The organism is Paenibacillus sp. BT-177 (assembly GCF_025846815.2).
GTDB classification, from domain to species: domain Bacteria; phylum Bacillota; class Bacilli; order Paenibacillales; family Paenibacillaceae; genus Paenibacillus; species Paenibacillus polymyxa_C.
Genome location: NZ_JAOYTP010000006.1, coordinates 57672 through 115342, shown reverse-complemented (window position 1 = coordinate 115342; position 57671 = coordinate 57672). Strand labels below are relative to the sequence as shown.

Sequence of the window (57671 nt, the reverse complement as noted above, 5' to 3'; positions counted from 1 at the left end):
CCATCTGTAACAGAACGTGTCCGGAAGCTTGAAAATGAAGGGATAATCACCGGGTATACGATCGGGATTGATCGAAAAAAACTCGGCTTCGGATTGGAATGTATCATGGAAATCACGGTTAGAAATGGAGACTACAAAAAGCTAAAAACGTTTGTGCAGAACCATCCACGCGTTCTGGGTTGCTGGAGAACTGCCGGCCAGGCCTGTTATTTTGTCAAGCTTTGTGCTGCCAGCTTAGAGGAGATTCAGGACTTTGTAGACAGTATTGCCTCATACGCATCCCCTTTGACCCATATCATTTTTTCCGAGGTAAACAATCTTACAAGTACCAAGCAGCAGCTGACTAAATAGAATGAGAAATCATAGCTTAATTAACAATGTAGTAATGATATAAGCGAACCTCGTTATTGATAATTCATATGTCAAGAGCAGATATCATTAAAACAAAAAAAGACCGCAGATACGCGGTTAGTTCTTGTTATCTTACAATTGTGTTTCGAGGGTTTCGCATTGGTTAGACTAAATTAGAGGTGTAACACGAACCTGTACTACGATTATTAGGACAACGTGTCCGTGAATTACGAAAAAAACAAGGTCATTCGTAGTAATATTTAGGAGAAATAGCCGTGAACTTGGGTTAGAGAATTTTAACCATACGTGACTTATGAAGTTAAGACCTAGCAAAAAAAGACCTGCTAAAAGTTAGCAGGTCTTAAGATATGTCACGATTATGGCAGGCAACCTGAACCAGTAAAAGGCACCTATCCTGCCACGAAGATAACCAGGAACGGGACACTACCATTGTAAGTCACATACTAGGATAAGGACTTTATATAAATGAAGTACAAACATTACCCTTCTAGATATCGATTTGGATACGAAAGGGTCGTTGTATTGTCAGACAAGGCAGCCACTGTAAAACAGATTTTTTCGTTTTAAAGGTGAAAATATCCAAATAATATACAAGGAACCAGGACGAAAAACCCAAGTATTATGTAATGATGCTATTTTGATTTCATCCCATAAGACGTTCACCGTATGAGTTATTCACCCCATTAACCATTCACCCTAATAAACATTTAGTCTATAAAAAAAGACCCTCCAGGCCTTTTAGCCCTTCAGATCCTCTGTTTTGAATTTATAAGTTTTTGAGTTTTTGAGTTTTTGAGTTTTTGAGTTTTTGAGTTTTTGAGTTTTTGAGTTTTTGAGCTTTTGAGTTTTTGAGCTTTTGAGTTTTTGAGCTTTTGAGTACTTATTTCTCATGCCCTTACCCATGCTCCACACACCATTTCGAAAAATGAGTGACTTTGCGGTGGGCAGCAGCGGAGCGGAGGGGTTGAATCTGGAGAAGCGGTAGCGTTCGCCTTTGCAGTGGGATTCTTACCTTTAAATATCTTATACAATCCGAAGAATTCCACTGCAACAGCGATCGGAAGATCAACCCCTTCGCGGAGCGTCCTTCTCCACCCAAAAACAACTCACTCATTTCCCTCGCCCAAAATACCCTTCTATTTTCCAGTCCACGCCAACCTGCGTCACGCTCAAGTCCTGCAATGCCATCGCGTCGCTCATCGCAGACACGCCCTCTCCCCCGAGAAAGCCCGGGGCGGAGCGCCCTCCAACCAGCTTCGGCGCTATATACAACACCAGCTTGTCTGCCAATCCTTGCTGCACGAACGAAGCGTTCACCTCGGCCCCGCCTTCCACGAATACCGATGAGACCTCCGCCGCCCCCAGAATGTCCAGCATTTGCGGTAGGTTGACCCGATCACTATATTCATCCTGTGTCGGATATACCTTCACACCAAGCTGTTCCAGCTGGCTTCGCTTGCCTTCATCGTAAGTCCGCCCTGTGAATATCCAGGTAGGCGCCTCTCCATCTGTAATAACACGAGCATCCAATGGAATACGAAGCTTACTATCCAGAATGATACGAATCGGATTCCGCCCTTCTGGTAGACGAGTCGTAAGCTGAGGATTATCATGAATCACGGTCTGTACACCGACCAGGATGCCTACATGCTCGTGACGAAGACGATGCACATCCTCCCGTGCAGCCTCAGATGTGATCCACTTGCTTTCAGAGGTTCGAGTTGCAATTTTACCGTCCAGTGTTACTGCCGATTTGATCGTAATAAAAGGACGCTTGTTCACGATATATTGATTGAACACTTCATTCATACGGATGGATTCCTGCTCACATACTCCGACAATGACCTCAATGCCTGCATCTTTCAAAATCTGTACCCCTCTGCCGGAAACCAGCGGGTTCGGGTCCAGTGCTGCAATCACCACCCGACGAATGCCAGCCTTCACAATCGCTTCCGCACACGGGCCTGTCCGGCCGTGATGGGAACATGGCTCCAGCGTTACATAGATCGTCGCTCCCTGAGCATGTTCCCCTGCCATACGCAATGCATGAATCTCGGCATGGGGCTCGCCGGGCTTCAAATGAGCGCCGATCCCAACGATACGGCCATTATTGACAATGACTGATCCAACGAGCGGATTCGGCTCTGTTTGCCCTTTGGCACTTCTGGCATTTTCCAGTGCCAGACGCATATATTTTTCGTGAGTGTTCATAGAACCTCCCTGAGATCGGAATCCCGCAAATGGCCGGATCGTTCTACTTTTGTATTCAAATACCGTTCATTATATTGCGACACATCGCCCCAGAGCGGCATACGCCCCGCCACATTCATACCTGACTTCTTCAAGGCATCCAGCTTTTTAGGGTTATTTGTAATCAGAGTTACTGGTTTTTGTCTCAAGTGCTGAAGCACACTAATGGCATCCGCATAATTGCGTGTATCATCTTCAAAACCCAACTGATGGTTGGCTTCGACGGTATCCATGCCTTCTTCTTGCAGAATATAAGCCATGGCTTTACTAAACAAACCGATCCCGCGACCTTCATGATTTGCTAGATAGAACAATGCACCTGTTCCATGTTCCACAATCATTTTCATCGACTGGTGGAGTTGAAATCCGCAGTCACAGCGCTTGCTACCAAAAATATCTCCAGTATGACAAATACTATGCATGCGAACTAATGCATTTTCGGACTGTTGGAGATCCCCGTACACCAATACGCTAGATTGTTGTCCCTCCGCCAAATTGAGTGTGGACAATCGCTTCACAATCGTCTCAGCATTGGCATTCAGTAAGTCCTGACGATCTTCCTCATCCCGTACAGGCAACCAGCAATACCATTGAAAAACAATCGTTTCCCCTTCCAAATTAACTGGCAGCTTGATCGGTCCTACCAAAATCGTCGAAGATTGCTTTCCACGAATAGTTTGAATTTTATCGTTAAGTAGCGTAGCTACATCTTTTTGGTTCATCTCTCTGCACCATCCTTTATATAAACTTTATATATGAAATGTCCTGTATTTCTCAGGCTAATCGTTGTTGTCAGGGTGTTACATCATTGACCTATGTGTAAGAAATGTTCATGAAACGTGGATTCCATGGTCAGTTGACGCTCCTGAAGCTCGGTGACAGCCTGTCGTCGTCCGTCTTCGAAAACCTTTAGGTCTTCTGCGGTATATATCTGCTGGCGTAAACGAAGAAGCTCACTGGCCAGCACATCGGCATCCTTCAAAGCAGCGTTCAAGCCAAAAGCTCCCGTGGGTGTCATGGTATGCGCCGCATCTCCAATCAGGACCAGTCCGTTCTGTGCCCATGTGTCACTGCGGCTGCTGAAAATATCCAACGGTACGAAGTCCTTCCATGAACGAATGTGATCATGCACACTATGCTTCAAATCCGGAAAAGCCTCCGTAAACAGCTGTATAAATGGTTCAAAAGATTGCTTAAACAGGGTGGAAAAGCTCCCCTCCTCCACATTCCAGCCAATTTGGATATAACCCTCAGCCTGCGAGAATAAAGCCAACTGACCTCCGTTGACCAGGGCTAGACGAGTGACGGGCTCCCACCCGGCAGGTGCCGTGATTTTGGTCCATAGCAGATCATAGCCGTGGCGAATGTTCGTCACAGGCATCTGCGCCAGCTTGCGCACAGTCGAATAGCGTCCGTCTGCCCCCACAATCAAAGAACTGTGAATCGTAATCTCATGACCGTTCTTATCGCGGGCTGTCAAGCCCGTGTATCCCTGCTCGCTGTCACCTTCCAACGCAGTCACAGTTGTACCTGCCAGGTAACGGAAGGACTCGTAGGTGGACGCCTGCTTGAGCAGCGCCTCCAAAAATCGAGGTTGTGGAATATGCACTCCCACATTACCATGGATTGAAGCTGGCTCGACCGTTTTGATCTGCTGCTGATGCTGCCAATATTCGATTCTTGTGGAGGCAAGAATATGATCCTCATGAATTTGTTCGAGCAGCTTATGTTTTTGGATCAATTTCTGACCCTCATCATTTAAAATTTCACCGCGGAAAGCCTTTCCGGGTACGCTCTGCCGCTCAACCAATATCGTTGAAACACCCTGCTCCGCCAGTAGACAGGATAACAAAGTCCCTGCGGGTCCCCCTCCAACTACGCATACTTCACATTCCAGCTTCATCCGACTTCCCCCTGCGCCCAAACCATAACCTCAACGATTCGTTCGTATCTGTTCATTTAATTACGTCTTTAATAATATCAAATTATGTTCAAATTTTAAGTATTAATATCTTAAGCTCCGTAGCAAAGCTAACAAGTTACTTTATGTAACAAAGTATATTTATATCATACAATTTCGTCAAGTAATAAATTTATGTAAAGTAAAATCATTTACTTTTAACAGTGAATCGTTAATAATAGGAGCATGAGGTGATCACATGAACATTCCGCAGATGTGCCCACGGTTTGAAAAGGCTATGGAGCTACTGAGCAAGCGTTGGACGGTGTTGATCGTATTTCAACTAACGAATGGTCCGCAACGTTTCGTCGCTATTGAGAATTCAATTCCTAATTTAAGTGGAAAGGTCCTTTCGGACCGTTTGAAAGAGCTGGAGGAGGAAGGAATCATACAACGTATGGTTTATCCTGAGAAGCCTGTACGAATTGAATACTCCCTTACGGATAAGGGGCGCGATTTAGCTCCTTTATTTGACCATATCGGTACTTGGGCTACACGCTGGATTGAGGTTCTACCAGCACTTGAACAGCAATGATTCATATTGAAGCAAAGAACGCCTTTGCTCTAGGTACAATTCGTACTCATCGTGCAAGGCGTTCTATTTTTCATGTGACGGAGTGTTAAAGATCCTTCTTAGATCGCATTCAGAATTTAAACGTTTCCCTCACTGCTGCGTTGCATTTCCTCACGGATCGATTGCACCCGTTTTTTCCCCCACTCATACATCATTTCCACAATCGGTAAAATCGTCATCCCCAGCGCAGTCATCGAATACTCCACCTTTGGGGGCACTTCGGGATACACTTCCCGGTGCACAATACCGTCCTCCATCAACTCCCGCAGCTGGTTGGTCAGCACTTTATGCGACAGCTTCGGAAACAACCTTTGCAGGTCACTGAATCGGTGCGGCCCTTCCACACCCAGATGCCATAAAATAACGACCTTCCATTTACCGCTTAGCACAGATAGCGTTAGTTCCTTTTCGCAGTTGTAGTCTCCGTTTACAATTTTCTCCCGTATTTCGTCTCTCAGCGTATCAGACATATATCAATTAACTCCTTCTAAATCATCATGATCTTGCACATTAATAGTAACCTGCAGGTAACCTCCGTACTTGAAAGTGCATTCTTCACAGCCTGACGAAGCCACCCTACAATAGTAAATAACGTTACACATTCAAGGAGGAATAGAGTATGAGTAAAAAGGCTCTTTTTATTATACCCCCAGAGCGCTTTAATGAGGATGAATTGTTTAAACCAAAGGAAGCGCTAGAGCAAGCAGGTGTTACCGTGACACTAGCGAGTACAAAAACAGGCGAAATCGTGGGTGACTACAATGGTAAAGCGACGGCTGATCTTGTTTTTACAGACGCTGTGCTGGCTGACTATGATCTGGTATCTGTAATCGGCGGATCAGGAACAAATGATCATCTGTGGAATAATGCAGATCTCCAAGCTCTGCTGAAACAAACTCATGAGCAAAAGACTTTAGTGGCTGGCATCTGTGCAGGCTCTGTAGCCGTGGCTCAAACCGGACTGCTCTCTGGCAGAACAGCTACATGCTATCCAGTGGATGTACAAAAGGACCAGCTCCAAGCGCATCAAGCCGAATATGTCGCTCAGCATGTCGTTGCGCATAGCGACATTATTACAGCCGACGGTCCAGATGGTGCACAGGAGTTTGGTAGAGCACTCGTTCAAGCTCTGCAATAAGCACATTCTCGAAGTTCAGATGGCACTTTAAACAGCACTCCAACAAGCCGCATTACGTCCTTTCTATTGTATGGGACCTGATGTGGCTTCTTTGTGTCATTTTCATGCTTAAGTGATTAATTTAATTGTATGGTCCTGGATTTTCGTGTTAGCTTTAAAGAATCGACGTTTAGCATAGGAGGCTTATATGCCGTGTTTATGAAAGGCAAAATCCATTTACATCAGGTAACGTCCGAATCGTTACGACTGGGCGCCTTACTATCATTAGTAGGGGGCTTTTTGGACACATATACCTTTGTTGGAAGAGGCGGTGTTTTCGCCAACGCACAGACAGGCAATATCGTGCTGCTGGCTGTCAAAGTCATTCAGGGGCACTGGATTCAGGCGTTATCCTATATCCCGCCCCTGATCGCCTTTTCACTGGGCGTTTTTGTTGCTGAAGGGATTAAACGAAAATCAATCCACCGTCTAACTCCAGACTGGACCCGCGCAATTCTTTTACTGGAAATCGCAATTTTTTTCATCGTGGGATTGATTCCGCAAGGAGTTCCCAATACGGTAGTGGTGGTGATCGTCTCGTTCGTCGCTTCCGTACAAATGACTTCCTTCCGCAAGCTCATTGATGTGCCGTACACCTCCACGGTCAGCACCGGTAATCTCCGATCAGCTACAGAGGCTATGTATGTCGCCATAACGACCAAGGACACGAACGCAGCCATTCGAGCGATGCGCTATGGTGTCATCCTGGCAACCTTCTTGCTAGGAGCTTTGCTGGGGGGATTTCTGACTTTGACGGTTGGGGATAAAGCCATTTGGGGCGCTGTTGTTGCACTTATTTTTTCTTTCATTTTATTTACAGAAGAGGAAAAGTGGAAGCTGCCGCTTCGTCACTAATCCTCCATTACATTAGCCCTGAATGAACTGCCGCTGGGCCGTTTCAAAGAAATTCAAGAGGTTCTCGCGGGACGAAAATGCTGCCTGAGCAGATTGGTTGCTACCGCCCCCCTTGCCCTGAAACGCGCCCAGATTCTCTTTCAAAAACGCTCCGCAGCTAACAGATTGGGTACCGTTATGTGCCAGAATGATTTTATTTTCGGCTGTTGTGGCAAATAAAACAAGCAAATCATGCTCAGCGGTCAACTTGGCAGCCAATTGCTGCATCTCCTGAATGGATTTTTGTTCAAACACATGAGCAAGAACATGCCCCTGTACAGCAGACAGTAACTCTTTCGCCTGGTACGATGCATTTTCCTCTTGTAGAAGCTCTACTTGCGCCTTGAGCTGCTTATGCTCCTGCTCCCACTTTTCGAATCGAGTCAAAATATCCTTTCGCCCAGTATTGAACTTCGCAGATAACACGTCCAAAATCCGAACACTATTATTAAAGTCGTGGAGTGCGCGAGCACCACATTTGAAATGGATTCTCGTCATCCCTTTTTGCTTTTCCCATTTCAAGCATTTAATCATTCCAATTTCCCCGGTCTGAGCCACATGTGTACCACCGCAAGCATTATATTCAATGCCTTCGATCTCAACAATCCGAATATTTTCCGTCACTTTAGGCATTTTCACAAGCGGAATGTCCTTCAATTGCTCATGGGTTACAAAATAACTTTTTATGCTGCGGTTGTTGTAGATTTGCTGATTTACTTCCTGTTCGATTGCCGCTAGCTGCGCAGATGTTACTTCCGAACTGTTGACATCAATTGTGGCGTACTCTTGTCCCAAATGAAAGCTTTCTGTACGCGCACCCAACAGCTCCAGGCAAACCGCTGACAGCAAATGCTGTCCGCTATGCTGCTGCATATGATCAAATCTGCGCTCCCAATCCAATTGGCAGGCCACTTTTTCCTCGTCCGGCAAACGTTCTACCTGATGCCAAATGTCCCCATCCTCCAGAACAACATCTAATACACGGATGCCCTGAATCGTTCCTGTATCACATGGCTGACCTCCGCCATGCGGATAAAAGGCCGTTTCCTCAAGCATAACAAAAAATGCTCCGTCTCTTTCCATGCTCTGTGTAATATGAGTGTCCCACTCCGTAAGATTTGGAGCAGTGTAATATAACTTTGTCGCCATTTCAGGTCCCTCACTTTTGGGTATCTTTGTCTCGTCCGATATTCACTTATTATCAAGCACTTTATTGCAAATATCAATGTAGTGAATAGCTTGAACATTCCAGCGCACATGAGGAAGACAGAAGCTAGCCAAGCAGACTGCGGGTACTGCTTCTGAAAAGGGATCACCATAACCCCTTGTTTCAGCAAGCACAACTAGTGGTGATAAAAGGATAGTCTCTTCTGTAGAAATAAAAAGGGTTAAGTGCCGTCTAACGAGCCTTAACCCTTTTTCAACAATATGAAATTCTCATTGTTACCAGAACAATCTTTACTTATATGCCAGACCTAATTGATAAGCGTGCTCCAGTAAACCTTCAATGTATTCTTTCGATTCGGATAAAGTATCATAGAAGAACTCTACCTTTGACTCTCTTACTCTTGCGTAACCAGCAATGGCTTTATTCAAATAATTAGTAACCAAATCGTGATATTCATACTTGATCAGATGTTCTTTAGTCCCCCCCGCCAAGCACATCCACAGAACCTGCTTTGTCGTGAACTCCTGAAGTAAACCTATGTTCCACACTTTATCCAGGTACCCTTTTAGCATGGACGGGACACTATACCACCATAATGGAAACACAAAGACCAGAGCATCCGCAGCCACTATTCTATCCATCTCTTTCCGTGTTTCAGGAGTATATTGTTTATGGGTCGTATTCCAATCCAGCTCATCCGCAGCGCTGTACACCGGATTGTATCCATCCCGATCCAAGTCCAAAATATCTACCTCGTGCTTATTCTCTTTCAATCCCTCTACAAAACGATTCATGACCGCAAGGGTAAGTGAATCTTCTCTAGGATGCGTGACGACCAATAGAACTTTCATATATCCGTAACCTTCTTTCTCCTCATCATTGGTGAACCCTGTCTACAGATGCTATTATGGATGTTATACATTAAAGTGTGAAGTACGCACTTCAATGTACTGTAGGTACTTTAAGGTTCCTTAGTGCCTTTTGTACTACAGATCGGAGAGGAGGAAAAGTCTATGGAAGACAAAGCCAAAACCTATATGCTCGGGATCGAGGCAACTTTGGAGGTCATCAGTGGAAAGTGGAAAGGCATTATTCTATACCATTTAGCCAGTGGCAGAAAACGTACATACGAACTTCGTCAACTCATTCCGAAAATCACCCAAAAAGTGCTCACCCAACAGCTTAGAGAGCTTGAAAAGGATGGAATCATCCATCGCATCATTTATAACCAAGTTCCCCCCAAAGTGGAATATGAGCTTAGTGAATATGGATGGGATTTTACAGATCTGCTTGATCGTTTTTGCTTATGGGGAGAAGATCATTTGGATAGGATCTATGGAGATAAAACAAAGGTGTTGGAAGAGTATTCTGTGAAGGAAAAAAACGCCAAACAAGCACCACCTCTTTAAGGAGGCGTGCTTGCTTGAAATACTATACCTAAGCTGTGTACTTTATTTATTCACCAGTCTCCGAAAATTTCCGAATACGAGCCCCTACTTCATCCCGTACACGCTGGAATACGCTCCATTGCTCCTCTTCTGTTCCTTGTGCTTTAGCCGGATCATCAAATCCCCAATGTTCACGGCGAACGTGCGGAGGTGCGATAGGATATTTATCTGCAGCATCTCCGCACAAGGTCACCACTAAATCCGCACCATTCAGCAATCATATCTGAAAGAATTACCAGTGCACAAAAAATAAATTTTCTTCTTTCCGTCATTAACGTTTCCTTCGATATTCAATTATGAAATGATTAACCATAGATATAAGCCTAGCAGGGTAATAAAAAGTGTAGGAATAGTTAAGACGATGCCTGTTTTGAAATAAGTGCCCCAAGAAATTTTTACGTTTTTGGAACGAAGTACATGTAGCCACAACAATGTGGCTAATGAACCGATTGGAGTTATTTTTGGTCCAAGATCCGACCCAATGACATTAGCATAAATCAGTGCCTCTTTGACCATACTGGTTGCATGAGTGGCATTAATGGCAAGTGCATCAATCATGACCGTGGGCAAGTTATTCATACTCGACGAGATAATCGCCGCAATAAAACCCATGGCCATGGTAGCTACAAACATACCTTGATCAGCAGCCGCTTGAATCACATGGGACAGCAGATCCGTCAAACCGGCATTACGCAGACCATACACCACCACATACATCCCGATAGAGAAAAATACGATGGCCCATGGAGCTCCCTTGATGACTTCTTTCATGGGTACCACAGGGCTTCTTCTAGCCATCAGCAAGAAAAGGATGGCAATGATACCAGCCACCACCGAGACGGGAATGTCAAAAAATTCGCATGCAAAGTAGCCAACCAACAATATTGTGAGAACGACCCAGGACATACAGAACATCTTTGGATCTTTTATCGCATTTGCAGGCGTGATTAACTGTGTCGCATCAAACGTTTTAGGAATTTTTTTGCGAAAAAAGAGATACAGTACCACGATACTAGCCGCTAAGGAAAACAGATTAGGTACAATCATACGACTCGCATATTCCATAAAACTGATTCCAAAGAAATCGGCTGACACAATATTAACGAGGTTGCTGACTACAAGCGGAAGCGATGTCGTATCTGCAATAAATCCGCTCGCTATGATAAAAGGAAATACCATTTTCTCATCCAATTCCAGTGCCCGAACCATCGCCAGTACAATTGGTGTCAAAATTAAAGCCGCGCCGTCATTGGCAAAAAAGGCAGCAACTACGGCACCCAGCAGGCTCACATAGACAAACATCCGGGTTCCGCTTCCACGGGCTAGCCGTGCCATGTGAAGTGCTGCCCATTCGAAGAAACCAATTCTATCAAGGACTAATGAAATCAGTATAATAGCGACAAAAGCTAGTGTTGCATTCCAGACCATTCGAGTAACTTCCCAAACATCATGCAAATCCACTACCCCCACCACCAAGGCGAGTATGGCACCGCCGCACGCAGACCACCCAATGGACAGATGTTTAGGCTGCCAGATGACCAATACTAAAGTGACTAAGAATATAATGCATGCCAAAAAAATCAATGTTCTAAAAACCTCCATTACATTACCTTATAAACATATACTTATATAAAAACCGTTTATCCCTTGAGAAAGATAAACGGAACGGTCTTTAGCATGAACAGGCTGACGAATCCAACCCACAAAATGCAATCGGCTACAAACCTAGTTGATCCAAGGTGTGACCCCTTTCGATTATATAACTAATGCTTACATACTAATAGGGCTCAATTTTAATATTAAGAACGCTCAATACTTATTTATTCACCAATTGCAGAATCCAATCTTTTATATCTACAATTCGCAGAGTTTTGGGCCGTGTATTCGTTCCAGAAATAATTAGTGGAACAAGGGAATCTTTTTCGTGCAGCGATCCATGGGCTCCCCCTCCGATGTGGGTAGGGGAACTTTCGCTGACGAGTTCGTATCCCGGTTGGACCGTGACGACAACATATCTTCCCTCATGCGAATTCATTGCCCCGTGTAGCCTCGCCAAAATATCTGGATATTTTCCATATTTGATCCGGTTATTATTTACCGTAATATCCACAAGGTCCTCTTCGCCCGATAATGTCCACGATTGTCCATATTCATCGGTCAATTTCCCACCGGGACGATAAGAAAACAATTTACCCTTTTTGCCTTTTGTAACATGAATATGGTTTGTACCATCTTTCATAGCGATAATGTCGAGCTTGTCCTCCTTTTGTAAAGACTTCACCACATCGGATAACTCTACGTTATCGTTTATTGCATAGATATAGGCCATCCGTTCATTAGCGGCAATCACGATCTGGTCATCACTTCTTACGGGTTGATTTAATTTTGCAATACGGTAATGGCTTAAAAGAGACCTTAAATCAACAGTCGCTGCCTGTCGATCATCATATACAGCGCTTTGCGCACTGTCGCCCATGACAATCCATATCGCACTGTTCACAGCCTCTTCCCACGAACCGTATGCGTTCAACACAGTTTGCAGTGCTTGGTCCGCTTTTTCAATTCCCTTTAGTTGAGTGGGACCCTTTCTATGCGCCAAATTATCATTCTCTGGGAAGTAGGCGATAGTTACATCTGGAAGTTTTTTCTGGCTGATTAAAAAAGCGGTATCCTTTGCGGAAAATTCGTTGTTCATCCCAAATTTTTTCCACACAGGAGTGTTCCAGCTATTTTTCGGATTCAATTGTGCCAGAGCTGCATAGGATAACCATTTAGGTCCTGTGACTATCATTTTTTCTGGTACTCTACTGCTATTCGCTATGAAGTCAGGCACTTTGAGGGCATGTTTCGTTCTTCCTCTAAAAACAATAGCATTGATGGACGCGGATTCTTCCCCTTTGTCAGCCAATTCCTCATGGATGGTTTTCGTTTTTTTATTCAGATGAACTTGGTTTAATTGGTAAATGGCATCTAAAAATACTTGCAGTTGGTCTATCTTTAGGGCTTCCTTGGCACCATTTCCGTAGAAAATCATGCGTTTCCTTGAGTCGCTGTACCACACAAGTCCGGGCACATGATGTTGGTCTGCATACGTCCCCGTTAATAAGGTACTGTCGATGGTCACAGACATCGTGGGAAATGAACTCACTACATGTGGGAAATATTGCCCTTGATGAAGAAGATAATGCATTGCCGGAGCACGGCCTTCTTTAATCGCATCTTGCAAAGGCTTATCCATTAAAGAATCAATCATGATGAATATGACCGGTTTGGCCTTATTATTCACTGGGATATGGGACTTGATGCTTTGTTGATTTAGCTGTTGACTGGAGTCCGCCCTGCAACCGACGATTAGTAAACTTAAACTTAGCACTAGTACAATCGTGATTTTATACTTTATTCCCATTTGTGTATCCCTTTCTTTGAAAAACACAATTCCCTTGATTTTTTTATTTTTGCTTACACTAAAAAAAATTATTCCGAAATGAATTTTTTTAATCTAATATGCCAAATTACTTCTAGTGACTCGAATAATTAGAAAGCTGGTGAACTCCCATTAACATCCCGTTCTCACCTAGACTGTATCATTGGTTTGTCCGTCCAAAGTGGTTTACTAAAAAATATATCCATGATCATGTGCATTCCCATTTTTCATTTGAAAGCCAAACTGTACTGGATTTTGGCTGTGGTACTGGGGCAAATTGCTCCATGTTTAACCCGTTGTATTATGTTGGAATTGATCCTGACGCCCAACGAATTGATTATGCAAAGCGATTATATAGCCACCATGCATTTCAAGTATTTAATAGTAATAATTTGCCATTTGATAATGAGTCGTTCGACTACATACTTATTATCGCTGTATTACACCACATTTCTTCGGATGAAATATCTAGCTACATGAAGGAATTTCAAAGAATCCTAAAGCCTAACGGTACCATTGTCGTTATGGAACCATGTTTATCCAAGAAAAAACCGCTATGTAACTGGTTTATGAAATGGTACGACAACGGAGAGTATATTCGTAATGAAAAAGAATATATTCAATTGTTTAGAGATCAGGATTATGATTGTAGGGTCTTAAAACGATTCCGAAAATGTTTTTTATATCACGAGTTGTTTTTTTCAGTAAAACCAATATCTTCAATGGGAGGGGAAAATAACAATGACTACTACAAGCATAAACGGATACTCGATGCACTATATTGATTCCGGTGAAGGAATGGCCATCCTATTTATCCACCCTCCAGTACTCACAAGTTTAAATTTCACATACCAAATCCAAGGACTATCGCCCGATTTTCGAACTGTAGCTTTTGATATCAGAGGACACGGTAAAAGTCAGCCTTCCGAACAAACGGTTACTTACCCTCTCATCGTCCAGGATATTAAGCATTTGATGGACCGGATGAGCTTGGATAAAGTATTTTTGTGTGGATATTCTACCGGTGGCTCGATAGTACTTGAATTCCTCCTGACTTATCCAGATCGGGCATGGGGAGGCATTGTTATTAGTGGAATGTCGGAAGTAAACGATTGGCGCCTAAGAAACAAAATTTCTTGGGGCACTGCTCTTTCCAAAATCGGCGCAGTTGGTACGATTGCGCTTTCGATTGCTTGGTCACAAACGAAACAGCTACCTTTGTTCCGTAAGTTATTCAACGATGCGAAGCAGAGCCATCCCGGGAATGTCGAACAATATTATCGTTACAGCTTGAAGTATAACTGTACCTCACGGCTCGGGGAAATCCATCTTCCTGTCCTGCTCGTTTATGGTGAAGAGGATAAACACTTTCATCCTTATGCCAACATATTGCATCAGCAATTACCGAAGAGTGAGCTTGTTTTCATTAAAAAAGCCGATCACCGCCTCCCTACGAAGGCCGCTGTAACATTGAATGAACTGATCAAGCAGTTCATAGAACGCTTCAGTGAAAATAATTTATAATATTTTATACAATGTAAATATACAAATTATGCTAAAGTCATATATAGTTTAGGTTGGATAGGTATGTAAGTTCTGCTTCTAAACCTAAAGGGGTGTAAAAATGAAATGCTAAAGCGTATTCAAAATCTTTTCTTTATCCCTAACTACCCGCTATTTATGATCTGTATGTTATTGCAAGGTATGGCTATTTCCATAAGTGCACCTTTTTTAGCTGTATATTTTACAAGTACACTTGGCGTATCTGTGGGAACCTTTGGTGTGTTTACAGCGGTGACTTTGATTTGTGGTATATGGATAAGCTCCCTTATTGCCAAACGCTCCGATACCGGGTTAGATCGCAAACAAATTTTAGTGATTTGTACGTTATTTAATGCCATAGCCTTTGCAGGATATCTTGTAATCCAAAATTTTTATGTGCTTTTTATTTATATGACTGTCTTTACGGCGATTGGCGCCCCTGGGATGCCACAGTTATTTGCCAGTGCACGTGAGGCGGTAGATCGCAGTAAATCTGCGGATCATGCCTTTGCGAATTCAACGCTTCGTTCTATGTTTTCTCTTGGCTTTATTACCGGGCCGCTCTTTGGTTCCTTCTTGATTGCACATACGGGCTTTAAAGGTATTTTTGTCGGTACGACCTCTATTTTTGTACTTATTGCCGTTCTTCTATTCTTTTTTATCAAGCAGCCTCCTGTTCAAGCTAAAAATAAGGATCAACTTTCACTTCATCACATTACATTACATAAAAATATTAAAATTCTGATTCCTTTTCTAGTTCTTACTCTGCTTTATACGTCTCACTGGATGAATAGTTTGAACATTTCCTTGTTCATCATCCACAATTTAAAAGGTGACACGAATGACGTTGCCCTAGTATCCAGTATTTGCGCAATCTTAGAGATACCCTTGATGCTCATGCTGGGTGTACTAGCAGCCAAATACTCCAACCGTTTGCTTATATTTTTAGGGGCTCTAACAGGCGTTGTCTATTATCTTCTCGTCCTTATGTCTACGGAGATGTGGCAGCTATTTGTGGGACAGCTTCTTCTAGCCTTCTTTGTTGCAGTGATATCAGCCATTGGTATCAGCTACATGCAAGATTTGTTGCCATCTCTGCCCGGATACGCCTCGACACTGTATTCCAATGCGACAACGATCGGAAGACTGGCGGGGAGCTTGATGGGCGGATTGTTCGCTCAATGGATGGGTTATCGAAACTCCTATTGGGTATGCTTATTCCTGATTCTCTGTTGCCTTGGTCTGCTCGCGATTTCAAAAAAATTAGAGTTTGACAACTCGGCTGCTCTACAAGAAAGAAATCACAGTCTATAGGACAGCACCAATACAAAAAGCAGCACGTAATCTGGACGAGAACCTGAAGTCCGTTTACGTGCTGCTTTGTTATGCTATCATGCCATGCATGGTCCAGATTGGTTACATCGTAAGCCTCCGCACACGCACCCTATTTTTCTCGCATCCTATTTTCCTATAGTAGAGAAACGACTCATAATTGCATCAGCCGCATACGTATAACCGCCAGCCTGACGTAGTGATTGGCCAACTACATGCGCCTGTTGTTTATAGATGGCTTGATTTAAAACCTCTGCTAAAGCAGCTTTTAAGGTAGCGGGTGTAAGCTCATTTTTATTCACAGCAATACCCGCTCCCAGCTCTTGTACCCGATTGGCCACGATCGGTTGATCCGATGTCATGGGAACCAGAACCATTGGCACGTTGTAATACAAAGCTTCGCTTGCACTGTTCATTCCCCCATGTGTAATAAAGGCATCTACACGCTGGAGCATTTCCAGTTGCGGAATATAGGGCTTGATCATAAAATTGTCCGGGATATTGACTGCCAATAATTCCATCTCCGCATATTGGCCTGATGAAAGTACAAATTGCACAGGCAAATCGCGAAATGCTTCAAAGCAAAGCTTGTAAAACTCCAAATCTCTATTAAGAATAGTTCCCAATGATATATAAACAACCTGCGGATACAAAGCACGAAGCTGTTCGAACGGAAAAGAGGGTGCATCTTTACGAGGTACAATAGATGGACCTGCAAAAATATAACTATCATCCAGTTTTTCAGCTTGCGGTTGAAAATAACGGCTTGTATACACGACCTTTAGGCTGTGGGAATGTGAATCGAGTTCATCCATAGCGGGGACGGAAACCTGAAACTCCTCAGCTAATTGATGTACTACTTTCATGGTGTCATCATAAAGCTCTCTCACTTTTATATCATGATCATCCCAGCCTTGATCAGATCCCAGAGGCTCTACGAAAGCAAACGAACAGATCGTGCATACCGCAGGTATTCCCAGCCTCTCTGCTATAATTTTGCCTCCCCAACCCAACAAATAGTCATAAATCAAATAATCATACACCTTATTTTCAATTGCTTTCATAACCTTTGAAATAATCGGTTGAATCAAACCTTTAACGATCATATTCACGAATTGATAATGATGTTTATATTCAGCCGGCTTTAATACAGGATTGTGAATAAATGCATCCACACTAAATGGATAGGTGATCAGGTTTGCTCCCGTTTGTTGAATTCTCGTACCAAATTCCTCTGAACACACATAGTCCACTTCTTCACCTCTGTCAACCAGCTGCTTCACTAATCCTAAGGACGGATTAACATGGCCTTCAGCAGGCGTGATCATAACCAACACACGTGCCATCCTACACCTCCAACATAATATTATGTTCAACTAAAAATAATTGTAGGGTTTTTCATGATGATTACGAACAAGATGTACATTAGCCTCGAGTTTATTACCACCTGTTATGCGCCTAAAAATACATCTCATATTCAATATATAAAATATTTACCATAAAAACAAATAGTTTCAATTTTAGATTATGTATATATCACATCCAAGTTTGCTCACAAACACGCACATAAGCGGAGGAAACGCTTAAAGCGTATCCCCCGCTTATCTATTGAACATCAAATTTATAGACGCCAATTCCAATGATCTGTCCCGCTCAGAACAGCTTCAACAGTGTACTGGTTTGCTTCGTCAGCTGTAAGCTGTTTGGCCCAAGGTACACGCCCGCTACTTCCTGCACCTGGTCCAAAGTTGTCGAACTCTCCAAATCTTGCGGTCTGCTCATTGGATTCCTTACCCCAATTGTTCCAACCACCCGGCTTGATATGGTCATCCATATAGGTCTTCAAAAAAGTAACATGAGCGTAAGGACGCCATGGTCGCCCAAGATCCACCTTGCCTGTCAAGCCAGCTTCGGTTGTCAGACGACACTGAGTAAATACAAAACCTGGCTGGTTCTCTTCTGTTGAAGCTGCGGTTACGTATCCGGCACGCAGGCTGTGTATGATCGAATTATCAAACACAGCAGGTGCATTGCCAAATATAAAATCCACACTGCCACTGATGTAGCTGTCCTTAAAATACTGTCTGCCACGGTTTACGAGCAAAGTATCCTGTAGGCCGGTAATTTTGACATTATGATACTTGCCACGATCACCTTCGGCATATAACGCTACAGCCTGCACCTGCCCGGTCCCTTCTGTGTTGGCGACCGTCACATTTTCCATCACAAAGTCAGGACTTTGCACACGCATGGTATAGCTGTTGCTCGTTCCTAATTCTTTCCCGTCCACTATGGTCTTGGCTGTATCATCAAAAGCAATGATCGTTTTGTCCCGATCTTCTCCGATAATGCTCAGATTTTTTTTGGAGGAATTCACCTTTATTTTTTCACGGTAGGTACCGTTTTTGAGATGGATAATAGTCCTTGTGTTACTGTTGTCAGGGACTGCATCAATAGCTGCCTGGAGAGATGTATAGTCAGCAGGGCCATAGGTCGATACAACCACACTAGTGGGAGAGGTTCCTCCTGAGTCTGTTAGCTTGCGGACCTTAACATTGCTGAATTCCGACGTATTGTAATTCCATACATCGTTTTGTTGTTTGGATGCATCGGTAGCTAGCCCGAACAGTAAGGGTTGATTCTCTGGAAAGTCCACGACTGCTTCACCCACTTTGTCCCAATTTGTTAGACCATCGGCGGATATCCATCCGGTAAGCTTTTGCCCCTGACGCACAAGCCGAACCGAATATGGCGTTGGAATAAACGTTTCCATTGACGCGCGCTTGGTTTTACCATCTGTTTGATCACGGCTGATAAGAATCCCCTGTTTACCATATTTAACAAATGCTAAAGACATAAAGGCCATTTTGGATCCAGGCTTCAGTGATTCACGAATCATTACACCTGCCTCGGCATTATCATCCACAGGGGTAATCTTCTCCACACGAGCTGTAATTTCACCGTCTCCCTCCCATTTCTGATAAGCATAATGGAAAAGATCAGCCTGACCGTCAATGTCCCCGGCCGATTTTAGTCGTATGCTGCTGCCGTTTGCATCTTCTTTTAATACCTGAGTATGCCCTTTGATATAGCCATCTTTGCCCTCAGAGCCAACCTCTTCGCTGAGCCAGCTTCCCGTTGGTACAGTCGTGTTGACGTGGATGGTAACAGGATTGGAAAATGTAGCAGTTCCCTTGCGGTCTGTCACCCGTGCAATAATGTAATGGGTGCCGTCCGTCACATGATTCCAACTGATTTGATAAGGCGCATTCTCTACTTTTCCAGCAAGTTTGCCGTCAATGATAAATTCAACGTGGGCAATGCCATCTTGGTCCTTGGCCGTTGCAGTTATGGTCCCATCACGTCCGGCTTCCAAAATATCGTTATGCTTCAGTGAACGTCCGCCTTCATCCGACACCTGAACGACGGCCTCCGGATTATCTACCTCACTTCCATTGGACAGCTTCTCAATGAGATCATTTAAATAGACTTCCAGATTCGTATAGCCCTTGGCAAAATGAGCATACTCGCCTGTGCCGGCAAGCTCCTGACCGTTGCGGTCGTCTGCATTTTTGGGGTCCAGCCCATGGGCACGTTCCCATTCATCCGGCATACCATCATGATCACTGTCAGTAAGCTCCGTGGCGGTTACGCTACTATCATCGTAAATCCAGCCTGCTTCACGCGGGGAGTTAATAAACGCACCCGTTCCCTTCTTCACATCATTCATAATTCGGGCGTCGACCGCATCTCTTCTTGGCAGTGTGGCTCCTGAGCCAGCGAGCACCTCAGTATATGCGGTCTGTGCATCCGTCGCTTGATATGGACCATACGCATCTGGTGAAATCCCGTTGTCGTATTCCCCTCTGACTTCAATCGGCTCTGCCAAACGAGTGGAAGGATCAATAATCGACCCAATGGATGTTCCAAGCTGCCAGTTGTCTTGAGTAACCGATTCGTTGCCGTACATGTAGTTGCCACCAATAAACATGCGTGTTTTATATTTTTTACTTCCCACGTCTACAAAGATTTGACCGCGAACATCCTTATATGTGTTGGGGCCATACTTATAATAGTTATTCAGCACATTATACGATCCTTCACCGCCACCATAGGAAGAGAAAAATCCCCAGTTATAAATGACATTATTGGTCATTTCCACAGCGTCGATTTGTTTTTTATCGGTTGGGAAACGCGGGTTGCGGCTTGCATTGTGTGCCAACAAGTTATGATGATAGGTGGAATTTCGACCACCCCATATGCCGCCATAGCCGTGGCGACCTTTTTGGTGCGTGGTCATTAGCATACTTTCGGACGCAATGGACCATTGTACCGTCGTATTTACGTTATCGTAAAGACTCAGCACCTCATCCACAGACCAGCTAAAGGAACAGTGATCAATCATAATGTTTTTATGATATCTGGATCCTAATGCGTCATCCTCGCTGGGGTAACGGTCGGTTAATCGAAAACGCAGGTAACGGAGAATAACGTTGTCTGCATCAATCCCTGTCGTGTAATCGCTTACAGTTATACCATCGCCAGGAGCTGTCTGACCCGCAACCGTCAGGTTGTTGCCCAGGATTTTAAGTGGCTCCTTAAGATGAATGGTTCCGCCCACCCGGAATACGACCGTCCGATTATCGGAGCTGACCGCTGCACGAAGAGATCCGGGGATCATCTGCTCACCTTTGCCGTAATCCTCCAGCGTGGTAACTTCGTAAACTTCACCTCCGCGTCCACCGGTAACATATTTACCGCCACCTTCAGCCCCCGGAAACGCCGGAATATTCGTCGCTATTTTTTCTACTTTTGCCATCTCTGTCCCTACCGCAGTCTCTGCTTGAATCAGTGGTGGGCACAAGGTCAACAACAATGAACCCACAACCACATTACATAGCACCTTTCTCCATGTACGCTGCTTGCTCATATTCTGTTTCCTCCCTAAGATTTTCTTTCACACCAGCGCATACTTTTATAAAAGAATGATCCGAGACGTTCAGAAGTGTTTTCACCTCCTTTCATCAATCTTTTCTGCTTTTACCGTGGGCAGGTGTCATATATACTATGGATATATGAATGCGCTTACTTATCTTAATTTGCAAAGGAAGAAGCACATGAATGAAATGAAGGAAGACAAATATGTCATCGGAGAACAACAATTCTCCATTCATCACATCTACCGTACCGGCTTCACAGTTATGCCCAGACCTCATGTTCATGAGAACTATGAGCTGTATTTTTTGCTGCAGGGCGAACGCATCTATTTTATGAACGGCAAGGTATACACCGCTCGCAAGGGCGATCTGATATTCATCCTCCCTCATGACTTACACTCTACCGCCAGCACGCAATTGGAGGAAACAGAACGCATTTTGATTCATTTTTCTCCGACGTTTCTCCCACCGCAGGATCGTGACATTGTGGATCTACCGCCGTATCAGCAATCCGCGTTGCTTCGCTTACCGGCTAGAGAACAAGTCGAAGTTGAACGACTGTTCCTGCAAATGAATAGCGAATGTAGGAACAAGCAGCCTCTGCATGACCGTTGTGTACAGCATTTGCTGCTGGAAATGCTTATCCTGGTGCACCGATCGGAAGCGGCCGAGCGTAGTGAACTTATTTCATCTCATCCCATGCATCAGAAAATCACAGAAATTTCGTCTTTTATTCAGGATCATTTCAATGAGCCGTTAACTCTCGAACAAGTGGCCGCCTGCTTTTTTATTAGTCCAGCTTACCTAAGCCGCATCTTTCTAAAATTGACTGGCTTTCATTTCAGCGAATACATCCGCGTCGTGAGGGTAAGGGCGGCTCAAACCAGACTCCGAACCACCAAAGACAAAATCCAGAGCATTGCGGAGGATGTCGGCTTCGGTCATGCCTCCCATTTTAATAAAATCTTTAAAAAAATAACCGGGCTCTCCCCTCTTCAATACCGTAAACAGGTTCGATAGGTATTCAGTGTAAATAATTAGGCGCTAATTTTATACATTCGCTCTTGTCTTGTTTTTCCATTTTTATATCTGCTTGCTCTTTCATGGAACTAAAGACGAGCCGCCTGGATTAGGTAATTTACACGACAAAAAAGCCATACTTCGCTGCAATGTGTGCAACGAGGTATGGCCTATTCCATCATTCATTTTACCTCTTCAAGATGATACTCATCGTTTATCCGTGACCTCTATTGTAATGCTTTGATATCCTGAAGCAGCATTTCAATGTTTTCTTTCTTTGTGGCCCAACTGGTGCAAAATCGAACAGCAGTATGTGTATCATCAACCTTTTCCCAAAAGGAGTAAGTATATTTTTCGCTCAATGCCTGTAATATGCGATCTGATATAATTGGAAACTGCTGATTGGTTGTAGAATGATACAGGAAAGAAAACCCTTGCTCGGATAATCCTTTTTGCAGCAACATGGCCATATCTATGGCGTGTTTGGAAATCTCAAAGTATAAACCGTCCTCAAACAGCGTTTCAAACTGAATGCCCAGCATTCTGCCCTTAGCCAGCAGTCCTCCTTTTTGCTTGATCATATATCTAAAGTCTTTTTTCAAAGCATCATTTAGGATAACGACGGCTTCTCCCATCATTGCTCCAATTTTAGTGCCGCCAATATAAAACACATCGCACAGCTTTGCTATATCTGCTAATGATACATCGCTATCCTCTGCAACCAAACCATAGCCTAAGCGGGCTCCATCTATAAACAGCGGTAAACCATATTCACGACAGACTTTACTTAACACTTCCAGCTCCGATCGGCTATAGATCGTTCCATTCTCGGTCGGTTGAGAAATATAAACCATCCCGGGTTGTACACAGTGCTCAGGAGCAGAATCACTCCAGTGAGCGTCGTATAGTTCCTTTACCTGCTCACCCCGGATTTTCCCATCCTCGCTTGGCAATGTCAGTACTTTATGTCCAGTAGCCTCAATTGCTCCGGTCTCATGCACAGCAATATGCCCAGAAATTGCCGCAATGACGCCTTGATGCGGACGCAAAATCGAAGAAATGACCGTCGTATTGGTCTGTGTACCCCCAACCAAAAAGTGTACATCCGCATTTTCGGAGTCACATGCTTTTTTAATATAAGCTCTGGCTTTTTCACAATGATCATCCACACCATAGCCTGGGGTTTGTTCCTCATTCGTCTCCAATAGTCGCTTTAATATACGCTCATGAGCACCTTCGGTATAGTCGCATTCAAATCGTATCATTCTGTATCCTCTCCGAAATATCCAATTTCTTCTGAATTAACAACATAGATGCATGTAATTCTGTAATCTCTTCTTCTGAAAGTCCTTGAACTAATCTTAGAATTTGCTCATCAGACCTTTCATTCAATTGGTTGTAGAACATTTTTCCTTTGGGCGTCAGACGAATTAGATTTGTTCTATTATCCACCGTTGAATTTTCCTTAACAAGAAAGCCCTCTTTGCAAAATTTAGCAATGATCCTGCTCATATAGCTGCGGTCAATTTTAAGAGATTCGACCAGAGTATTCGCAATACATGGCTCTATTAACCCGATCTCTATAATGACCCGTGCCTCGGTAAAGGAATATCCGCTATCCAGCACATGTCTATCTAAAACACCGAGTAAATTCGTATAGAACCGATTAAAACGCCTCATATCCGCTATGATATTAGCATCTATATTGACCATAACTCCCCCTATTTAGTGGACTTTTGCAACAATTATAGTAATGACATTTGTTGACTATGTCAACAAATAAAAAGATCGTACATAAAGACATTCGCCTCATGTACGATCCGTATTCTAAAGGAAGATTGAAGTATATTCTTTTCTGTATTTACCTACAACGTCAATGAGCTATCGGTATTTATAGACTTTTCCTGCTTCTGCTTCCGCTTCAGTTTCAGATGAGCTACGACCATATACAGAGTCGGAACAACAAACAAGGTTAAAATGGTCGAAAAGATCAGTCCAAAGATAATGGTCGTTGCCAACGGTTTAAAGAGGATTTCCCCTATTGTGGCAATAGGGATCATACCAACAATCGCAGTTAGCGAAGTAAGCAAGATCGGACGGAAACGGGCAGAACATGCCATAAGAATTGCGTCTGTCAGTTCGGCTCCTTCACGCCGCGCATCTTCAATAAACTCTATCAACACAATACCGTTGCGCACGACGATACCGGCCAGGGAAATGATCCCCATAATACTCATGAATCCAATGGGCATGCCTGAAATAAAGCTTCCAAGAATTCCGCCTGCCGCTGCCAGATACACAGTGGTCATAATAATGAGCGGTGTGGAGACGGAGTAAAACTGCATCGTGATCAGGAGCAGGATGAGAAATACAACAATAATAGCTAACTTGCCCAAATCTGTAAAAATGTCAGATTGCGCGGATGTTTCTCCGCCCATCTCCCAGGTATAGCCTGGTTCAAACTGTGTATGGGTTAGTTTACTACGGATGTCATTAGTGAGTTCTGTAGCTGTACGCCCATTTGCATTGGCTGAGATCGTTACTGTCCGCTCCAAATCATAGCGGTGGATTTGCTGAATGGAAAAGTCCGGTTTCATCGTGACTAACTGGGATAAGGGAATTTGCTCTTTGGCTGCATTGGTTACACTTAATTGCTGGAACAATACTTCAGGATCATCGTTTGGTTTATTCATGTATATGTTTATATCCAGCAATTCTTTCCCTGTATCAAAATCCGTTACATTGACCCCGTCACCCATTAACAGCAGCGTACGCGTCAAATTGGAATAGGTAACCCGATATTTATCCAAGGCTTGTTGATTGACTTGGAAATTCAGATTATAGCTTTGCATCCCCATGTTATCGGTCACATCTACAGCTCCGGGGGTCGCCGCAACCATTTCTTTGACTTTAGCTGTCATGCTTTGCAGTTTATCAATGTCTTCTCCCTTCATACGGATAGACACCGCACTGCCGACCGGGATACCTAATTGAGGAACCCGAATGCTGATCAATGCAGATGGATATTTGGCTTGCAACGTATGAGTCCAGCTATCCACTGTTTTCTGGAGATCGAATAGCCCCTCTTTTCCAACGACAGCAAGTTGACCGTTGACCGCTCCCCCGGAGCCGTGACCGCCTGCAACATCGCTGTACATCTGAGGCGCTCCTCCACCCGCCGTTGCCGACAGCCGCTCTGTTTCTGGTTGTTTTTTGACCCACATCCCAATCTCGTTAATTACCCGATTGGTTGCCTGTAACGATGTTCCTTCCGGCATCGTTACGCTGATCGTGGCATCCGCCTGGTCGGATTCTGGGAATAATTGAATGGGAACAACCGCAAGTAATCCATAAGCTGCCGTACCAATCATAAGACCAATCAGCGCTGTTAAAAGCGGGCGTTGCAGTATTCTTGGCATCCAGTTTTTAGAGTACACATTGGATAAAGACTGGATTTGATGACCTAGAAGCCCAGGCGGCTTAACTGTTGGGTTACTCTGTTTCCCTTTACGGCGTTGATCATACCATTGGCGGAAAATAGGAATAATCGTTAGCGACATAATCATCGAAGCCAGCATCGTTAACGAAATAACGGTAGGGATCGGTTTAATAAAGTCTCCGATATTACCCGGCAGGAATAACAGCGGAGCATATGCTGCAACCGTAGCTAGCGTAGCTGTAATAATCGATAAGGATACCTCTCTGGTTCCTTTAATAGCTGCCTCCGTAGCATTTTCCCCAAATTCAGAGCGTCGGCGTTCAATGTTGTCATTGACCACAACGGCATCATCAACCAATATCCCTAGCACGATGATGAGTCCGATGACTGAAATTTGATTCAGCGTAGTTCCTGTCATGGGCAAGAAAATAAAGCCGATGGCGATGGAAACAGGAATGGCCAACGCTACAAATGCAGAAGTTAGCAAATTCAAACCTAAAGTACATATCACAATGACCGATATAATAGCAATAGTCATCTCTTTGGTCAGATTTCCAAATATTTCACTCACTCGATCATTTTGTGCAAAAAGCAGTTCAAAATGTACATTCTTCGGCAAACTGCTCGCAAGTTCATTAATTTTGGCTGTTGTTGCTTTGGATACCGTTGGCACATCTGTTCCTATATCTCCGCTTACACTGATCGAAATAGCAGGCTTGGTATTCACATACGTATAACTAGCTGCTTTTTTAAAAACAAGTGAGGCAGTACCTATATCCTTCAGAGATATCGGAAATCCATCGTCATTGCTTGAAATCTGGACGTTATTTAGAATCGATGGATCCGTTGAGGCATTCACCGTCAGCTGATAAGTACGCTCATTGAAATCCATACTTCCTGTAGGCACTCTGTCATTCTCATCCTTGATCGCTTGAACAACCTGCTCCCAGGAGATGTTATATTGTTGCATCTTTTGCGTGTCTAAGCTAACTCGTACCTCTTGCTCAGGTATTCCTTGAATATTAACCTGCGAAATACCGGGGACTGTTTTTAATTGATCTTTCCATTTGTTCATTAATTCATTTAATGAGTATAAATCCTCAACCTTATCAGAGGTGATCGCATATGAACCAATGAAAGAGCTAGTCATGCTATCATTGATCATAGGCTGCATCGCATCGTCTGGAAGCTCGGATTGTGCATCCTGCACCTTTGTACGAAGATCAGCCCATACTTTTGTCGGGTCCGCATCACTTAAAGCTTCTATGATAATACTGGATTGGCCTTTCGATGAAGTAGAGGAAATCGTTTTGACACCTTGTACAGCTTTAATTTTCTGTTCCATGACCTTAGTAATGGTTTGCTCGATTCTTTCAGGTGAGGCACCCGGATAGATGGTTGTAACACTGGCTGACATAGGAATAACATCAGGCTGCTCCTGTTTGGGCAACGATGTAAAATTAAAGAGCCCTAGCAGTATGCACATACCAAAGAAAATGAGCGTAATTTTCTGTTTTTTAACGATATATTTAATCATTCGGATGACTCCTCCGATTTCCCAAGCACATCATTCCCAATTAAATCGCCATTAAACAAGGTTCCTGCTCCTTGTGTAACAATTTGATCGCCTGCCTGTAGTCCGGAGAGAACTTCGAATTGATTATTCGTTACTTTCCCCACTTTAATTGTGGTTTTAACGGCCTTACCATTCACAGCTTTAAAAATATAAGGGTCACTTCCCGTGCTAATCACGGATTCTACAGGCACTAACAGGGCTTCCGCTTGATTCACACTTTTAGATGCGCTGATGACTTGTCCAGGTTTCCAATCCAGTTCAGGATTAGGAATGCTAACTTCCACATTAATACTGCCCGTTTTGGTATTCGTGGATGGATAGATCTGAGTAACAGTCCCTGTTCTAATTTCATCATAGAGAGAAATATTTACTTTTTGGTTTTTCTTCCATGATAAGATTTCGCTATCCGGTACGGGAAGAAGTACTTTTAAGGTCTTGATATTCCCGACAATGAATGCCTCACTTCCACTGGAGCCCAGTTGACCATCAGACACCTTTTTTTCAATGACTACGCCAGCGATCGGGGAGGTTAAAGTAGCTTTTTTAAGTGACAAGGATGACTGTTCATAAGCAGCCAATGCATCCTCGTAGGTAGCCTGCGCCTGAGCTTTACTGGCTAGCCCTTGCTGCTTCGTAGCCATAGCTGTCTCCAGCCCTGCTCTGGCCTGCTCTACACCAGCTGAAGCCTGGGCACGTTGTTCCTGTGAGGCTCCCGCAAGCAAGAGAGACAACTGCTCTTGTGCGTCACTTAAACTTTTTTGTGCATTCGTTAATTCCAGCTGTGCATTCTCATTTTCCGACAATGATGCTGCACCTGCCTGGAACAGACTTTGCGTCCGTGCGGCATCCGCTTTTTTCTTATTGTAAGCATTGGTGGCTGCAGTAACCGCATTTTGTGACTGTGCAATTTCCTGCTTTTTGGCGCCATTGTTCAGTTCCTGCAATTTCGATTGGGCCGCATCGACTTGGGATTGTGAACTATGAATACCCGCCTGTGCCGATTGAACAGAAGCCTCCGCTTGGCTAAGACCAGCTTTTGCCTTTTCCATGGTTGCCTTGGCCCGATCCAGCTGCAGCTGGTAGACAGATGTATCTAACTTCGCAAGGACGCTCCCTTTTTCTACGGAGTCCCCTACCTCAACCATAGTGTTCAATATACGTCCATCCGCTTCAAAGGAAACACTAGCTTCATTACTTGCCTGCAATGTTCCCGCCAGATTAAAATCATTGGCCAAAGGTTTCATTACAAGCTTCTCTACTTTTACCGGATGACTTGCTTGTGTTACAGAGTTCTCCGTTGCACTGGAGCAACCGGAAGCTACTATAGCTAATGCAATCCCCGTAATCATGATCCTGATTCCTTTTTTCTTCAACTTCATGTCATCCTCCCTGATTCTCTCTTCTAAAGGTGCTATCAGCAACCCGTGGGTCATGTAAACTTTTTTCATTTCTTTTTTCATGTTATAACAATGAACACACAAAAAAATCGTACAAAGGGGCAAGCACCTTATGTACGACTGGGCAATGAAAAACATCTATTCAGTTAACATCTCTAAAGCTGTAAAATCCCACGTTCCAACGAAACAGCAACGGCTTCAGATCTGGAATCAACACCAAGCTTATTATAAATATTCGTTAAATGCGCTTTGACGGTACGCTCGGAAATCCCCATATCAAATGCTATTTCCTTGCTTTTAAAACCGTGTGCAACAGACTTTAATATATGCCTTTCCTTATCCGTAAGAACTAAGCTGCTCTCGCGGGATTCTAGCTTGGCTTCTTTCTTATTCGTTGCAGCGAACACCCTTGCTGTTATTTCTGGCTGAAGCAACGTTTCACCCCTTAGCGCTGACTCAATCGTGCGAAACAGGTTTTCCCGGCTGGTATCTTTCAATAAATATCCTTTTGCCCCCAAAGAAAGTCCCTTAATCATTAAATCATCTTCGTTATAGGTAGTCAGGATAATGACAGGTGTTTCATTTTGTTTTTCTCTGAGGGCTTTCATTGTTTCCAAACCACTCATTTGTGGCATATATAAATCTAGCAATATGACATCCGGTTGAAGCTCCTCGATCAGTTTAAGAGCAGTTGCACCTTCTCCGGCCTCACCAATAACTTCATAGCTGTCATTGGTCTCTAACACCAGCTTTAACCCTTCTCTAACGACCCAATGATCGTCGACGATTAAAATCTTGTATTTCATGATAGGTCTCCTTTAGTAAGAGGCGCCTCTATTTTTATAGCTGTACCTGCTTGCAATATACTGTTGATATTTATGTTTCCACCCAGCATCCGTACACGTTCATGGATCCCTATTATTCCGTAATGTCCTGTTTGCTTGGCAATAATATTCGTATCAAATCCTTTTCCATCATCACGAATCTCAATTTTAATCTTGCCTTCGTTATCTAAGATATTAATCCATACGGTATTCGCGTGTGAATGCTTGGCTACATTGGTTAAACATTCGCTTATAATAAACAATCCATGCTCGAACAGCAGTCTAGGAACTGAAGCTTTAATTTTGATGTTGCGTATGACACGAATGCTCGTAGCCATTGTAAATCGCTGTATTTCTTCCTCCACTGCTTCTGCAAAATCAACTTCCGAGATCGTTTTCGAACGCAGATTGTCTATGGCTCGCCTTGAATCAGACAATGTCCTTCGCACTTGTGACATCGATTGTTGGACAATCTCCTGAGCTCTTTGCGTACTTCCTTTAGTCAGATGGGCATCAATGGCCTCAAGTTGCATGATTAGCCCAGCAAGCCCTTGAGCCAGCGTATCATGCAGATCACGGGCCATGCGTTGCCGTTCGTTAGCAATTGTAAGTTCTTCCACCTTTTGATGTGCGATTTCAAGCTCTTTCAGAACATTTTGTGTGCGGATTCGTGCCTTGACTTGTTTGAGAAAAAGAACCGCATAAGCAACTATAACAACGACAATTAGAAAAAATAGCGGGATGAACAACACAAATTGCCTGCCATCATTGTGCCAGACCACAGCCACACAAAAAATTACGTAGGAGATCAAAAATACAAGAATGACCTTCAGCGGCTTATAATAAATACCTATACTCTGACCCACCAAAACGGGCATTAACCCAACCAGTACAATGGAGAAGCTTTCAGGTAGAAGAAATGCACTTGCAAAGATCAAGCCCCCTTGTACAACAAAATAAAGCCATGAAAAATATTTTGCCACTCTATGGGCATGCAAGTACAAGAGGATATGCAATATGATGATTACAGTGAATAAGAAACTTTGTAGCAGATTTAGACCACTGGACAAATGTTGAAGAATGACAGACTCACTATAAATTATAAAAATCCATATTATGGTTAATACTTTCGAAATGTCCTTGGTCTCAACTTCACCTTCACTTCCACTTATTTCTGAATCTAGATTTTGAACCTGTTCATTATATTCATCGTTCATAATTCCCTCCTACAATTCTGAATTCGGCTTTTCAACATATTAGAGACAATGCCACTATGAGCAGCTGGTCCATTTCGTTTGAACAAAAATCATTTATATATCATTTTACAAAAAAACGAAAGAAAAAAAACGTACACATGGGCAGCTTCACTTGTACGTTTGGGCATGGAGTGCTTTTTGTTCGATACCATCCATTATGGCGTCATATAAAAAGCACGCAGCAGGTTATCCTGTGCGCGCTTGACCACTCTCTATTCTTCTTCCAACTCATCTGGTACATCATATTTATTGATATGTGAAGTCATTGCTGCAACAGCTTCGCTGGCATCCGTGGTGGCCGGTACTTCTCTGACCACATCATCCGTCTGATCCCGAAAATTCAAACGATCTGCCTCGATCTCTTTCTGTTGATTCGGTTTCATTTTTCATGTCGCTCCTTTCTTATTCAAGGGTCTGATCTCGTTCTGTTAACGCGTACAAAGGCACTTCCCGTTCCTCTTCCGGGTTGTTCAGCGCATAGATCTGTGCCGTCTCACGCTGTTCATTCACATGCTGAATATAGATAGGTAACCCATCGCACAACACATTCGCCATAATGGAAGAGGACGCTATTTCTTGTGCTCTTTGAACATTCATTTAGAAAAAACCTCCCTTGCTAAATAGCGTTCGTCTTTACTATGCACGAGGTAAATATTTGTTATACACATTTCATGTTAACAAGCCCTTGTCCTTATTGTTTAGAAGTGTGTTGGCGAATTTTTATGAAAGGATATCATTTGAAAAAATAAATATTATTGTTATTATGGATTGAGAGATTCAGTTAAAACTGCATCTTAAATGAAAGAGAAGGAAAGGAGTAAGGATAGATGTTAAATGTATTAATGGTTAATTTTCCGGCAGAAGGACATGTAAACCCCACGCTTGGGATCACGCAAGCCTTTGCAGCACGAGGGGACCAGGTTCATTACATTACAACTGAGAAATACAAGAATAGACTCGAAGCAGTTGGAGCGAAGGTTCACCTGCATCCTGATCTGGTCAGGACTGCTTCCATTGATACCAACACTCCGGCAGGACTGAACGCATTTATGAATATTCATATCCAGACTTCGATGGACATCTTAGCCATCATCCAGGAGCTGTCCGAGCGTATTCAATTTGACTTGGTGTTCTATGATCGATTCGGAGCTGGTGAATTAGTAAGAGATTATTTGAATATTCCAGGCATTTCTTCATCCCCATCTTTTCTCATTTCAAATCATCTGATGGCTGCCAATCTCTTCCGCTCCGACGCTAAAGTACCGTTTCAGCCTGATGAACAAGTCACGTCTTCACTGCATCTCATGAAAGAAAGGTTCGGTGTTGCTCCCAAAGATCTGGTTCAATTTATGAACAATTCAGGAGCTTTGAATGTCGTATATACGAGCAGATATTTTCAACCGAATGGTGAACAATTTGGGGATGAGCATCTTTTTATTGGTCCCAGCTTTCCGGAGCGTAAAGGAGAAAATTCATTCCCGCTGGACAGACTACAGGATAAAAAGGTTTTGTATATTTCGATGGGAACTGTTCTGGACCATACTGAAGACTTTTTTAACACCTGCATTGAGGCTTTTTCCGATTTTGAAGGCATCGTCGTGATTGCAGCTGGCGAGAAAGCTGACTTTACGAAAATTAACCCGGCCCCTGAGCACTTTATTATCTCGTCTTATGTTCCTCAATTGGAGGTATTACGTCATTCAGATGTATTTATTACTCATGGTGGAATGAATAGTGTGAATGAAGGAATTCACTTTAATGTACCCTTGGTCGTGCTGCCTCAGGATAAGGATCAGCCCATGGTCGCACAGCGGTTAACGGAACTTCAAGCTGGCTATCGAATTACTAAGGATCAAATCAATATACAAACGTTAAGAGATGGCGTACATGAGGTAGTGTCAAACGCAGCGTATAAAGAGGGCGTACAAAAAATTAATGAAAGCTTCCAGCAATCCGGCGGTACCAAAGAAGCTCTCGCAAAAATTGATGCTTATCTTGATGCTTATCTGCAACATAAGCGCGCCTAAAATCACACGAGCAAAATGGCCACAAAAAAACAGGAATCTGACCATCCACGGTCAGGTTCCTGTTTGTGGTGCGATTCTATGCGAGGATATCCCACTTCTGGAACGAGACAATCGTACATTTTCCGCTCGCAAACGCATGAATACCTGTTGATTCCATTCCGGGATACACTCTTCCGGTGAGAACATATTCACCGTCGCCGATGAATATTTCCACAGAGCTCTTATCGACGAAGATCCGCAGCTCTAGACGTCCCTCTTGTAAGCCTAAGGGCACTCTTCTCTCTCCGCCCGGTCCGATACCGGCATGCTCACGGTTAAAACGGAACAGACCGTCATCGGGACGATACGAGAGTACAGTCTCCTCTTCGCCGCCCACCCGCAGCTTCAAGCCGAATTCATCAGTGTTACCAGCCTCGAACTCAAATACCGCCTTCAGTTCGTAGCTATCTCCGAACGTCTCCATGATCTGCTCGCCTGTCAGCAAGATATCCCGCTGTTCGAACAGATTGGATCGGTAATTTTCCACCTCTTCAAGCGGACGGAACAGCAATCTGTCGTGGTCGATCACCGCTTGTCGCGGAAGACTCATCGCACCAGCCCAGTGGTGTCCCTGCTGGGTTGGCATCTCCGACTCCCACATATCCATCCATCCGATGATGATACGCCGCCCTTTATCGTCCAAGGTTGACTGCGGGGCATAGAAATCGAATCCGTGATCTACCGGAGCATACTGCTCTGCCGTAAATGTTCCAGCCTCCGCATTGAAGTCACCTATACCGTACATGGTGGAATGCAGATTACGGTATGCTTCTCCCTGAGCAGGCATGCGCTGTGGAGACAGCATGAATACGTGCCGATCGCCAAGCGGGAACAAATCCGGACACTCCCAATTATCGCCGAAGCGTCCGTCGCTCACAGCCAGCACATTGACATACGTCCAGTTTCTCAGGTCTTCAGACCGGTAAAGCAGTACAAGCCCGTTCCCTTGGGCATCATTAGAGCCAAGAACGACGTAGTATTGATCTTCGTGCCTGAATACCTTAGGATCACGAAAATCTTTGCGGCTGACCGTGTTCGGTATGGCGTCATATCCGATGACCGGGTTGCCCTCCCACTTTTCAAATGTCACCCCGTCTTCCGATACTGCAATCCCCTGTGACTGCTTGTAATCCTGATCCTTGTCAGGCCCGGTTACAACATGTCCGGTATACATCAGGACAAGCTTCCCGTCCTGCTCAACCGCACTGCCGGAGAAGCAGCCGTCCCGGTCGAACTCACCGTCCGGAGCCAAAGCGACCGGCAGATAGTCCCACTTCATAAGATCGCGGCTGACTGCGTGTCCCCAGTGCATCGGTCCCCACACCGATTTATACGGGTAATGTTGATAGAACAAGTGATACTGCCCGTTATATTGAATGAAACCGTTCGGGTCATTCATCCAGCCAAATTCAGCCATTAAATGGTAGTTCAGCCGATAATCCGGCCGCAGCATATGCCTGGATTGGGAAATAAATTGATCTGCATTCTCTCTCGTATATACTCTAGTATGTTTGATAAGGCATCCTACTCCTACAGTTATTTAATCGAACCTTGCATAACACCCTGAATAATGTACTTTTGGGCGAACAAATAGATGATAATGATCGGAAATATCGTCAGTACCAAACTTGCCATCAATGGACCATAATCCACTGTATAGGTTCCATAAAAGTTGTACGTGGACAACGGAAGTGTCCTCTGCTCAGGATCGACCAGAATGAGGGAAGGCAGCAGAAAATCATTCCAGATCCACAGTACATTGAGAATGGAAATAGTGGCCGTCGTGGGCATCAATACCGGAAAGACGATCCTGAAGAATGTCTGAATCCGTGTGCAGCCGTCAATTAGCGCCGCTTCCTCCAGTTCCTTCGGAATACTCTTTACGAATCCATGATAAATGAAAACAGCCAGCGAGCTGCCAAAACCGATATACATGTAAATCAGCGACCACTTGCTGTTCAGTAGATCAAGTGAGCCGTAAATTTTCACCAATGGAATCATGATGGCCTGGAATGGGATGATCATGGAAGCTACCATCAGCATAAATGTATATTGGTTGAACTTGGTGTTGTTTCTGACAAAATAATGAGCCGTCATCGCCGCGAACAGTGAGATGAACAAGACACTTAACACTGTTATAACCAATGAGTTGGTGAAGGCAGCGAAATAATTCATTTTATCGAATGCATTCGTATAGTTGGCCATATTGAAGCTCTCTGGAAGCGATAACGGATTCGAGGTAATGGCCATGTTTTCCTTGAACGAATTGATCAGCAGAAAGACGAACGGTACGATGAACAATATGAGTATCACTGTCAGCACAATGAATTTGATCATGGAGGAAGCGATTTTTTTGCTTGCCATTACGCCTCCACCTCCAACTTCTTACTAAAATAAACCTGAAGCAGAGTGATGAGAGCAACCATCAGGAACAGCACGAATGCTTCTGCCTGTCCCACACCATAATCACGGGAAAGGAATGCCTTTTCATACACATGCATCGACACCATTTGAGTACTACTGAACGGTCCGCCTTTCGTGAGCGCGAGGTTGACGTCATAGACCATAAACCCACGTTGCAGGGACAAAAATATACATACGATGAAAGAAGGAACCATCAAGGGCAGCACCATTTTTCGCAGTCTGGTCCAGCTGTTCGCCCCATCAATACTTGCAGCCTCCATAATATCATTCGGCACACCCGTCAATCCTGCAATATAAATGACCATCATGTAACCCGCGTTCTGCCATACGGTTACAATCACAAGTGTCCAGAACGCTTTGTCAGGATCAGCCAGCCAAGTCGTGCTGAGCGCCTGAATGTCGGCATGTTGTCCCAAATAGACAAGCACGTTGTTGAAGATAAACTGCCATATAAAACCGAGTACAATGCCGCCGACAAGGTTGGGCAGGAAAAATCCTGCCCGGAAAATGCTCTGTCCTTTTAACCCTTTAGTCAGCACATAAGCCAGCATAAAAGCGATAACATTGATAAGAACAACGGTATAAAATACATATTTGAGCGTCAAGGCGAACGATTTCCAAAACTCAATATCCCGAAAAACGGCCAGATAGTTTTGGATGCCAACCAGCGATAGTGTCGTGGAAATACCATCCCAGTTTGTGAACGTCAAATAAATGCCGTACAAGAATGGAATGATCATTACCGTTATGAAGGCAAACAAGGTTGGCCCGGTGAACAGCAGCCGTGTCCGTAGCCGGTTCCATACTCCTTTTTCCGCAATCATGGTGATCCCTCTCTTTGTTTCGGATTTCTCTCTCTATTTCCGGGTAATTTGACAATAAGCCTTATTTTACGGTTTTCCAGTAGTCTTCGATTTCCTTAGCCAGTGTTGCGCGATCGCCCTGTTTCGCCAGATATTTTTGCATGGAAGATCCTAGCTTAGACCAGTGGTCGGCAGGCAGCAAGCTCATCGACTGCTCTGACTTGCCTTTTGCAATATAATCCTGAATGGACTTGCCAAGTGGATCGGCCGCAGGCAGTGTAATATTTTTGAACGCCGGGATAATGTTCGCTTTGTTTACGAGGAAATCCTGACCTTTCCCATCATAAACGATCCAGTTCAGGAACTTCTTCGCTGCCTCTTGTTGTTCCGGCGTACTCTTCTCCTTGTCAATGACAATACGTTTGGAAACAGCAGATGAAATCTCCTGATTGCCATAGTCATCGGCATTGTTGCTGATGGGTACAGGCAAGAAACCATATTCTTTGTTAGCTGTATCAAAACCGCTGATTTGCGGCCATGCCCAGTTGCCCATGAACCAAATGCCAACTTCGCCTTTGCCGAGCAGCTCCGGTCCACGCTCATAAGCTCCTGCCAGCGGAGAAGCCTGATCGATATTGTATTTCATCATGACGTCGAATGTATCCATAAGTCCGTTAAATACTGGATTGGTAGCCAAGTTAGCCTGGCCCGCTTTCAGTGATGCTATGAATTTGTCCACTTCAGCCATGTCCTTGTTCTGACCTGCATAAGCAAGTGGCAAATAATGAGCGCCTAGGGACCAGTCCATTGGTGAAATCACCAATGCTTTCTTCCCGGATGCCTCGATTTGCTGAAACAGCTTTTCAAGGTCATTTCGGGTTTTAATTGTAGTGGGATCGAAGTTTCCACCTACCGCTTTATCAACAACCGCCTTGTTATAGATGAATCCGTAGCCTTCAACAGCCAGCGGAAACGCGTAATTTTTACCGTCAACCGTCGTAGCGGTGGTAGCGTTTTCAACAGTGTCCTTATTCCACTTCTCTCCGCTTAAGTCGAGGATACGGTCCTTGAATTTCTCCACATCACCTGTATCTAGCATGGTCATGGTTGGCGGGTTCCCGGATGCATACAATGCAGAGGCACGCTCAAAAGGCGAGCCACCGGTCGGAACCGGCTGGATTTCAACAGTGATGCCGGGATTGTCTTTCTGGAACGCCTTAGCGGCATCCTCCAGCTGTGAAAGGATTTCACCTTTGGAGTTCAAAAGTGTAACTTTCACATTTCCCGCATCCGCTGATCCCCCTCCAGAAGCCGAATTACCTTCTCCTCCGGAGCCGCCGCATGCAGACACCACCATAACCAAAAGAAGCAGCATTACCATCCATTGAACTCTTTTGAATTTCCTCACTGTTGTCATCCCCCTATTTCTATAATGGCTGCTGTACACCTAAATAAAACGCTTACAAACGGATTATATGTCAAAGATTCAACTTATGTCAATCGTTTGACATGTTAATCCTTTAACATTTACTAAAAAAAAATCTGTTCCCCTTGTTAAAGGAACAGATTTCATTCAAGTCGTTGCACGCTCAATCAATTCAACAGGCAGCAGATTGACAGGCTGTACCTGCTCGCCCTCTGCCTGCTTACGAATCAGCTCGACCGCCAGCCTGCCGATCTCTGCAATCGGCTGTCTTACCGATGTAAGTTCAGGCGTCAGCCAGGAAGCAGCGCTTACGTCATCAAAGCCTACAATACGCACATTCTCCGGCACATGCCGTCCGGCGCGGATATATTCTTTCAATGCAAAAGCGGCAATAATATCGCTTGTAGCAAACACCCCATCCACATCCGGATGTTCATGAACGAGTTTGGAGATCATTCGCTCGTACTCCTTTTGGTCGAACACATTCAAGTCCGTTTGAACGATCACATGCTCGATACTATGCCGGTCCACAACATCTTTGAATGCTTTAGTCCGCTCATTGGACAGCATGTTCAGCTCCAGATTTCCACATATATGTGCAATTTTCCGGCACCCTTTGCGAATGAGCAGCTCCGTGGCCAGCTCGCCTCCGCGATAATTGTCCGAAGATATGTACGGAATATACGGGTCAATCTGCCTGTCAAATGTCACAATCGGTGAATTCAAATGTCGGTACTCTTCTACCTCCAGGGTATGACTCCCCATAATGATGCCGTCTACCCGGTTTCGTTTCAACATATCGATATACACTTTTTCCTTCACGGGATCCATATGTGAATTGCAGAGTAGAACCTTGCACCCCTGCTGATAGGCGTAGTACTCCACCTGATTAGCAAGCTCACTAAAGAAAGGATGCGAGACATTGGGAATAATAAGACCGATAATATTGGACTGCTTGCGTAGCAGGGATCGTGCTATTTCATTCGGTTGATAATTAAGCTCTTCCATTGCATCGAACACTTTTTTGCGTGTAGTTTCGCTGATATAGCCCCGGTTATTCATTACACGGGATACTGTAGTGACCGACACGCCCGCTTTTAACGCCACATCGTGAATTGTTGCCATATGAACCTCTTCCCGAACAAAATACATACATATAAACTATACCCTCTCCTCACCATTTCGACAACCTTGGGTATTATGTTAACCCATACATAAAACAGCGACAGCCGTAGACGAGAACTCGTCCTCAACTGTCGCTGTTTCATTAACTACCGTATCCCTTTAGTCTCCGTAACAATCCCCAGCATCATTCTCTTATATTGCCAGACATATCGCAAATTCCTAACTCGTTGGGTTTTCGTATACAGTTTCCAGATAAGTATTTGTCTCCGGCTTTATTTCCTTGTTTATGTTGTAATACGGTTTTAAGCCCTCATCCTGCTTTCCCCGTGAAGAAATGCCAATCGCTCCCGTTCGTTGAACAGTTTGCAGTTGAGTGGTTACCACACCGTTACGTTAGAGCTCCCACTACTCTGATATCCTTCTGTTGCTAACACCTGGTAAGACCAGTTGTTCCCCAGATGCATTCCTTTGCTCGCCCATGCCTTCACGTGATTGCTGAAAGTGATCGTGGAGTTGCCCCCGGTCGGTCTCTTCGTCTGTCGAACACTCCAGTACTGAATAAACGTCGTTTTTTGGCCTTCAATGGAAGGTGCGTCGTATCGCATTGTTGTGTAGATGTCATATGTGCCCCCATCACTGGTCACTGTACCTTTATACGTTCCGGTAGGTCGATAAGTACCCCAGCTATCAACGACGTAATATTCGATGAGTGCGTTTCTCGTCCACCCGTAGAGAGCCAAATATCCATTACCGGAAGGCGCCCAGACACCGGCATTGTAGTTAATCGTTCTGTTGGGCGATCCAGTAGTCCAGCCTTTGCCGACAACAAAATTCCCGGTATCCTTCCATGTTACGCTGTAATTACCGCCTGATCCATTAACAGCATTGACCGTCCCGCCGCCATCGGTCCAATTTTGCCAGTAGTCTGTCGCTGCACTTGAGGTTGTTGCAAACACTCCAAAACTCATGGAAGCTGCAAGAACTACCGTTAACATTTTCTTACTAAACTTAAACATACTTTACCTCCTACAACTTTTATATTTGCATTCTACACCTGCTTGTCGGTCGATTCTCTGTTGCAGTGCATCACTCATGTGAACCATATTCCGTGTTTTCTTACTTTCACCTCCTTTATATGTAAAATTATATAATAATAGTGATGACACAACCACTTAGCAAATTAAATATTAAACTTTACTATGTTTAGATTTCCCTGAGTTTTATAGAGCCCATCGAGGGTTTATTTCGAACTCGAACTAGTCTACATATCTTCAGATTTTCTTTAGATATATCCTCGTAAAATCCTTAGATTTTTTCGTTACTATTTTTATATTGAATCAATAAAGCAGGAAAAAAATAAATCACGGGGGAAAAACAGTTGAATTTCAATGAATATCTACTTTTTTTGCAAGGATTCCTCACAAATCCACAACGAGTGGGAAGCCTTATACCTAGCTCTCGATTTCTGGCAGCTAAAGTAGTTGAGTCTGTACCCTGGGATGAGGTAAAGGCAGTCGCAGAGCTTGGATCAGGTACAGGTGCTATCACACGTTTCATGAAGACACAATTAACTGGATCAACAAAAGTGTTATTGTTCGAAAGAGATAGGAAAATGAGAGAGAATCTGAAGACAAAATACCCGGATTTCGCGTGTCATTCAAATGCTTGCCAATTAGTTAAAAAATTAAATCAAGATGACATCGGCCAGTTGGACTGTATTATTAGCGCATTACCATTTTTTAATTTTACGAGTGAAATGCGAGGGAATTTACTTAATCAGATTATTCAGGCACTAAAACCAGGAGGAATCTTTATCGCTTTTCAGTACTCACTCCAAATGAAAAAAAAATTTGCCGAAAACTTAACTATTGAAAAAATTGAGTTGGTGCCCTTCAATTTCCCTCCAGCTTTTGTATATATCTGCCGCAAAAAAGGGGTGCCATGTAATGGACTCAATACTTGTTGTAGCTGACGATTCAGAGATCCAAGACATTTTTCACGCATATTTGCGCAATGAGGGATACTTTGTCGTAGAAGTTACAGATGGTCTGGAAGCGCTAGACCTAGTGAAATCAATCTCTTTCGAACTGGTCATTCTAGATGATAGGATGCTACGAACGGATAGTATCCAAGCATGCATTAAAATATGGGAATTGTTTAACACCCCCATGATCCTTATCAAAGATCTTGTTCTGGATAAGACTAAATATTCCGTTATACTGAAAGACCCCCTAACGCAAGAACAAGAAAATAAACTCTTCGGTCTTATATAAATGATGTATAAATAAAAAAGCTTAAGCCCGGACAAAGTGCGCTCCTGGCTTAAGTTTTATCTTAGAACCTTCTAATTCAAATTTCCCCGAACCCATATTTAACTTGTTCATCGATCAGCTTCCACTCTATGAAAGGAATACCCTGTATATAATGCTTCAGTGATAAATTCATTTAGTGCCTCCAACATATATGCAGGTGCCCCCCTGTCTGCTCCGAAGGTTTGCCCACTATCATGAAGAACAATAACAGCTCCACCCTTTAGCTTGGACAGCAGCCTTTGCTTAATTTTTTGTTTGCCGCCGGAGCCTTTCCAGTCACCTACAATAACAGACCAAAGAATCATACGAAATTTCTTCATCAAAAAAAAGTCAAATAGGTTGATAACCCCCCATGGGGGGCGATAGTAGAAAGTTTTTTCTCCAATAATACGATCAATAACCTTGGCCGTTTTGTTAACCTGCTCGCGGACCCTCTTAGGACTCATCAAAGCATTTGACCAATGCACGTAATTGTGGATCCCAACAAGATGTCCCTCATTGTGCATTCGTTGGATTAGATCGGGATATTTCTCTGCTTTTCGACCAAGGACAAAAAAGGTCCCCTTTATGTTGTGCTTCTTTAATAAATCAAGCAAAAGAGGCGTATATTCTGGGTCTGGACCGTCATCAAAAGTCAAGGCAATGGGCTGGTCGCCTGTTCCTTTTTTATAAACCCCTATTCCAAATAGTCGAACCATAAGGGTCGGAATAATCGTGTAAACGAGTAATACACTGATGATAATTATTAATGTCTGCTCCATGGTCCTGCTCCTTTTTAACAGTAAGGAATCAATACTTGCCTGTCTTCTAGGAGCATATATTTAGTCTTCATTTCAAAGGTTGCAAAAATAACTTCTAAGGATGCAAACGCGGACTCTTTAGGATGGAACCGTTTAGTATTTTCTTTCATACCCTGAAGAAGTTTTGTATCATCTAGTAATTGCGACAGACGCTCTGTTAGACCCCGAGATGTCTCTGCATGAATGGCTACCCCAGAACGAACTAAAAATTCGGCATTATCCTGTTCTTGACCAGGGATTGGCTTACAAAGTAGCATCGGCAGTTCCATAGCAATCGCCTCAAAAGTCGTGACTCCTCCAGGTTTGGTAATCATAAGATCAGATACAGCCATTAACTCATGAACATCATGAATATAACCTGTTAAATAGATGCGATGTTTGGAACTTTTCAGCTTCTCACTCAATTCCATTCGAAGTTTTCCATTATGCCCACACACAATGATGAATTGTGCAGGTTGTGGCAATTGATCAAGTTCCTGAACAGTAGAGCTTCCATCGCCAATCATGCCGCCCCCTCCTCCCATCACAAGTACAGTAGGCATATGAGGATCTAAACCATACTTCTTGGCTGTTTCCTCTCTTTCCATAGACTGAGAAAATTGCGGACGAATGGGGATTCCAGTATCCGCAATCCGCACCTCTTCAACGCCTAGTTGAATCAAAGAATCACGAACAATTGTGGACCCAACGATATATTGATCGGTATAAGGATAAATCCATGAGCTATGATCGGTATGATCGGTAATGGTAGTAACAGTAGGAATATCGATTAAACCATATGATTTCAGCTTCGACATCACGCCTGCTGCCAAAGGGAATGTACTTACTACAATAGCAGGTTGTACTTTACTAATTAATTTCATCATTCGTCCGATTCCTGTAGAGAAAACAGTCTTTATGATATGGGATAGAGCGTTTTGTCTTCGTGTTTTCTGATATAGATATCCATACACCTGAGGGAATGTTTTTACGGCTTGCAGATAAACAAATCGACTCAAATGATTCACATAGGGATGAATCCATTCCATAAAATCAATAACGACAGGTTCCATATGAGGAAATCGAATTTGCATTGCATCTTGTAGGGCTTGGGCTACTTGAATATGGCCATCTCCATAATTTCCGGTAAGAATCAATATTTTTTCTTTGTTTACTTTTTTCATTGATTACAGTTCTCCTTTATATCGTTTCAAAAAATCGCTTCATGCAGTAAAGATCAACTTGAACCACTTCGTTATGATAAAAGTGCCAACGGCTATTATTAGGGTAGCCACGGCTAATTTAGGATCGATTATATCTAGCAAATGTAATATATGATGTCCAAAGAACTTGCCAAAAGCAAAGAACGTAGTGGTCCAAACAAACGCGCCCGAATACGAAATCAAAGCAAACTTCTTGTACGAGACACCGTTTAGACCAACAAATACAGGCAGAATATACCGAACAACTGGAATTAACATTCCAAGACACATTGCAGTATCTCCGTGTTGTTCAAAAAGTTTCTCTGCTTTCCGGAAATGACGGTTGTTTTGAAACCTTGGTTTGAATTTTTCTCCAAAGACTTTGCCCGCAAAATAAGCAAATGTAATTGCTATAAACAAACCAGCGAGAATAACCATATATACAATCCACGGGTTTAAAACTCCGTTGTTACTCAAAATTCCACCTGTTAGTATGGTTAACTCATTAGGAACGGGGATCCCGAATGGACCTAGGCAGAAGGCTAGGAAAAAAACAAATATCCATAATGATCGACTAGCTGTAAGACGATATCGCTAATCATGTTCTAACCTCCTCGTTATGTCGATGAGAGTATATTAGTATAAAAATCTTAGGAGATTATAGGGATATTTCTAAAGAAATTCTGAAGTATGGAATGAATGACCTAGACTTTGAGCCTTCCATAGATGAATTCTTTAGATTTTCTTTAGAAATATACTCATAAATTCCTTAGTTTTTTTCATTATGATTTGTGTACATAAACCGTAATGGAGGATAATCAGTTGAAACTCAATGGAAATCTTTTATTTTTGCGGAGCTTTATTCACAGTCCGAAAAATGTGGGAAGTGTTATACCAAGCTCCCGGTTTCTGGCGACCAAAATGGTTAAACAAGCGCCTTGGAACGAGGTTAAGGCAGTCGCAGAGCTCGGTTCGGGTACTGGTGCCATCACACGTTTTATCAACACCCAGGTAAGTGAGGCAACGAAAGTGTTATTATTTGAGATGGATGAGACGATGAGGGATAATTTACAGACAGAATATCCAGACTTCTCCTGTCATTCGAACGCTTCACGCTTAGTAGAAGCGATGAAACAAGAGAATATTCAACAGTTGGATTGTATTTTTAGCGGGCTACCTTTTTTTAATTTTGAGCGAGAATTGAGAGATACCTTGGTTGGACAAATTTATAAAGCACTCAAACCTGGAGGCTTATTTATCGCCTTTCAATATTCGCTTCAAATGAAAAAGCAGCTTTCCGAAAGATTTATCATCGAAAAAATTAATTGGGTGCCTCTCAATATCCCTCCTGCTTTCGTTTACGTCTGTCGCAAAAAGGAAACCATGTAGATGTTGATGACACTTTAATTAGGCACCTTAAATACCCTAATTCTACCAAGTCAAAAAAAAGGAGCATCGGTAATGAATACAATCCTTGTTGTGGATGATGATTCCGAGATTCGAGATGTTATTCATGTATATCTACGCAATGAAGGATACCAGGTGATTGAAGCGGCTGACGGGGAGGAAGCTCTGAATGCTATAAAGACAACATCAATTCATCTGGTTATTCTAGACGTCATGATGCCACGAATGGACGGGATCAAAGCATGTCTTAAAATAAGGGAAATCTCGAATATTCCGATTATCATGCTGTCAGCCAAAGAAGAAGATATTGATAAAATCAATGGGCTGACTACCGGGGCCGATGACTACATGATCAAACCGTTTAATCCGTTAGAATTGCTTGCTCGCGTAAAAGCACAGCTCCGGCGTCAATCATTAATAGGAAAAGAAGAATTTAATTCCCTTATTCTTATTAAAGACCTGGTGATTGATAAGAGTAAACATTCGGTAAAGTTAAAGGGGAATGAAATTTCGCTGACTCCTCTAGAGTTTTCTATCCTGATCTTACTTGCCAGCCACCCTGGACAGGTTTTTAGTTCAGAGCACATTTACGAAAATGTATGGAAAGCGCCATACGGGTTCTCTGACAATACGGTGATGGTTCATATTCGTAATTTACGAGAAAAATTAGAGCAATTCCCAAGAGATCCACAATATATTAAAACAGTGTGGGGAGTTGGCTACAAAATTGAATGAACATATACAAAAGCCAAAACGAAAAAAACGCATCCAGGTCAACATTTTATTTAGAATGGTGCTGAGCTTTATTATCGCCACTGCTATAAATAATATTCTCATTCTACTTTTCTTGAAAATTAGCAGTGTTATGGAATGGCATTGGTTTCGCAATTTTTTTCCTTATCTTCTTACCCCCTTGTTTATGGTAACGTTTATTTTCACTTTTTTAGTTTTGACACGACGAATTGTAAGAGACTTAATTACATTGGAGCAAGGGCTTCAGATTATTTCCGAAGGCAATCTAAATTATCGGGTACCTGTTGTTCGACAAGATGAACTTGGACGGGTTGCGCTCAACATCAACCGAATGACAGAACGTTTAGAGCAACAGATTGTAAGAGAACGTGAAATAGAAAAATCCAAGATGGAGCTGATCACTGGTATTTCACATGACTTGCGTACGCCTCTGACCAGCATTATTGGCTATATCGAGCTGTTAAGAACAGAATCCTATCAAGATAAAGATGAATATACGCGCTTTGTTCAGAACACTTATAACAAAGCGATTCATTTGAAGAAGTTGCTAGATGACTTGTTTGAATATACACGGCTCACTTCAGCCGATACCCACTTAAATCTGAGAAAAATCAATTTATTCCAACTTTTGGATCAATTGCTATTCGAGTTCGAACCCATTGCTCAGGAAAACGGTATATATATCTTGAAGGAAATCGGTGACTCCCCGATCATTACCTCCGTTGACAGCGATAAAATGGCCAGAGCAATCGATAATCTTCTTATGAACGCCTTAAAGTATTCCTTAAAGCCGGGAGGCATTTGCATTCGACTAAAAACGACTCCTGAGCAAATTACGATTGAGATCGAAAACAAAGGAACTCCTCTCACGCAAGATCAAAAAGAGAAGCTGTTTGACCGTTTTTATAAAGTTGACCATTCAAGAAGCAGCGAAGGTATCCAAACAGGAGCAGGACTGGGGCTTTCCATAGCAAGAAATATTGCTGAGTTACATCAAGGCACCTTAACACTCATACCAATAACACCTTTATATTTCAGCTGAACTTGCCTATAGATAGAAGCTCCAGTTAATAAGCGATAAAAAGCATGAAAATTATAATCCAGCATTATAAAAAACCGGCTATCCTAAACTAGGATAACCGGTTTTTAAAACTCAGGAACTAACTATAATGTAATTGAATATTAATTGTCAGGTGATAAACACGAAAAATAAAAGTCTGAAACGACCACAAATTACCATAAAAAGAAGGTTGGAAACTTGTACTATTACGATAATATAATTTCATAACCATTTCCTCAATATACTGAATGTCGCATATAACGTGCTTAAATGATCAATTTTCTTTTTCAAAGAATTATCTCTAATAATCTGTCCATCTTTAGTCCATTGTCCATATATTTGAACTAACCGCCCTGTAGTTCGTAAGAGTTCAAGAAGTGCTGTCTTCAGATGCTCTTTTTGAACTAAAGTTAGGTTATTATCCATTTTTATCTTATAAAATCTTCTATCAAATCTCTTACTAATTCATTATTCACTTCTTTCAATGAAGCCATAATATCTCTAGCTAGTTTATTAATTCTCTTTTTTTGTTCGAATGATAGCTTGATTTTACTTAATTCTTTAAATAGTGAACTTATGGAAGGTAGCTCAATTTATCTAAGTTTGGTTTCGCTAAAGTCTTTTTCCCATTAAGTTGACCCTTGTGAACATAGTCCTTAAGTGAATCAATTATATCCACCATTAAACCGATAAACTCTTTGTTCTGATCTTCCTTAAATTTTTTTACTCTCTCAATTAAATTGTCATAATAAACTGACAATTGGCTCTCGTTCGAGATATTTGAGACAAGTGTATTTATAAGTAACGAAAGATGTGATACGCAACAATTAGCAATAATTTTCCTGATTATACACCTTTTATAAGGATAACTATTCGCGGCGCACGTTTTAGAAATCTGTATTTCTTCCTGTAGTCTTCGTGTGCCTTTTGTTGTTCTTCTGATGTCATAGTCAAAAGATTAAACTCGTCTGCAACGATCGGCAATTACTTTTTTTCGTTTTTCGGGTATTCGGATTCTATGGTGGAATTATCTCTGTTTAAATGGTTTGATTCTTAGTATGCCAAAGGTAAACTACGATTTCTGTTGAGATTCCTGTGGTGGATTTCCCCTTTCATTTGGAAAAAAACACCCGGCAGGATGTGTACCGAGAGAAATACGGCATACACCCAAACCGGGTAAGGGATTAGAAAATAATATCAATGGCCTCTAGCACATCTTGCTCCTGTTCGGATTGCCCGTTCAGGGAAATATCCTTCAACAGCACCGAAGGCTGTTCGCAAATTTGGGTGATGATCACGAGCAGGTCCTGAGCGAAATTGTCGATCAGATTGCGCGTAAACAACTTGGTTGCATATTCAAACTGCCCGTTCATTCCCTCATCCAGCAACGAAATGACCAAGGTAAGATCAAATTGGGAAACCGTATGAGTTTCCGGATAAGATTCGATCTTGATATCCCCGAAGCTTTGAACGTTATCTTCCTTGGTTTCCAGAACAAACATGACATCGAATACAGGATTACGGCTTTGATCTCGCGGCGCCTGCAGCTTTTTCACAAGCTCCTCGAACGGATAATCCTGGTGGTCGTAGGCCCCCAGCATCGTTTCTTTGACTTCGTTCAAGTAAGCGAGGAACGTCTTCTCCCCGGACGGATAATGGCGAATCGCCAAAGTGTTGACAAACATTCCGATGAGCGGCTCCAGGTCGGCATGTGTGCGGCCCGAAGCCGGCGTGCCTACAATGAAGTCTTCTTGTCCCGAGTACTTGCTGAGCAGGATTGAATAGGCCGCCAATAACACCATATAAAGGGTGGCACCGTTCTCATCGGCGATGCGCTGCAAGCTGTCGGTCATCTGCTTGTCGATGCTGAAAGGCAGCACATCTCCCTCAAAGCTGCGAGCGGCAGGTCTGAAAAAGTCCGTAGGCAGTTCAAGCGTCGGCAGTTCGCCTTCCAGCACGTCCAGCCAGTAGGCTTCCTGACGTTTCAGCCGCTCTTTTACAGGTTCGGACTGCTGCCAAGCGGCGAATTCCTTGTATTGAATCCGAAGCGGTTCCAGAGTCTCGCCGTTATACAGGCGCAGCAGCTCTTCGACGAAGATGCCCATCGACATGCCATCCGTGACGATATGATGAATGTCCAGCATGAGCAGATGCCGTTCCGCTTCCCATTCGACTAAGCCCACACGTAGCAGCGGCGGCCGCTCCAAATCAAAGACGCGCACAAAGCCATCTACGATGCTCTTCGTTTCACTTTCCGTCGCTTTCGTATACTCGACGGCAAACTTCAAGTCCGGATAAATCCGTTGTACCGGTTCGCCGTCGACCATTTCGAAGCCGGTTCGCAAAATTTCGTGACGAGCTATCAATCCTTTGAGCGCCGCCTCGAATTGATTCCGTTCCAAGCGCCCGACGAGAACCGTCATGCCGGACATGTTGTAGCTAAGCTCGGCGCCTTCCATCTGCTGCTGAATGTACAGCCGTTTTTGCACGGAGGAAAGCGGATAGTAATCCCTCTTATCCAGAACCGGAATAGAGAGGTGTTCCTGCCGCTCCAATTGGCTGATCGCTTCGGCCATCGCTTCGATGGTCGAGTGCCGGAACACATCGCGCAGCGGCAGGTTCACGCTCAGCTCCTTGTGCACCTTGCTGACCAGCGTCGTCGCCCGCAGGGAGTGCCCGCCGAGGTCGAAGAAGTTGTCCGTCACGCCAATCGTGACCGACCCGAGCACGTCCTGCCAGATGGCGACCAGTTTCGCCTCCAGTTCGGTGCGCGGCGCCACATATTCGCGGCCTGCGCTTGCTCCCCCTTCCGGCGCCGGCAGCGCCTTCCGGTCGATCTTTCCGTTCGGCGTCAGAGGCAGGCGCTCCATCTCCACGAAGTACGACGGGATCATGTACCCCGGCAGCTCGCTGGCAATCGCCCGCTTCAGGTCCAACGCCGTCAAGCCTTCTTCCGCTGTATAATAAGCGCACAAAGCTTTCTGACCTTCTTGATCTTCCCTGACGACGACGACCGCTTCCTTCACGCCACCTACACTCAGCAGCTTCGCCTCGACTTCGCCCGTCTCGATCCGGTACCCCCGGATTTTCGCCTGGTTGTCGATCCGGCCGATGAAGTCCACGTTCCCGTCCTCCATCCACCGCGCCAAGTCTCCCGTGCGGTACAGCCGCTCGCCCGCGGCGAACGGGCTGTCTACGAACTTCTCTTCTGTCAGCTCCGGACGGTTCAAGTACCCGCGAGCTACCCCGACTCCGCCGATAACCAGCTCGCCCAGCACCCCGACCGGCACCGGATTCAGGTGCGCATCCACGATGTAGAATTTCGCATTCAGCCACGCTTTGCCGATCGGCACATGGCCTGTCTGCGGCAGCTTCGTCAGCTCCTCGTCGTAGAAACTTGAGTCGATTGCCGCTTCCGTCACACCGTATGCGTTGATGATCCGGAACAACGAGCCGAAGCGTTCCTGCAAGGTCCGGTAATCCGCCACGCTGCAGCTGTCCGAGCTCGTGATCAACAGCTCCATCCAGCTCATATCCAGTTGCTGCTCGTGCACGTACTCCAGGAACGGAACGATCAGCGCTGGCGTCGATTCGAAGATGGTGACCCGCTCCCGCTCAATCCAGTAGTGCAGACGAGACGGATCGATTCGGTCGTCCTTCGGCACAATCACCATCGTGCCACCGTTATACAGCGTCCGCGCGATATCTCCCACGAACACGTCAAACGAGAAGCTTGCGAGCTGCAGCAGCCGCACCGGGAACTGATCCAACCGGTATTCCCGCCGGTAGCCCGCCGCCGTGTTCACCAGGCTGCGGTGCTCGATCATCACGCCCTTCGGCTTGCCCGTCGTTCCCGACGTATAGATCACGTACGCCAGGTCCTCTGAACGGGCTTCATGGAAGCTGTCGGTGCCGACATGCTGATGGCTCTCATCGCCGTCGTCCACAGCATCCGTCAGCTTGCCGGAGACCATGCCCGAGCCAATCGGCGCATTCGTCCGCTCCTCGCTGTACGACGCTTCGTCATCCAGGTACAGCACCGTGGCCAACGCCAGCTCCTCTTCGTCAAGCCAGGCTTCAGCACGCTCTCGCAGCGCCGTTTGCGTCAGCAGTACCTTCGCTCCGCTGTCTTCGAGCATGAACCGCACGCGCTCCGCCGGATAATCCGGGTCGAGCGGCACATACGCCCCGCCCGCTTTCCAGACGGCCAGCACGGCCACCAGCAAGTCCACCGAACGCTCGGCGAGAATGCCGACGATCGTCTCCCGGCCGATGCCGCTTGCGCGCAGCGTAGCCGCCAAGCGGTTCGCCCACTCGTTCAGCTCCGCATACGTCAGCCGGTCGTTCTCGTACACGACGGCCGCCTCTTCCGGCGTGCGCTCCGCCTGTTCCTCAAACAGCCGGTGGAACGCGGCCACAGGAGCCGCTTCCGGCTGCGCCGGGTTAAACGCGCCGAGAATCTGCTCTTTTTCCGCCGGTGTCAAAATGCCCAGCTCGGCAATAGTCGCCGACGGGTTGCGGAGAATGGATTCAAGCAGCTGCAAGTAGTGAGCGGCCAATTTCTCCACCGTTTCGGTTTTATAAAGAGCAGTAGCATATTCAAACAGATATTCCAAGCCTTCCTCGATCTCCGTGACGTCCAAGCTGAGATCGAATTTAGAAACAATTTCTTCGCTGGCATACGTCGACAAATGGAGTCCGGGAAGCTGGATTTCCAAATTCTCTGTATTCTGCAAAGCAAACATCGTATCGAACAGCGGATTGCGGCTTAAATCGCGAGCTACGTTCACTTTATCCACCAGTTCCTCAAACGGATAATTCTGATGTTCAAAAGCGCCCAGCGTCGTCTCCTTGATTTCCTTCAAGTAGTCAAGGAACGTTTTACCGGCAGCCGGATAACTGCGGATGGCCAGAGTATTGACGAACATCCCGATCAGCGGCTGAACGTCGCTGTGATTTCTTCCCGCAATCGGCGTACCGACCACCACGTCTTCTTGCCCTGTATACTTATGCAATAATATTGTATAACCAGCAAGCAGAACCATGTAAAGCGTTGCGCCGTTCTCGGCTGCAAGCCGTTTCAGACCCTCGCTTTTCTCGCTATCCATAAACAATTGCAGCGTGCGGCCCTCGTAGCTCTGCATAGACGGGCGCGGATAGTCCGTCGGCAATTCCAAAACCGGCAGCTCTCCGCGGAACATGTCGAGCCAGTAGGCTTCCTGCTTGGCAAGCTGAGCTTTCTGCTCGTCCGATTGCTGCCATACCGCATAATCTTTGTATTGAATGCGGAGCGGCTCCAACTGTTCCCCGCTGTACAAGCGGACGAACTCTTCGATCAGTACGTCAATCGAAACGCCGTCGGATACGATATGATGCGTATCGAACATTAGAATGTGCCGGTCCGGCGCCAGTTCGGCAAGGCCTACCCGCAAAAGTGGCGGCTTCGCTAGATCAAACGGACGAACGAATTGGCGCACCGTTTCTTCCGCCTGCTCCCCGCTGATCTGCACATATTCCACCTGGAAGGCGGCTTCTTCGTAAATTCGCTGAACCGCTTCGCCTTTTACCATCTCAAAGCCGGTACGCAGCGTTTCATGACGAGCTACGAGCCCACGGAACGCTTCTTCAAACCGCTGCCGGTCGAGCTCCCCTTCGAGCAGCATAGCTCCCGGTATGTTGTAGCTCAGCTCGGCTCCTTCCAGCTGGTTCAAGATATAGAGACGTTTCTGAGCGGAAGAGAGCGGATAATACTCGCTAGGTTCCGCAGCCGGAATAGCCGTGAACGAGCCGATCTCCAGCCGTTCCATAGCCGCGGCCATTTCCTCAACCGTCGAGTAGCGGAATACGTCGCGAAGCGGGAATTCAACGCCTAGCTCCTTATGCATTTTGCTGACCAGCGTCGTCGCCCGCAGGGAGTGTCCGCCGAGGTCGAAGAAGTTGTCCGTTACGCCTACCGCCTTCTCCCGAACAAGCACATCCTGCCAAATGGCGGCCAGCTTCGCCTCCAGTTCGGTGCGCGGCGCCACGTATTCGCGGCTTCCGCCTGCTCCCCCTTCCAGTGCCGGCAGCGCCTTCCGGTCGATCTTTCCGTTCGGCGTCAGAGGCAGGCGCTCCATCTCCACGAAGTACGACGGGATCATGTACCCCGGTAGCTCGCTGGCAATCGCCCGCTTCAGGTCCAACGCCGTTAAGCCTTCTTCCGCTGTATAATAAGCGCACAAAGCTTTCTGACCTTCTTGATCTTCCCTGACGACGACGACCGCTTCCTTCACGCCACCTACACTCAGCAGCTTCGCCTCGACTTCGCCCGTCTCGATCCGGTACCCCCGGATTTTCGCCTGGTTGTCGATCCGGCCGATGAAGTCCACGTTCCCGTCTTCCATCCACCGCGCCAAGTCTCCCGTGCGGTACAACCGCTCGCCCGCGGCGAACGGGCTGTCTACGAACTTCTCTTCCGTCAGCTCCGGACGGTTCAAGTACCCGCGCGCCACTCCGACTCCGCCGATGACCAGCTCGCCCAGCACCCCAACCGGCACCGGGTTCAGGTGCGCATCCACGATGTAGAATTTCGCATTCAGCCACGCTTTGCCGATCGGCACATGGCCTGTCTGCGGCAGCTTCGCCAGCTCCTCGTCGTAGAAGCTGGAGTCGATCGCCGCTTCCGTCACGCCGTATGCGTTGATGATCCGGAACAACGAGCCGAAGCGTTCCTGCAAGGTCCGGTAATCCGCCACGCTGCAGCTGTCCGAGCTCGTGATCAACAGCTCCAACCGACTCATATCCAGCCCCTGCTCGTGCACGTACTCCAGGAACGGCACGATCAGCGCCGGCGTCGATTCGAAGATGGTGACCTGCTCCCGCTCAATCCAGTGGTGCAGACGAGACGGATCGATCCGGTCGTCCTTCGGCACAACCACCATCGTGCCTCCGTTGTACAGCGTCCGCGCGATATCTCCCACGAACACGTCGAACGAGAAGCTTGCAAGCTGCAGCAGCCGCACCGGGAACTGATCCAACCGGTATTCCCGCCGGTAGCCCGCCGCCGTGTTCACCAGGCTGCGGTGCTCGATCATCACGCCCTTCGGCTTGCCCGTCGTTCCCGACGTATAGATCACGTACGCCAGGTCCTCTGGACGGGCTTCATGGAAGCTGTCGGTGCCAACATGCTGATGGCTCTCATCGCCGTCGTCCACAGCATCCGTCAGCTTGCCGGAGACCATGCCCGAGCCAATCGGCGCATTCGCCCGCTCCTCGCTGTACGACGCTTCGTCGTCCAGGTACAGCACCGCCGCCAGCGCCAGCTCCTCTTCGCCGAGCCAGTCTTCGGCACGCTCTCGCAGCGCCGTTTGCGTCAGCAGTACCTTCGCTCCGCTGTCTTCGAGCATGAACCGCACGCGCTCCGCCGGATAATCCGGGTCCAGCGGCACATACGCCCCGCCCGCTTTCCAGACGGCCAGCACGGCCACCAGCAAGTCCACCGAACGCTCGGCGAGAATGCCGACGATCGTCTCCCGGCCGATGCCGCTTGCGCGCAGCGTGGCCGCCAAGCGGTTCGCCCGCTCGTTCAGCTCCGCATACGTCAGCCGGTCATTCTCGTACACGACAGCTGCCGTTTCCGGCGTGCACTCCGCCTGTTCCTCGAACAGCCGGTGGAACGCGGCCGCCGGAGCCGCTTCCGGCTGCGCCGGGTTAAACGCGCCGAGAATTTGCTCTTTTTCCGCCGCCGTCAAAAGCTCCAACTGATTCACGCGGATGTTCGGGTTAGCCGCAACCTTCTCCAGTACCCGGGCAAAATGACCGTGGATCAGCCTGATGTCTTCCTCTCTGAACGTCAGCGCATTGTACGTAAACCGCAGCAAAATATGCTCTTCTGGAATGACGGTAATGTCCAGGTCGTAGTTCGTTTGCTCCGGCGACTGGATATTAGCGATTTTCAGCGCTTCTTGGTCTCCGCCGACGACCTGCTCAATCTGTTCTTCCATCGGATAATTTTCAAAGACCATGATATGGTTGATCAAGTCGCGCTTTTGCTCGCTCAGCGACTGAATTTCGAATAACGGGAACGTTTCGTAAGCTCCCGATGCCAGCGCTTGATCCTGGGTTTTTCTCAAGATATCGGCTACCGTCTCCTCGGCTTTGCCTTGAATACGGACCGGGATCGTATTAATAAACAGGCCGATCATGCTTTCGATGCCCGGAATTTCCGCCGGACGCCCGGATACGACGGAGCCGAATACGACATCCTCGCTGTTGTTGTATACCTGCAGAACCAGCCCCCAAACGGTCTGCATGAACGTATTGAGCGTCACCTGCTGCTGGCGCGCCACCCGCTCGATTTGCCCGGTCAGTTCCTTGCTGAGTTCCACATCGATTTCAGCCGCTTCAAAAGCGCCCTGCTTCAGCTGCGTTTTCTCCTGGGGCAGCTTGGTCTGCTGATCGTAACCCGCCAAATACTCGGACCAGTAACGCGAAGCTTCCGCGGCATCTTGAGCTTCCAGCCATTCGATATACCGGGAGTACGAGGTAGCCGGAGGAAGCTCCAGCGTCCGCTTCTCCTGGAACGCGAAGTAGGTGTCGAACACTTCCTTGATCATGAAGGACATGCACCAGCCGTCCATCAAAATGTGATGGTGACTCCAGATCACATGGTAGGACTCGTCGCCCGTGCGCAAAACTGTCACGCGCATAAGAGAGCCTCGGGCCAAATCGAACTTGTTCGCTTTATCCGCGCTGACGAAATCGGCTATCGTCTTCGCCGGGTCTTCATCGCTTACCGAGCGAATATCTTCGAAGTACACTTCACACTTCCGCTCGCGGAATACCACTTGAATCGGCTCGTCTCTCCAGCCGGTAATAAAGTTGGTCCGCAGCGCCTCATTCCGCTGCACCAGCGTATCCAATCCTTGGGTGAAGGCTTCGACATTCAGGCTTCCGTATAGATCGAAGGTCACCTGTTCGAAGTAAGCTTCCGAATCGGCATCCAGCAGGCTGTGGAACAACATCCCTTTTTGCAGCGGAGTCAGGGTGTATACATTCTCCAGTTCGCCGAGCGCCGCCGTATGTTCGGCCAGCCGCTCCAGTTCCTCCACCGTCACATCTTGAAGCAGTACGTCGCTAGGTGTAAGCTCCGGCCGCTCTTTCGAGACGCAATGACTGATGACTTCACGCAAGCTCGATTGAAGCAGGGTGCCTAGGCGCTCTACCGTTTCCCGTTTATACTGGGTTTCCCCATAACGGATCGTGAGTTCCAGCACTCCTTCCGACACCATACCGTTGATATCGAGGACATAATCCATCACTGCATTCGGGCTTGAATCGGAGCCCGGGCTGAACAAAGACGGCTGCGAGCCGTTGCTTTCGTAGTCCTGGTCGAACTGACCCAGATAGTTAAAACTGATCTCCGGCTCCAAAGCAAAGCGCTCGCCATCACGCGGCACCGACAAATAACGCAGGATGCCGTAGCCGATTCCTTTGTTCGGAATGCGGCGCAAGCTTTCTTTAACCTGTTTCACCTGATGACCGAGCGCCTGGGCGTGACCCGGCTCCAGAACGACAGGGAATTGACTTGTAAACCAGCCAACCGTGCGCGTAATGTCCACATCCGGCAAAATATCTTCCCGGCCGTGGCCTTCGAGATTCACCAGCACGCGTTCCCGGCCGCTCCAAGCTTGTACCGCGAGGCCAAGCGCGGCAAGCAGCAAATCGTTCATTTCCGTATGGTAAGCACGGTGCGCCTGCTTCAGCAGCTGTTCGGTTTCCTCCGCCGTCCAGCAAACGGTCACGAGCCCGCTGTCCTTCAGCTTGGATCTGCCTTGTTCAAAATCTTTCGGAAGCGGCTCATAGGTCAATTGCTCGATATGCTGCCAATACTCTCTCTCGCTTTCCATCGCCGGACCGTTCGCATAATCAGCGAGCTGTTTCGCCCACGTTTGGAATGAATCCGTTTTGAGCGGCAGACGGATCGGCTGCCCTTGCAACGCCTGCTCATAGCCGGCAGCAAAATCCTCAAGCAGAATCCGCCAGGATACGCCGTCTACGACCAAGTGATGGATCGCGATGAGCAGGTGGTCGCCGTCGTCGCAGCGGAACAAGCCGAGCTTCACCAGCGGACCGTTTTCCAGATCGATGCTCGCTTGAATGTCATTTGCCTTAGCCTCTACCGCTTCTTTCACGTCGCCGACTCCCTTGAAATCGACAACTTCCAGATCGAACAGCGCTTCGTTCTCCCCGGCGCCGCGGTTCCATGCGGTATAGCCGTTCTCGGTTTGGCGGTAAACCGTACGGAGAGCATCGTGATGCACAACAAGCTGACGCACCGCTTGGCGTAAAGCTTCTTCGTCAAAGCCTTGCTTGGAGAACTGCATGAACGCCTGGTTGCTGTGATGCACGTCAGCCGGATTTTGTTCAAAGAACCAGCGCTGAATCGGGGTCAAGATGACCTCTCCCGTCACTTCGGCCTGGTTTGCCGTTCTCTCCGCCGTTTGCAGGTGCAAACTAAGGGCAGTAATCGTCGGGTAATGGAACAAATCTTTCATGACCAGCTTGTACCCCGTTTGCAAAAGACGGGACGATACCTGCAAGGCCTTGATCGAATCGCCGCCGAGCGCAAAGAAATTGTCCATCGTGCCGACCTGATCCACGCCCAGCACCGACTGCCAGACCGACGCAAGTGCCTGCTCGGCAGGAGTACGAGGCGCGGTGTATGCAGCCTCGGCACGAATGCTTCCTTCCGGTACAGGCAGCGCTTTACGGTCGATCTTCCCGTTCGGCGTAAGCGGCATTTGATCCATGCGCATGATGCGCGAAGGCACCATATGGGAAGGCAGCGCGGCGTCCAGATGGGCCACAAGCCCTTCCAGATCGAAGCTGGAATCCGCTACGACATACCCGCACAAATATTTCTGCCCCCGCTCGTCCGTCCGGTCGATGACAAGCGCTTGACGCACGCCGGCAAAATTTTTCATGGCCGCTTCAATTTCACCAAGCTCGATCCGATAGCCGCGAATTTTCACCTGGTTGTCGATCCGGCCGATGAAGTCCACGTTGCCGTCCGGCATCCAGCGCGCCAGGTCGCCCGTCCGGTACAGCCGCTCCCCAGCGGCGAACGGGCTGTCTACGAATTTCTCCGCCGTCAAATCCGGGCGGTTCAAGTAACCGCGGGCCACACCCGCTCCGCCGATAACCAGCTCGCCCAACACCCCGATCGGCACCGGCTTCAGATTCGCATCCACGATGTAGAACTTGGCGTTCAGCCACGCTTTGCCGATCGGCACGCTACCCGTCTTCGGCAGCTTCTTTAGCGGCTCGTCATAGAAGCTGGAGTCAATCGTCGCTTCCGTTACGCCGTAGCTGTTAATAATACGGAACTGCGAGCCGAAGCGCTCCTGCAAGGTGCGGTAATCCGCTACGCTGCACGCATCCGAGCTTGTGATCAGCAGCTTCATCGAGCTGAGGTCCAGACCCTCGGCATGCACATGCTCCATGAACGGCACGATCAGCGCCGGAGTCGATTCGAACACCGTCACGGCGTAGTCGCGAATCCAGCCGTAGAGGCGGGTTGGATCAATCCGGTCGTCCTTCGACACGATGACCATGGTGCCCCCGTTGTACAGCGTCCGCGCAATGTCGCCGACGAACACGTCGAACGAGAAGCTTGCGAGCTGCAGCAGCCGGATCGGGAACTGATCCAGGCGGTATTCCCGCCGGTAGCCCGCCGCCGTGTTC

At 45.8% G+C, this 57671-nt stretch carries 43 protein-coding genes and 2 pseudogenes (2 of these 45 cut by a window edge); 15 read left to right on the top strand and 30 right to left on the bottom strand.

From position 1 onward, the window contains the following. A protein-coding gene (locus OIU26_RS18410; RefSeq protein WP_058712605.1) for an Lrp/AsnC family transcriptional regulator crosses the window boundary here: on the top strand, positions 1–351 show its 3' portion. It extends 99 nt beyond the left edge of the window; 351 of the gene's 450 nt are visible here — the last part of the coding sequence; the start codon falls outside the window, past its left edge; its stop codon occupies positions 349–351. Positions 352–1482: 1131 nt separating this feature from the next. Here OIU26_RS18410 and ribD read toward each other — a convergent pair. The 3 genes from ribD to OIU26_RS18395 all read right to left on the bottom strand — a co-directional run bounded on the left by ribD (position 1483) and on the right by OIU26_RS18395 (position 4525). After that, positions 1483–2583 carry a bifunctional diaminohydroxyphosphoribosylaminopyrimidine deaminase/5-amino-6-(5-phosphoribosylamino)uracil reductase RibD gene (ribD, locus tag OIU26_RS18405; protein ID WP_264217617.1) on the bottom strand — a complete coding sequence of 367 codons (1101 nt, stop codon included), beginning with the start codon at positions 2581–2583 and terminating at the stop codon, positions 1483–1485. Then, positions 2580–3344 carry a GTP cyclohydrolase II gene (locus OIU26_RS18400; RefSeq protein ID WP_264217616.1) on the bottom strand — a complete coding sequence of 255 codons (765 nt, stop codon included), beginning with the start codon at positions 3342–3344 and terminating at the stop codon, positions 2580–2582. The genes ribD and OIU26_RS18400 overlap by 4 nt, the downstream gene beginning before the upstream one ends. Before the next feature lie 83 nt (positions 3345–3427). Beyond that, positions 3428–4525, bottom strand: a complete 1098-nt coding sequence (locus OIU26_RS18395; RefSeq protein ID WP_264217615.1) for an FAD-dependent monooxygenase — start codon at positions 4523–4525, stop codon at positions 3428–3430. Positions 4526–4781: 256 nt separating this feature from the next. Between OIU26_RS18395 and OIU26_RS18390 the strand changes: the two genes are divergently transcribed. After that, positions 4782–5117, top strand: coding sequence for a winged helix-turn-helix transcriptional regulator (locus OIU26_RS18390; protein ID WP_013312049.1), 336 nt, complete (start codon positions 4782–4784; stop codon positions 5115–5117). Between the two features lie 116 nt (positions 5118–5233). Here the strand turns inward: OIU26_RS18390 and OIU26_RS18385 are convergent, their stop codons facing one another. Next, a complete protein-coding gene (locus tag OIU26_RS18385; RefSeq protein WP_013373187.1) occupies positions 5234–5626 on the bottom strand; it encodes a winged helix-turn-helix transcriptional regulator in 393 nt (130 codons plus the stop codon). 149 nt (positions 5627–5775) lie between these two features. Between OIU26_RS18385 and OIU26_RS18380 the strand changes: the two genes are divergently transcribed. After that, entirely contained in the window at positions 5776–6294 is a 519-nt protein-coding gene (locus tag OIU26_RS18380) for a DJ-1/PfpI family protein (RefSeq protein WP_025674686.1), read from the top strand. Positions 6295–6486: 192 nt separating this feature from the next. Next, positions 6487–7188: a YoaK family protein gene (locus OIU26_RS18375; RefSeq protein WP_436449166.1), complete on the top strand. Its 702-nt coding sequence runs from the start codon at positions 6487–6489 to the stop codon at positions 7186–7188. A 12-nt stretch (positions 7189–7200) separates the two neighbouring features. Here the strand turns inward: OIU26_RS18375 and OIU26_RS18370 are convergent, their stop codons facing one another. Continuing rightward, the gene (locus tag OIU26_RS18370) at positions 7201–8376 is read right to left on the bottom strand and encodes an alanyl-tRNA editing protein (RefSeq protein ID WP_264217614.1); all 1176 of its coding nucleotides are present in this window, start codon (positions 8374–8376) and stop codon (positions 7201–7203) included. 309 nt (positions 8377–8685) lie between these two features. Then, a complete protein-coding gene (locus OIU26_RS18365; RefSeq protein WP_264217613.1) occupies positions 8686–9246 on the bottom strand; it encodes an NAD(P)H oxidoreductase in 561 nt (186 codons plus the stop codon). 162 nt (positions 9247–9408) lie between these two features. Between OIU26_RS18365 and OIU26_RS18360 the strand changes: the two genes are divergently transcribed. After that, positions 9409–9804 (top strand): winged helix-turn-helix transcriptional regulator, encoded by a 396-nt coding sequence (locus OIU26_RS18360; protein WP_264217612.1) that lies wholly within the window; start codon positions 9409–9411, stop codon positions 9802–9804. 46 nt (positions 9805–9850) lie between these two features. Here OIU26_RS18360 and OIU26_RS18355 read toward each other — a convergent pair. The 3 genes and pseudogenes from OIU26_RS18355 to OIU26_RS18345 all read right to left on the bottom strand — a co-directional run. Further along, a pseudogene (locus OIU26_RS18355) lies at positions 9851–10060 on the bottom strand (arsenate reductase); the annotation flags it as partial. Positions 10061–10137: 77 nt separating this feature from the next. Then, positions 10138–11427, bottom strand: coding sequence for an arsenic transporter (locus tag OIU26_RS18350; protein ID WP_436449165.1), 1290 nt, complete (start codon positions 11425–11427; stop codon positions 10138–10140). A 232-nt stretch (positions 11428–11659) separates the two neighbouring features. Next, positions 11660–13249 (bottom strand): alkaline phosphatase family protein, encoded by a 1590-nt coding sequence (locus OIU26_RS18345; RefSeq protein WP_264217611.1) that lies wholly within the window; start codon positions 13247–13249, stop codon positions 11660–11662. 149 nt (positions 13250–13398) lie between these two features. On the opposite strand from OIU26_RS18345, the gene OIU26_RS18340 reads away from it, so the two are divergent. The 3 genes from OIU26_RS18340 (at position 13399) to OIU26_RS18330 (ending at position 16123) form a co-directional block, all read left to right on the top strand. Further along, positions 13399–14052, top strand: a complete 654-nt coding sequence (locus OIU26_RS18340; protein WP_436449170.1) for a class I SAM-dependent methyltransferase — start codon at positions 13399–13401, stop codon at positions 14050–14052. Beyond that, positions 14009–14791 carry an alpha/beta fold hydrolase gene (locus OIU26_RS18335; protein WP_264217610.1) on the top strand — a complete coding sequence of 261 codons (783 nt, stop codon included), beginning with the start codon at positions 14009–14011 and terminating at the stop codon, positions 14789–14791. The genes OIU26_RS18340 and OIU26_RS18335 overlap by 44 nt, the downstream gene beginning before the upstream one ends. Positions 14792–14896: 105 nt before the next feature. Then, complete coding sequence (locus tag OIU26_RS18330) at positions 14897–16123, top strand: sugar efflux transporter (protein ID WP_264217609.1); 1227 nt, start codon at positions 14897–14899, stop codon at positions 16121–16123. Between the two features lie 146 nt (positions 16124–16269). Here OIU26_RS18330 and OIU26_RS18325 read toward each other — a convergent pair whose 3' ends face one another. Both OIU26_RS18325 and OIU26_RS18320 read right to left on the bottom strand, forming a co-directional pair. Continuing rightward, positions 16270–17487, bottom strand: a complete 1218-nt coding sequence (locus tag OIU26_RS18325) for a macrolide family glycosyltransferase (protein WP_264217608.1) — start codon at positions 17485–17487, stop codon at positions 16270–16272. Positions 17488–17762: 275 nt separating this feature from the next. Beyond that, positions 17763–21071, bottom strand: a complete 3309-nt coding sequence (locus OIU26_RS18320; protein WP_264217607.1) for a pectinesterase family protein — start codon at positions 21069–21071, stop codon at positions 17763–17765. A 187-nt stretch (positions 21072–21258) separates the two neighbouring features. Here OIU26_RS18320 and OIU26_RS18315 point away from each other — a divergent pair, with 187 nt between their 5' ends. Further along, on the top strand, positions 21259–22098 hold the full coding sequence (locus OIU26_RS18315) for an AraC family transcriptional regulator (protein WP_264217606.1): 840 nt from the start codon (positions 21259–21261) through the stop codon (positions 22096–22098). Between the two features lie 227 nt (positions 22099–22325). On the opposite strand, the gene OIU26_RS18310 is transcribed toward OIU26_RS18315, so the two are convergent. The 8 genes from OIU26_RS18310 to OIU26_RS18275 form a co-directional block, all read right to left on the bottom strand. Next, a complete protein-coding gene (locus OIU26_RS18310; protein ID WP_264217605.1) occupies positions 22326–23363 on the bottom strand; it encodes a threonine aldolase family protein in 1038 nt (345 codons plus the stop codon). Beyond that, positions 23350–23811, bottom strand: coding sequence for a MarR family winged helix-turn-helix transcriptional regulator (locus OIU26_RS18305; protein WP_264217604.1), 462 nt, complete (start codon positions 23809–23811; stop codon positions 23350–23352). The genes OIU26_RS18310 and OIU26_RS18305 overlap by 14 nt, the downstream gene beginning before the upstream one ends. Positions 23812–23963: 152 nt before the next feature. Further along, entirely contained in the window at positions 23964–27074 is a 3111-nt protein-coding gene (locus tag OIU26_RS18300) for an efflux RND transporter permease subunit (protein WP_264217603.1), read from the bottom strand. Then, a complete protein-coding gene (locus OIU26_RS18295; RefSeq protein ID WP_264217602.1) occupies positions 27071–28492 on the bottom strand; it encodes an efflux RND transporter periplasmic adaptor subunit in 1422 nt (473 codons plus the stop codon). The genes OIU26_RS18300 and OIU26_RS18295 overlap by 4 nt, the downstream gene beginning before the upstream one ends. Before the next feature lie 173 nt (positions 28493–28665). Further along, positions 28666–29316, bottom strand: a complete 651-nt coding sequence (locus tag OIU26_RS18290) for a response regulator (protein ID WP_025674660.1) — start codon at positions 29314–29316, stop codon at positions 28666–28668. Beyond that, positions 29313–30551 (bottom strand): sensor histidine kinase, encoded by a 1239-nt coding sequence (locus tag OIU26_RS18285; RefSeq protein WP_264217601.1) that lies wholly within the window; start codon positions 30549–30551, stop codon positions 29313–29315. The genes OIU26_RS18290 and OIU26_RS18285 overlap by 4 nt, the downstream gene beginning before the upstream one ends. A gap of 251 nt (positions 30552–30802) precedes the next feature. Then, positions 30803–30973, bottom strand: coding sequence for a hypothetical protein (locus tag OIU26_RS18280; RefSeq protein ID WP_013373210.1), 171 nt, complete (start codon positions 30971–30973; stop codon positions 30803–30805). A 19-nt stretch (positions 30974–30992) separates the two neighbouring features. Beyond that, positions 30993–31187 carry an H-type small acid-soluble spore protein gene (locus OIU26_RS18275; protein ID WP_264217600.1) on the bottom strand — a complete coding sequence of 65 codons (195 nt, stop codon included), beginning with the start codon at positions 31185–31187 and terminating at the stop codon, positions 30993–30995. 230 nt (positions 31188–31417) lie between these two features. Here OIU26_RS18275 and OIU26_RS18270 point away from each other — a divergent pair, with 230 nt between their 5' ends. Then, positions 31418–32617: a macrolide family glycosyltransferase gene (locus tag OIU26_RS18270; RefSeq protein WP_264217599.1), complete on the top strand. Its 1200-nt coding sequence runs from the start codon at positions 31418–31420 to the stop codon at positions 32615–32617. A gap of 76 nt (positions 32618–32693) precedes the next feature. On the opposite strand, the gene OIU26_RS18265 is transcribed toward OIU26_RS18270, so the two are convergent. The 7 genes from OIU26_RS18265 to OIU26_RS18235 form a co-directional block, all read right to left on the bottom strand. Beyond that, complete coding sequence (locus OIU26_RS18265) at positions 32694–34109, bottom strand: glycoside hydrolase family 32 protein (protein ID WP_264217598.1); 1416 nt, start codon at positions 34107–34109, stop codon at positions 32694–32696. Between the two features lie 83 nt (positions 34110–34192). After that, positions 34193–35020: a carbohydrate ABC transporter permease gene (locus OIU26_RS18260; RefSeq protein ID WP_040102804.1), complete on the bottom strand. Its 828-nt coding sequence runs from the start codon at positions 35018–35020 to the stop codon at positions 34193–34195. After that, positions 35020–35904: a carbohydrate ABC transporter permease gene (locus tag OIU26_RS18255; protein ID WP_013373216.1), complete on the bottom strand. Its 885-nt coding sequence runs from the start codon at positions 35902–35904 to the stop codon at positions 35020–35022. Before OIU26_RS18255 ends, OIU26_RS18260 begins: the two co-directional genes overlap by 1 nt. 61 nt (positions 35905–35965) lie before the next feature. After that, the gene (locus OIU26_RS18250) at positions 35966–37291 is read right to left on the bottom strand and encodes an ABC transporter substrate-binding protein (RefSeq protein ID WP_264217597.1); all 1326 of its coding nucleotides are present in this window, start codon (positions 37289–37291) and stop codon (positions 35966–35968) included. 165 nt (positions 37292–37456) lie between these two features. Further along, positions 37457–38461 (bottom strand): LacI family DNA-binding transcriptional regulator, encoded by a 1005-nt coding sequence (locus tag OIU26_RS18245; RefSeq protein WP_081275952.1) that lies wholly within the window; start codon positions 38459–38461, stop codon positions 37457–37459. 192 nt (positions 38462–38653) lie between these two features. After that, the gene (locus OIU26_RS18240) at positions 38654–38818 is read right to left on the bottom strand and encodes a hypothetical protein (RefSeq protein WP_264217596.1); all 165 of its coding nucleotides are present in this window, start codon (positions 38816–38818) and stop codon (positions 38654–38656) included. Beyond that, complete coding sequence (locus tag OIU26_RS18235) at positions 38812–39450, bottom strand: glycoside hydrolase family 11 protein (RefSeq protein ID WP_013373220.1); 639 nt, start codon at positions 39448–39450, stop codon at positions 38812–38814. The genes OIU26_RS18240 and OIU26_RS18235 overlap by 7 nt, the downstream gene beginning before the upstream one ends. 362 nt (positions 39451–39812) lie before the next feature. On the opposite strand from OIU26_RS18235, the gene OIU26_RS18230 reads away from it, so the two are divergent. Both OIU26_RS18230 and OIU26_RS18225 read left to right on the top strand, forming a co-directional pair. After that, positions 39813–40406 (top strand): methyltransferase domain-containing protein, encoded by a 594-nt coding sequence (locus OIU26_RS18230; RefSeq protein ID WP_264217595.1) that lies wholly within the window; start codon positions 39813–39815, stop codon positions 40404–40406. After that, complete coding sequence (locus tag OIU26_RS18225; protein WP_264217594.1) at positions 40381–40707, top strand: response regulator; 327 nt, start codon at positions 40381–40383, stop codon at positions 40705–40707. The genes OIU26_RS18230 and OIU26_RS18225 overlap by 26 nt, the downstream gene beginning before the upstream one ends. 107 nt (positions 40708–40814) lie before the next feature. Here OIU26_RS18225 and OIU26_RS18220 read toward each other — a convergent pair whose 3' ends face one another. From OIU26_RS18220 to OIU26_RS18210, 3 genes are read right to left on the bottom strand one after another with little or no spacing between them, the layout of a single operon-like run. Continuing rightward, positions 40815–41507, bottom strand: a complete 693-nt coding sequence (locus tag OIU26_RS18220; protein WP_264217593.1) for a polysaccharide deacetylase family protein — start codon at positions 41505–41507, stop codon at positions 40815–40817. 14 nt (positions 41508–41521) lie between these two features. Then, positions 41522–42709 carry an MGDG synthase family glycosyltransferase gene (locus tag OIU26_RS18215; protein WP_264217592.1) on the bottom strand — a complete coding sequence of 396 codons (1188 nt, stop codon included), beginning with the start codon at positions 42707–42709 and terminating at the stop codon, positions 41522–41524. Positions 42710–42748: 39 nt separating this feature from the next. Further along, the gene (locus tag OIU26_RS18210) at positions 42749–43204 is read right to left on the bottom strand and encodes a VTT domain-containing protein (RefSeq protein ID WP_264217591.1); all 456 of its coding nucleotides are present in this window, start codon (positions 43202–43204) and stop codon (positions 42749–42751) included. Positions 43205–43549: 345 nt separating this feature from the next. On the opposite strand from OIU26_RS18210, the gene OIU26_RS18205 reads away from it, so the two are divergent. The 3 genes and pseudogenes from OIU26_RS18205 to OIU26_RS18195 all read left to right on the top strand — a co-directional run bounded on the left by OIU26_RS18205 (position 43550) and on the right by OIU26_RS18195 (position 45958). Further along, entirely contained in the window at positions 43550–44116 is a 567-nt protein-coding gene (locus OIU26_RS18205) for a methyltransferase domain-containing protein (protein WP_264217590.1), read from the top strand. A gap of 72 nt (positions 44117–44188) precedes the next feature. Then, a complete protein-coding gene (locus OIU26_RS18200; protein WP_058712592.1) occupies positions 44189–44869 on the top strand; it encodes a response regulator transcription factor in 681 nt (226 codons plus the stop codon). Beyond that, positions 44862–45958: pseudogene (locus tag OIU26_RS18195) on the top strand (sensor histidine kinase). The gene OIU26_RS18200 and the pseudogene OIU26_RS18195 overlap by 8 nt, the downstream one beginning before the upstream one ends. A 1173-nt stretch (positions 45959–47131) precedes the next feature. On the opposite strand, the gene OIU26_RS18190 reads toward OIU26_RS18195, so the two are convergent. After that, a protein-coding gene (locus tag OIU26_RS18190; RefSeq protein WP_264217589.1) for a non-ribosomal peptide synthetase crosses the window boundary here: on the bottom strand, positions 47132–57671 show its 3' portion. Its footprint extends 8399 nt past the window's final position; the window shows 10540 of its 18939 coding nt (coding positions 8400–18939); its start codon lies beyond the right edge, outside the window; its stop codon occupies positions 47132–47134.

Bases quoted from the DNA above. Each gene is read 5' to 3' on its own strand.
- ribD (WP_264217617.1), bottom strand. From the start codon at position 2,583: ATGAACACTCACGAAAAATATATGCGTCTGGCACTGGAAAATGCCAGA.
- OIU26_RS18400 (WP_264217616.1), bottom strand. From the start codon at position 3,344: ATGAACCAAAAAGATGTAGCTACGCTACTTAACGATAAAATTCAAACT.
- OIU26_RS18395 (WP_264217615.1), bottom strand. From the start codon at position 4,525: ATGAAGCTGGAATGTGAAGTATGCGTAGTTGGAGGGGGACCCGCAGGG.
- OIU26_RS18390 (WP_013312049.1), top strand. From the start codon at position 4,782: ATGAACATTCCGCAGATGTGCCCACGGTTTGAAAAGGCTATGGAGCTA.
- OIU26_RS18385 (WP_013373187.1), bottom strand. From the start codon at position 5,626: ATGTCTGATACGCTGAGAGACGAAATACGGGAGAAAATTGTAAACGGA.
- OIU26_RS18380 (WP_025674686.1), top strand. From the start codon at position 5,776: ATGAGTAAAAAGGCTCTTTTTATTATACCCCCAGAGCGCTTTAATGAG.
- OIU26_RS18370 (WP_264217614.1), bottom strand. From the start codon at position 8,376: ATGGCGACAAAGTTATATTACACTGCTCCAAATCTTACGGAGTGGGAC.
- OIU26_RS18365 (WP_264217613.1), bottom strand. From the start codon at position 9,246: ATGAAAGTTCTATTGGTCGTCACGCATCCTAGAGAAGATTCACTTACC.
- OIU26_RS18360 (WP_264217612.1), top strand. From the start codon at position 9,409: ATGGAAGACAAAGCCAAAACCTATATGCTCGGGATCGAGGCAACTTTG.
- OIU26_RS18345 (WP_264217611.1), bottom strand. From the start codon at position 13,249: ATGGGAATAAAGTATAAAATCACGATTGTACTAGTGCTAAGTTTAAGT.
- OIU26_RS18335 (WP_264217610.1), top strand. From the start codon at position 14,009: ATGACTACTACAAGCATAAACGGATACTCGATGCACTATATTGATTCC.
- OIU26_RS18330 (WP_264217609.1), top strand. From the start codon at position 14,897: ATGCTAAAGCGTATTCAAAATCTTTTCTTTATCCCTAACTACCCGCTA.
- OIU26_RS18325 (WP_264217608.1), bottom strand. From the start codon at position 17,487: ATGGCACGTGTGTTGGTTATGATCACGCCTGCTGAAGGCCATGTTAAT.
- OIU26_RS18320 (WP_264217607.1), bottom strand. From the start codon at position 21,071: ATGAGCAAGCAGCGTACATGGAGAAAGGTGCTATGTAATGTGGTTGTG.
- OIU26_RS18315 (WP_264217606.1), top strand. From the start codon at position 21,259: ATGAATGAAATGAAGGAAGACAAATATGTCATCGGAGAACAACAATTC.
- OIU26_RS18310 (WP_264217605.1), bottom strand. From the start codon at position 23,363: ATGATACGATTTGAATGCGACTATACCGAAGGTGCTCATGAGCGTATA.
- OIU26_RS18305 (WP_264217604.1), bottom strand. From the start codon at position 23,811: ATGGTCAATATAGATGCTAATATCATAGCGGATATGAGGCGTTTTAAT.
- OIU26_RS18300 (WP_264217603.1), bottom strand. From the start codon at position 27,074: ATGATTAAATATATCGTTAAAAAACAGAAAATTACGCTCATTTTCTTT.
- OIU26_RS18295 (WP_264217602.1), bottom strand. From the start codon at position 28,492: ATGAAGTTGAAGAAAAAAGGAATCAGGATCATGATTACGGGGATTGCA.
- OIU26_RS18290 (WP_025674660.1), bottom strand. From the start codon at position 29,316: ATGAAATACAAGATTTTAATCGTCGACGATCATTGGGTCGTTAGAGAA.
- OIU26_RS18285 (WP_264217601.1), bottom strand. From the start codon at position 30,551: ATGAACGATGAATATAATGAACAGGTTCAAAATCTAGATTCAGAAATA.
- OIU26_RS18280 (WP_013373210.1), bottom strand. From the start codon at position 30,973: ATGAAACCGAATCAACAGAAAGAGATCGAGGCAGATCGTTTGAATTTT.
- OIU26_RS18275 (WP_264217600.1), bottom strand. From the start codon at position 31,187: ATGAATGTTCAAAGAGCACAAGAAATAGCGTCCTCTTCCATTATGGCG.
- OIU26_RS18270 (WP_264217599.1), top strand. From the start codon at position 31,418: ATGTTAAATGTATTAATGGTTAATTTTCCGGCAGAAGGACATGTAAAC.
- OIU26_RS18265 (WP_264217598.1), bottom strand. From the start codon at position 34,109: ATGCTGCGGCCGGATTATCGGCTGAACTACCATTTAATGGCTGAATTT.
- OIU26_RS18260 (WP_040102804.1), bottom strand. From the start codon at position 35,020: ATGGCAAGCAAAAAAATCGCTTCCTCCATGATCAAATTCATTGTGCTG.
- OIU26_RS18255 (WP_013373216.1), bottom strand. From the start codon at position 35,904: ATGATTGCGGAAAAAGGAGTATGGAACCGGCTACGGACACGGCTGCTG.
- OIU26_RS18245 (WP_081275952.1), bottom strand. From the start codon at position 38,461: ATGTATTTTGTTCGGGAAGAGGTTCATATGGCAACAATTCACGATGTG.
- OIU26_RS18235 (WP_013373220.1), bottom strand. From the start codon at position 39,450: ATGTTTAAGTTTAGTAAGAAAATGTTAACGGTAGTTCTTGCAGCTTCC.
- OIU26_RS18225 (WP_264217594.1), top strand. From the start codon at position 40,381: ATGGACTCAATACTTGTTGTAGCTGACGATTCAGAGATCCAAGACATT.
- OIU26_RS18220 (WP_264217593.1), bottom strand. From the start codon at position 41,507: ATGGAGCAGACATTAATAATTATCATCAGTGTATTACTCGTTTACACG.
- OIU26_RS18215 (WP_264217592.1), bottom strand. From the start codon at position 42,709: ATGAAAAAAGTAAACAAAGAAAAAATATTGATTCTTACCGGAAATTAT.
- OIU26_RS18200 (WP_058712592.1), top strand. From the start codon at position 44,189: ATGAATACAATCCTTGTTGTGGATGATGATTCCGAGATTCGAGATGTT.